The following is a 40,459-nucleotide window of genomic DNA, read 5'->3' as shown; positions in this document are numbered from 1 at the left end:
ATTCACATGGAACCCTAGTTTTAAATGGAAGCATAGTTTTAAATGAAAGCATAGTTTGAGGCTAATCAGCAGCTTTCTGTTTGGCTAACGGCTCGTAAATGTGAAACATCATAATTGAAGTAAGACAAATATCAGTGAGGACATCTTTTGAGGCAAATCGATTTTAGCAGTATGACCTCATCTCGCTTATGGCAAGCAGGTTTGCTACAAAAAATACCGCAATGGCAGAAACAAATCAGCCAATTTATTGCCTTAGTATTGCTGATCATATCGGCTTGGATTCTGGGAAAAATGGTGTGGCTGATGCAGCAAAACGCGGTTGATATAACGCCTTGGTCTCCAAGAGCAATCGCATCAACGCCGAATGCGGTGCGTTCGCTTGATCTCTCTTCTTTACAACAAGGAAGTTTATTTGGTCGCTATAGCGAGCAGAAGGTCGAAGCCGCACAGCCTGTGGTCAAAGATGCACCTAAAACCAGCCTTAGCTTATTATTGGTTGGGGTGGTGGCGAGCAATGAACCGAGTAAGAGTCTAGCGGTAATCGCAAATCGTGGCAGTCAAGCGACCTATGGTGTTAACGAAGTCATCGAAGGAACCCGTGTCAAATTGAAAGCGGTGTTCAATGATCGCGTCATTATTGATAACTCGGGGCGCGATGAAACCTTGATGTTGGATGGAATTGACTATCATAAACAGAGTGTGGCAACGCCTGAGCGCGTTGTTGCATCGAATGTGCGTGGTAATAACCCAGCGTCTGCAGAAGAGAAGTTGGATGATATTCGCGCCGCTATTGCCAGCAATCCGCAAGAAATCTTTAAATATGTGCGCCTGTCGCAAGTGAAACGTGATGACAAAGTGCTTGGATACCGAGTGAGCCCCGGGCAATCTCCTGAGCTGTTTGAGTCGGTAGGGCTACAAGATGGCGATGTCGCAATCGCGCTAAATGGTCAGGATTTAACGGACCCAGACGCCATGAATAAGATTTTTCAGTCAGTCTCTGAGTTAACCGAAATGAACTTAACAGTCGAAAGAGACGGGCAATCCCATGACATTTATATCCAATTTTAGACAGACTGATGCATGAGCATGAGTTTAGGGAGTAAGACGTGAAGCATTGGTTAAACAAAACGACATGGTTATTGATGGGTGGCTTGTTGTCATCGCCGTTAGTCATGGCAAACGATTTTAGTGCCAGCTTTAAAGGCACCGATATTCAAGAATTCATCAATATCGTGGGCCGTAATCTTGAAAAAACAATCATTGTTGATCCTTCAGTTCGGGGGAAGGTCGATGTCCGCAGCTATGACACGCTTAATGAAGAGCAATACTACAGCTTCTTTTTGAATGTATTGGAAGTGTATGGTTTTGCCGTGGTGGAGATGGACAACGGCGTGCTCAAAGTGATCAAGTCGAAAGATGCCAAAACGTCTGCGATTCCTGTGGTTGGCGATGAAGGAAAAGAGAACGGTGATAGCGTGATCACGCGCGTTGTTGCGGTGCGGAATGTTTCGGTACGAGAGCTTTCACCTTTGCTGCGCCAGTTGATCGATAACGCAGGAGCGGGCAACGTAGTGCATTATGATCCGGCGAACATCATTTTGATTACAGGTCGTGCTGCGGTCGTCAACCGTTTAGCCGATATCATCAAACGAGTTGACCAAGCCGGTGACAAAGACATCGAAGTGGTGGAACTGAGTAATGCATCTGCCGCTGAAATGGTGCGTATTGTGGAGGCATTAAACAAAACCACGGATGCCAAAAATACCCCAGAGTTTTTGCAACCTAAGCTGGTGGCCGATGATCGTACCAATTCGATTTTGATCTCAGGTGATCCTAAAGTTCGTGAGCGCCTAAAGCGATTGATCACTCAGCTTGATGTCGAAATGGCGACCAGAGGTAATAACCGCGTCATTTACCTTAAGAATGCGAAAGCGGAAGATTTGGTTGATGTGTTGAAAGGGGTGTCTGACAACTTGCAGGCCGAGAAACAGTCTGGGCAAAAAACAGGGCAAAGTTCACAACGCACCGAAGTGATGATTTCAGCACATGCACCGACCAATTCGTTAATTGTTACCGCCCCGCAAGACATCATGAAAGAGCTACAAGATGTGGTTGCGCAGTTGGATATTCGTCGCGCTCAGGTATTGATTGAAGCGCTGATTGTTGAAATGGCTGAAGGGGATGGCATCAACTTAGGCGTGCAATGGGGCTCACTCGACAACGGCTCTGTGATTCAGTATGGCAATGCGGGCGCGCCAATCGGTAATGTAATGATTGGTTTGGAAGAAGCTAAAGATACCACCACCAGTAAAGCGGTTTATGATTCTGATGGTAATTTCTTGCGCAATGAAAACACCACCACTAAAGGGGATTACTCTACTTTGGCGTCAGCGCTCGGCGCCGTCAATGGTGCAGCCATGAGCTTAGTGATGGGCGACTGGACGGCCCTTATCAGCGCCGTGTCGAGTGATTCCAACTCGAATATCTTGTCATCACCGAGTATTACCGTGATGGATAATGAAGAAGCCTCCTTCATCGTGGGCGAAGAGGTACCTGTTTTAACAGGTTCGAGAGCGGGCGCAAATAACGATAATCCTTTCCAAACCGTAGAACGCAAAGAGGTCGGTATCAAGCTGAAAGTGGTACCACAAATCAACGAAGGCGACTCAGTTCAATTGAAAATTGAACAGGAGGTATCCAACGTATTAGGAGCGAATGGTGCCGTCGATGTCCGTTTTGCAAAGCGTCAATTAAACACATCGGTCATCATTCAAGACGGGCAAATGTTAGTTTTGGGGGGGTTGATTGATGAGCGCGCGGTCGAAAGTGAATCCAAAGTCCCACTATTAGGCGATATACCGGTTTTAGGCTATTTGTTCAAATCGACCAGTACCCAAGTTGAGAAGAAAAACCTGATGGTCTTTATTAAGCCGACCATCATTCGTGATGGCATGACGGCCGATGGCATCACTCAGCGTAAGTACAACTACATTCGTGCTGAGCAGCTCTATAACGCTGATCGTGGTTTGAAGCTGATGGCGAACGACAATATCCCTGTGCTGCCCAAGTTTGGTGATGACCGTACCCATTCTGCGGAAGTACAAGCCTTCATCGAACAAATGGAAAAACAGCAATGACCGAAGTTTTGTCGCAACCTCACTACCGTCGTTTACCGTTTAGCTTTGCCAATCGTTTTAAATTGGTATTAGAGCTGGTAGAAGACAACGAGCTGCCGACGTTATTTTATGTCGCACCGCTGGCTATCGAATCATTAGTCGAAGTGAAACGAGTCGTGAAACAGCCGCTCAACTTGGTTGAAATTTCACTGGCCGAATTTGAAAGTAAGCTGACCCAAGCTTACCAACGAGACTCGTCAGAAGCGCGACAATTAATGGAAGATATTGGTGCTGACAGTGATGATTTCTTCTCATTAGCCGAAGAGCTGCCGCAAAATGAAGATTTGTTAGAGTCAGAAAACGATGCGCCCATCATCAAATTGATCAACGCCATGCTTGGCGAAGCGATCAAAGAGGGCGCGTCGGATATTCACATTGAAACCTTTGAGAAAATCTTGTCGATTCGTTTTCGTGTCGATGGAGTACTGCGTGAAGTGTTAGCGCCGAGTCGTAAATTAGCGCCGTTGCTGGTTTCACGCGTCAAAGTAATGGCTAAGCTTGATATCGCTGAAAAACGTGTACCACAAGATGGACGCATTTCATTGCGCATTGGCGGTCGAGCGGTCGATGTTCGCGTGTCCACCATGCCTTCGTCTCACGGTGAGCGTGTGGTGATGCGTTTGCTAGATAAAAACGCCACGCGCTTAGATCTGCACAGTCTAGGAATGACGGCCGCCAACCACGAAAGCTTCCGTCAATTAATCAAACGACCGCATGGCATTATTTTGGTGACGGGTCCAACCGGTTCAGGAAAATCCACCACCTTGTACGCTGGCCTGCAAGAACTCAACAGCAACGAGCGTAATATTTTAACCGTTGAAGACCCGATTGAGTTCGATATTGATGGTATCGGCCAAACTCAAGTCAATCCTAAAGTGGACATGACTTTCGCGCGAGGATTGCGTGCTATTTTGCGTCAAGACCCGGATGTGGTCATGGTTGGGGAAATTCGTGATTTAGAAACCGCGCAGATTGCGGTACAAGCGTCTTTAACCGGACACTTGGTGATGTCGACTTTGCACACCAATACCGCCATCGGTGCGATAACACGTTTGCGCGATATGGGAATTGAACCCTTTTTGATCTCATCATCGCTGCTTGGCGTATTGGCACAACGCTTAGTGCGCACCTTATGTCCAGATTGCAAAGAGGCCTACCAAGCCGACAATGAGCAGAAAAAACTGTTCAATTGTAAGAAAAAAGAGTCGCTGACACTGTATCGTCCGAAGGGTTGTGACAAATGTAATCACAAAGGGTATCGAGGCCGAACGGGTATACATGAATTGTTGCTGATTGATGATGAGGTACAAGCCTTAATTCATAGCGAAGCTGGAGAGCAAGCGATTGAAAAAACGGTGCGCGCGAAAACACCAAGCATTCGCGATGACGGGCTCGATAAAGTGCTGAAAGGCATTACCTCACTTGAAGAAGTGATGCGAGTGACGAAGGAAGCATAATGGCGGCATTTGAATATAAAGCGCTCGATGCCAAAGGCAAACAAAAGAAGGGTGTTATTGAGGGGGACCATGCTCGGCAGGTTCGCCAGCGCTTAAAAGAGCAAGGGCTTATACCGATTGAACTCATTGAGACGCAAGCGAAAGCGGCTCAGCGTGAACAATCGCCTTTCAGTTTTAAGCGCGGTATCAGTACACCGGATTTAGCGCTCATTACTCGCCAGTTATCCACTTTAGTGCAATCGGGTATGCCACTGGAGGAGTGTTTGAAAGCGGTATCTGAACAATCGGAAAAGCCGCGCATTCGCAACATGCTGGCCGCTGTTCGCTCCAAAGTGACCGAGGGTTATACCTTGTCAGACAGCTTGGGTGATTATCCACATATCTTTGATGACCTGTTTCGTTCGATGGTTGAAGCGGGCGAAAAATCAGGCCATTTGGATTCGGTGCTTGAGCGTTTAGCGGACTATGCTGAAAATCGCCAAAAAATGCGTTCCAAGTTACAACAAGCGATGATTTATCCGGTGGTGTTGGTGGTGTTCGCGGTGTGTATTGTGGCTTTTTTGCTGGCGGCTGTGGTGCCTAAAATTGTCGGACAATTTGTCCAAATGGGGCAAGAATTACCGAAGTCGACTCAATTTTTACTCTCCTCAAGTGATTTTATCCAGCATTGGGGTGTCCAATTGCTGGTGCTATTGGTGATCTTGATTTATCTCGTCCGATGGTTGCTAAGCAAGCCGAATTTGCGGTTGAAGTGGGATAAAAAAATCATCGGCATGCCGTTGATTGGCAAAATCACTCGCGGTCTCAACACCGCGCGTTTTGCGCGAACCTTGTCGATTTGTACCTCCAGTGCGATTCCTATTTTGGATGGGATGCGTGTGGCGGTGGATGTGATGTCCAATAAATACGTCAAGCAACAAGTATTGTTGGCGGCTGACAATGTTCGCGAAGGGTCGAGCTTGCGTAAAGCGCTTGAGCAAACCAAGTTATTTCCACCGATGATGCTGCATATGATCGCCAGTGGTGAACAAAGTGGTGAGCTCGAAAGTATGCTGACGCGCTCGGCCGATAACCAAGACGCGAGTTTTGAATCGACGGTCAACATCGCATTAGGTATTTTTACCCCGGCACTGATTGCATTGATGGCTGGGTTGGTACTGTTTATCGTGATGGCGACCTTGATGCCGATTTTAGAAATGAATAATTTAATGAGTCGTTGATCATGACTGAATTCTGCAATGATCACGGCCAAACTATGTTGGAGATTGGAATGAGAACAAAAACAAATAAACAGTCGGGCTTTACTTTGCTTGAAGTGATGGTGGTTGTAGTTATTTTGGGTATTTTGGCGAGTTTTGTTGTGCCTAATTTGCTCGGTAATAAAGAAAAAGCTGACCAACAAAAAGCGATTACCGATATTGTCGCACTCGAAAATGCGTTGGATATGTATAAATTAGACAACAGCGTGTACCCAACGACAGATCAAGGCTTAGAAGCGCTAGTGACCAAACCGTCGAATCCTGAGCCACGCAACTACCGCGATAACGGTTATATTCGCCGTTTGCCAAATGACCCTTGGGGCAACCCTTATCAATACTTAAGCCCTGGTGATAACGGTACGATTGATATCTTCACGCTGGGTGCTGATGGTCAAGAAGGCGGCGAAGGCGCCAGTGCCGACATAGGCAACTGGAACATGCAAGATTTCCAATAAGAGAGAGGGCGGCCTTAGCCGCCCCATTTATCTGATGCTATCTCAACGCGGTTTTACCCTACTCGAAATACTGCTGGTGCTCGTGCTGCTCTCGCTCAGTGCTGTGGCCGTTATATCGACGCTACCTAGCACGAACAACGATGATGCGAAACAGTACGCGATGAGCCTTTATCAGCGTCTACAACTGAGCAATGAAGAAGCCATTCTCAGTGGCAAAGATTTTGGTTTGCGGGTCGATGAAAAAAAATCGCATCTGGTTTTCCTATCGATGGAGGACAAGGGATGGCAGCCGCTAGAGAGCAAGAAAATGGCTTCACAGCTCCAACTGCCTGAGGGATTATCTCTCCAGTTTGAGCTGGGAGGAAACACATGGAAAAACGATGATCGACTCTTCAAACCGGGCAGTCTGTTTGATGACGATAAGTTTGCTGATGAAGGCGAGCAAAAAAAACAATTACCACCACAAGTGTTTATTTTATCAAGTGGTGAGCTGACGCCTTTTGTCCTGAGCATCCACCTTAATCAGCAAGATGCAGAGCAAGGCTGGCGAGTGGTAGTGAAAGAAAACGGGGAAATCACGCTGTTCGCTCCGGGAGATGCGATCGATGGGTAAACAAAAAGCGATGACGCTGTTAGAAGTCTTGGTGGCGCTGGCTATTTTTGCCACCGCTTCCATCAGTGTGATTCGTTCGGTCAGCCAACACATCAATACCGTGAGTTATTTGGAAGAAAAAGCGTTTGCCGCCATGGTGGTCGATAACCAGATGGCGCAAGTGATGCTTACTCCTCAAAACGTACAAGCGAAAAATGGCAGTGAAGTATTGGCGGGTCGAACCTGGTATTGGAAAGTCACTTTAGTACCCACTGCGGATAATTTATTGAAAGCTTTTGATGTCAGCGTGGCTAGTGAAAAAGAAGGATCACCTTTGGTGACAGTGAGAAGTTATGTCGCCAAATAAACAAAGCAAAGGCTTTACCCTGATTGAAGTGCTGGTGGCGATTGCGATTTTCGCTAGTTTGAGCGTTGGTGCTTACCAAGTATTGAACCAAGTCCAGCGCAGTAATGAGATTTCAGCCCAACGTAGCCAACGTTTGAACGAATTGCAGCGTGCCATGGTGTTAATGGATGGCGATTTTCGGCAGATGGCAACGCGTCAATTTCGCACCAATGGTGAAGAGCCAAGTCAACAGATGCTGATTTGGAAAGAGTACTTGCTCGACTCCGATCAAAAAGGAGTGCTGTTTGCACGCTTAGGTTGGCATAACCCACAGCAGCAATTTCCACGCGGGGAAGTCACTAAGGTCGGCTACCGAATTAAAGAGGGCGTGTTAGAGCGTATATGGTGGCGTTATCCTGATACTCCCGCAGGGCAAGAAGGGATTATCACGCCATTGTTACATGATGTTGAGTCACTGTCGCTGCGCTTTTATAACCAAGCTCAATGGAGTGAAGAGTGGAGTGATGGCTTGAAAATCCCACAGGCGGTGGCCGTGAAATTGGCGCTGAAAGATTATGGCGAGATTGAGCGTATCTACCTTACTGCTGGTGGTGGCATCAATTTGACTAATAAAGAGGCTGATAATAATGGCGCACCCTAATCGAGCCCAACGTGGTGTGGCGTTAATCGTTATCTTGTTGTTGTTGGCGATTATGGTGTCGATTGCCGCAACTATGTCCGAGCGTTTATTCACACAGTTTCAAAGGGCGAATAATCAAATTAGTTATCAGCAAGCCTATTGGTATAGTGTGGGCAGTGAAGCTTTAGCCAAAGTTGCTATTGAGCAGAGCTACAAAGACAGCGAAACGATTAACTTAAGTCAACCTTGGGCGATGAAAGAGCAAACGTATCCATTGGATTACGGCACTCTGAAAGGGCGCATCCTTGATAAACAGGCTTGTTTTAACCTGAATGTACTCTCGAGAGCCAGACCTGCGGCAGGGAGTGTCGAAAAACCCTATTTGGTGCAGGTGTTGCAACGGTTATTGGAAGAGCTTGAGGTTGAAAGCTATCAAGCCGAAGTGATTGCCGATTCGGCTTGGGAGTATATTGATAGCGACTCAAACGTACAGTCCTCTTATGGCGTAGAAGACAGCCATTATGAATCAATGTCTCCTGCTTATCTGGCGGCGAATAGTTTACTTGCGGATAGCAGTGAGCTGCGCGCGGTTCAGCAGGTGAGCGGGGATGTAATGAATAAAATAGCACCTTATATCTGCACTCTCCCCACTGATGATTGGCGTTTGAATATCAATACCTTGGCCCCCGATCATGCCAAGTTATTGGTGGCGATGTTCAGCCCGCACTTAAGTGAAGGGGATGCAAAAAACTTACTCGAGAGCCGACCATTTGATGGTTGGGCATCGGTAGACAATTTTCTCGCAGAGGCCGCATTGGCCGCTGTGGAGAGCAAAGTGAAAGAAGAAGCGAAACAGTACCTAGCTGTCGATAGTGCTTATTTTGAACTGGATGCTCAAATCTTGGTTGATGACTCGCGAGTTCGTATTCGCAGTTTATTGTTTAGTGATAATAGAGAAACCGCAACGGTCATACGCCGTCGCTTTGGAGGGATCAGTGAGCGAGTTTCTGACCGTTCGGCTGAGTAGTCAACAAGACGCTGAAATACCTTGGCTGGTGTGGTCAACACAGCAGCAAGAAGTGATTGCCAGCGGTGAAATATCCGGATGGGAGCAGCTATCTCAGCTCTCTAGCTATGCGGCTGAACGCGCCACGATTGTGCTGCTCGCTGCCAGTGATTTAGTTCTGACTGAGGTCGCGATTCCATCAGGGGCAGCTCGTCGCTTAGAGTCAATGCTGCCTTATCTAATCGAAGATGAGATCGCACAAGATGTGGATGAGCTGCATTTTTCAATTTTGCATAAAACCGCTTCCACTGCTTACGTTGTCGGGGTGGATCGTGCTTGGTTGCGTACCCGCTTAGATGAGCTCAAAGCCGCGGGTTTTGACGTGAAAAAGGTATTACCGGATGTGTTGGCTATCCCTGCATCAGAGGGGTTGTCGGCACTGCAGATCGGCCAAGAATGGTTAATCCGTAAAGGTGAGTATTTAGGGGTGAGCATTGAACCGCAGTGGTTAACGCTGTTTAGTGCTGCAGAGTGGGTCAAGCAAGATGGGCACTATTTACCACTTGAGGCGTATACCCCGCTCCCTGAGCTGACACTGGCTGAAGGACAACATTGGCAACAGGCCGAGCCTCATTTAGTCATGGCGTTGCTGACTCAGCAAGCGATAGCGAGCAAAGTGACTTTACTGACGGGAAGTTTTAAAACCAAGTCCTCGTTTTTGAAGCATTGGCAAGTATGGCAAAAAAGCGCATTAGCGGCCGCTGTGTTGATTGTGATTTCAACCAGCCACCATCTTTTGCAAGCAGGGCACTACGAAGCGCAAGCCGATGCTTATCGAGCGGAGAGTGAACGTGTTTTTCGTGCGGTTTTTCCTGATAAACAGAAAATACCCACCATCAGTTACCTGAAAAGACAGATGAACGATGAAGTCGCTCGACTCTCTGGCGGCGGAGCTAATGGGGCGATGCTAGAGTGGTTGTCGAAACTACCCAGTAGTGTCGGCAGCGTACCGAATATGCAGTTGCAAAGTGTTAAATACGATGGTAATCGGGGTGAAATTCGTCTTGAAGTTCAAAGCAATGATTTTGAAAGCTTTGAACAAGCGCGCCTTAAATTGGAAAAGCAGTTTGTGGTTGAGCAAGGACAATTAAACCGTGCGGGTGCCGTTGTCAACGGCACCTTTATACTGAAAGGTTTGTGAGGTGAGTGACATGAAAAATAGCCTGAGCGCACTTCAACAACGATGGGCGGCCTTTTCCCCTCGTGAACAAAAATTACTGTTAGGTGGTGTGTCGCTGTGTGTGGTTGCGATCATTTATTGGGGTGTTTTAGCGCCACTTAATCAGAAAGCTGAGCTTGCGCAAGCCCGGATTATCAGTGAAAGACAATTGCTTAATTGGGTGACGGATAAGGCTGATGCTATTATTCAATTGCGCGCACAAGGTGGCGTGGTAGCAACGGCGCAACCGCTCAATCAAGTCATCTCATCAAGTGTGCAGCGTTTTCAAATTGAGCTTATTCGTATTCAACCGCGTGATGAAATGATGCAGGTTTGGATACAACCACTTCCTTTCTCTAAATTGGTGGATTGGCTTGCCTTTCTAAAAGAGCAGCAAGGTGTCGATGTCGAGTTTATGGACATCAACCGTGCTCAGCAAAGTGGCGTTGTCGAAGTAAAACGCTTACAACTGAAGCGAGGTGGTGAGTGAAAAAGAAATTGCTCTATAGCGGGTTCCTTGTAATGGTTTTTCTCATCAGTGTGGTCGCGCATATTCCTGCCTCCTTGGTGATGAATCAACTTTCCTCTTCCGAAGTCATGCGTGTCACTGGTGTTGACGGTACGGTGTGGTCTGGTAGTGCTCAACAACTGTTTTGGCAAGGGCAAAATGTCGGCGATCTCAACTGGGACATCCAAGTATTGCAACTGCTGATGGCCAAGTTTGAAGTGGCGGTACGCTTTGGGCGTGGTGGTGATATGGGGGTTCGTGGCAAAGGCAATCTTGGCCTTGGGTTTGCTGGCCCCTACGCGGACAAGGTTGTGGTTTCTGTCGCGGCTAATAAATTAGCGGCGCTGTTTCCTCTGCCTGTGCCAGTGACTTTTCAGGGGCAAGTCGAATTGTCGCTAAACCATTACCGCTATGATAGCCCGTGGTGTGAATCTGCCGAAGGCTCACTTGCGTGGACCCATGGCCGAGTTGACTCACCTTTAGGAGAGCTCTCGCTTGGTCCGGTAGTGGCAGATCTGCAATGTCAAAGCAATCAGATGACATTGAACGGCCAGCAAAACAGTGAGCAAATGAGCAGTGAGTTTGCCCTGCAGTTGCAACCAGATATGAGTTACAGTGCAAAAGCGTGGTTTAAACCTGAAGCGCAATTCCCACCCGAAATGGCGGAGCAATTACAGTGGATTGGAGCGCCAGACAACCAGGGTAAATATCAGTTTAATTATCAAGGCCAGCTTTGATTGGTTTTTTAACCGTCATCATTTCATACCCCCAATAAAAATGCTGAGTCTATTGCTCAGCATTTTTATTGGTAATGGCCGTTATGGTTTGACTTGTAAAATGGTATTCCAAGGCAAATCAGCATCCCCTAACACAATAAAGTTGGGGTTTTCTAACGTTTCACGCTCATTGTAGGACAGCGGTTGCAGTTGCGTGTTAAGGATGCGTCCGCCCGCCTCTTCTACGATGCATTGCGTGGCGGCGGTATCCCATTCACCGGTTGGGCCGAGACGCAAATAGCAGTCGACAGCACCTTCCGCGACTAAACACGCTTTCAGCGCTGCCGATCCTAGCGGCACTAACTCATAATTCCATGCGCTGCTCATGCAACTTGTAATACGGTTAATATCTTGGCGGCGACTGATCGCAATCGCAATGGATTGCCCAACGGTTTCGTGCTTGTGTGTTTCAATACGCAAGCTTTCAGACATGTCGGGGATCTTCCATGCGCCTTTGCCTGCGTAGGCGTAGTAGGTCACGCCAGAAACGGGCCCATAGACGACGCCCATCACTGGTTGGTTCTCTTCGATCAGTGCGATAATGGTGGCAAAGTCGCCACTGCGCGCAATAAACTCTTGCGTACCATCAAGCGGGTCAACCAACCAGTATCGCTGCCATTGGCTGCGTTTTTCTAGGCTAATGTCCGCCGCCTCTTCCGACAAAACAGGAATATCTGGCGTGAGTTCACTCAGTCGTTCGCAGATCAGTTTATGCGCAGCAAGATCAGCACTGGTGACTGGGGTGTGGTCACTTTTGGTGAACGCTTCGTAGTTTTTTTTCTCATAAATATCGAGAATCAATTGCCCGGCAGAGCGAGCGATTTCAATTACGTCAGGCAGTAAGTAAGATAAATTATTGGCTGTTGGCATCATCAATCCTATAGCTCTACTTTGTTATTTTAGGCTGCGCAGAGCAAGCAGTAGTGCGGTAATGCTTCGGGCTTCACAGAAATCGAGGTGAGTCAGTAGCTCTTCTGCTTGGGCCAGAGGCCAGCGAATGACCTCTAAAGGTTCGGGTTCATCGCCTTCCATTACTTCTGAGTATAGATCTTGTGCTAAGAAGAGTGTCATTTTGCTCGAAAAGTAAGAGGGGGCAAGTACCACCTCTTTTAAGGGGGTTAAGGTGCTTGCGCCAAAACCAATTTCTTCTTTGAGTTCACGATTTGCTGCTTGTTGCGGGCTTTCTCCTTGGTCAATCAAACCTTTAGGGAATCCGAGCTCATAGCGTTCAGTACCAGCGGCATACTCTCGAACCAGCAGTAAATCTCCTTGTGCCGTTACTGGCACCATCATGACTGCATGCCGGCCGCTCGGTTTCATTCGTTCATAGGTACGCTGTTCGCCGTTAGAAAAGCGTAAATCTAATGATTCGATGGTAAAGAGGGTCGATTGAGCTGCCGTTCTTTGAGCTAAAATTTCGGGCAGTTTTTTGGTTGGCATACACTAATTCCCGTAAGGCAAATGACTTTTCTAACTATATGAGAAAATGACCTTAATTGAAAAGGACTTGAGCGCGGCAAATGATTTTAAGTATAAAAAAGCCGAGAATCGCATCTCGGCTTCGTTTTTCTGTAATCCACGTATCTAGCGAGTCACTAGTAGTAAGAGTGCTCACCACGATCGTGTTCAGTGGCATCGCGAACCGCGGTTAATTCGCCTTCAAATTGTTGAAGCAGTTCTTTTTCAATGCCTTCTTTGAGGGTGACATCGACCATTGAACAACCGTTACAGCCGCCACCAAAGGCGACAATCGCAATACCATCTTCGGTGATTTCAACCAAGCTGACATGACCACCATGGCCAGCTAACTGCGGGTTGACTTGAGTTTTAATCGCATATTCCACACGTTCAATCAGGCTTGCGTCATCAGACACTTTACGCATCTTCGCATTCGGAGCTTTAAGTGTCAGTTGTGAACCCATTTTATCAGTGACGAAATCGATCTCTGCGTCTTCTAAAAACGGCAAGCTCAGTTCATCGACATACGCAGAAAAACCTTCAAAGGCAATTTCAGTATCAGTCGCTTCCACTGCCTCTGGTGGACAGTAAGAGACGCCACACTCTGCATTTTGAGTGCCTGGATTGACCACAAAAACTCGGATGTTAGTACCATCAGGCTGTTGCCCAAGCAACTTGCCGAAATGGGTTTGGGCTGTTTCGGTAATAATAATAGAATTTGACACGACGAATACCTGAGTAAATTTATAGGTTATTATTTGCCATTCTACTCCTGAAACACGGCGGATCCAGTCCTTTTTACGCGCTAAATAAAACCGTGTTGGTTAATCTTTAGGTTCAGGAGTGCGGCATATGCAGTAAATATCAATCCTTTCGACACCGACTTCAAGCAGTAATTGACAGATTTGCTGCACGGTACTGCCCGTGGTCACTACATCGTCAACAAGTGCAATGTGCTTGTGCGTGGGAAGGTGCCGTAGTGTGAATGCATGTTTGAGATTTTGTTTGCGCTGTAATTTAGAAAGCCCTTGCTGCTGGGGCGTTGCGCGATTGCGTTTGAGCAACTGGTTATCGCAGCTAGCCCCCAGTTGTTGACTTAATTGAGAGGCAAGTAGTGCACTTTGATTGAAGCCGCGTTTTAAGCGCCGTTGCCAGTGCAGCGGAACGCTAGTGATGAGCGGGGCGGGAGTATCAACCCTTGGGACAAGCAAGGCACTCAAATGGCGAGATTGCCAAAATTGCCCTTCATATTTAAGTTGATGAATGGTGTGATTGAGCGGAAAAACATAGTCACCGACACAGTATAAGCGTTGCCAAGGCGGAGGGTTCGTTAAACATTGCCCGCATTGAGGCACGCTGATAAGCGTTGGTAGGCCGCACTGTTGGCAGCGAGGTTGTGGTGCAAAATAGGTTAGGCAGGTCTTGCACCAAGACCCAGTTTGGTGAGTTTCAATCGGTAAACGACACAGTAGACACTGACGACTTACCAAGCGAGTGATGGTTTTTTGAACCCAATGCGATAACATAACTCAACCAAAGTTGTGAAACGAAGTGTGGTTATACTCTTGCAACTTAAATCAGTCTTTGTGTTGACCGTGATTGCAAGTGAGTGAGTGTATGATCGGTGTTTTTTCAGCGAAGAAGTGTGAATTTAGTCGGAGAATTTGTGAGCATGGCCACAGCGTTATATTGGCAAGCCTCAGGCGAGGGCGATGATCTTGTCTTGGTGCACGGTTGGGGGATGAATGGTGCGGTATGGCAGCAGGCGGTCGATGTGCTTAAAGGACATTTTCGTGTACACGTGGTTGATTTGCCCGGTTATGGTCACAGCGCTGCTAGCCACGCCGCTGATCTAGAAGAGATCGCGCAAGCGCTAATCATGCAAGCGCCTAAACAAGCCATTTGGGTCGGTTGGTCTTTGGGTGGGTTAGTGGCGACTCATATGGCACTGCATCACCCAAGTTATGTGAGCAAATTGGTCACTGTGGCGAGTTCTCCTAAATTTGCGGCACAGAAACCGTGGCATGGCATTCTCCCTCAAGTGCTCAGTGCCTTTACTGAACAGTTAATGGACGATTTTCAGGCTACTGTTGAGCGCTTTATGGCGCTGCAAGCGATGGGAAGCCCTCAGGCAAAGCAAGATGTGAGATACCTAAAACAAGCGGTGTTATCACGGCCAGCGCCGAACCCACAATCATTGTTAGCGGGTTTGGTCATGTTGGCCGAGGTGGATTTGCGCCAGCCGTTGACAGCACTCTCGATTCCCATGCTTCGTCTATATGGTCGGCTTGATGGTTTGGTGCCGGTTAAAGTGGCGCAAGAGTTACAAAAAACCTTGCCCAATAGCGAGCAGTACATTTTTGGCAATTCTTCCCACGCACCGTTCATCACAGAACTGGACGATTTTTGCCAGCAGCTCATCGCTTTTGCACGTTAACGTATTGATACACATACATGTCTACCTACAGGGTCAAGCCGTTGGGTAAAAATGTTAAATTAAGAATAAATTTGCTAAAAGTTTGAGCAGTCTGGTCGATATAAAGTCTAACCCAGTAGTGCTGAGCGAAAGCAGGTCTATCGGGGCGGGCGATACTGAGGAGGTTTCGGCTATGATGGTGTCACCAACGAACGTAAGTGTGCCACTTATCGCCCCATCGGTTAATGTGCAAACGGAACAGGCCGCGCGTGATAATCGGATCCGCGCCCCTGTGATGCCAACCGTCGAACTGGCTAAAACCAACGCGGAACGTAAGGTAAAAGCGGATGATAAAAGACGAAAACAGTCGTCATGGGACCCTTCAGAGCACCCAAGCTATGAGGTTGGCACCGAATACGCAACATCGACTTCTTATCAAGAGGAGCAGAAAAGCGAGCTCGAAAGGCTGTTTGACTTGCTCGCTCTCGCCACCTACAGCAAGGATCAAGGTAAAGGCTATACGATGCGGTTTAGGCTACCTAAACACATTATTGATGCTGCGATAACTGAAGGCAAAATGGCGCGCCGGCGAACTGTAATTAAGTACTATTATGGTCACGCGGTTGCACCCAATACACCTTCTGAAGTGATTGCGGTGTTGTAGGTCGATGAATACGGCCTATCGCGATAAATAAAATCCCCACTTAGGCGTTTGCCACAGTGGGGATTTGTTTTTTGCGGCTCTGGTATAAGCGACGCGGTTAGGTGCTTTTCACTGTGATTCGTTTATCCAGTAAGTTACGCATATCCAGTAAGTTACGCATCGCCGCTATTTTTTCGCTTTAGCAAAGGCGGCGGCGAAAGCTCCACCCATTGCCGCGTTTTGTTGTGGCTCTTCACGACGGCGTTGCGATTGGCTACTATTTTGATGCGAACGCGTGTTGCCACTTGTTGCGCCAGAGCGTTGGCTGCGGTTATCTTGCCCCGGCTCATCGTTTAAGCGCATCGAGAGTGCAATGCGTTTTCGCTGCACATCGACTTCCATCACTTTGACTTTGACGATGTCGCCTGCTTTCACCACTTCACGTGGGTCGGCAATGAAACGATCGGTCAGCGCAGAGATATGCACTAAGCCATCTTGGTGAACGCCAATATCGACAAAAGCACCAAAGTTGGCCACGTTCGATACCACGCCTTCCAAAATCATCCCAATTTCCAGATCTTTCATTTCAGTCACGCCGTCAGCAAAGGTCGCGGTCTTAAACTCAGGGCGTGGATCGCGGCCCGGTTTATCGAGCTCTTTGATGATATCAGTGACAGTCGGCAGGCCGAAATGCTCGTCGGTATAATCGACGGCGTGTAAATTGCGCAAAAACTCACTATTGCCGATCAGTGCTTTGATCTCTTTGCTATTTTTTTCGGCGATGGCTTTCACCACTGGATACGCTTCTGGGTGAACCGAAGAGGCATCGAGTGGATTTTTACCATCCATAATGCGTAAGAAGCCCGCACATTGCTCAAATGCTTTTGGCCCTAAGCGCGCGACTTTTTTCAATGTAGCGCGTGAGGCGAAGCGTCCATTTTCATCCCGATAATCAACGATGTTTTGCGCCAGTGCGTTAGACAAGCCAGCCACGCGTGTTAACAGCGCGGCAGAGGCGGTATTCACATCCACGCCGACCGCGTTGACGCAGTCTTCAACAATCGCATCTAAGCGTTTGGCGAGCATCGACTGGCTGACATCGTGTTGGTATTGGCCCACACCGATCGATTTCGGATCGATTTTCACCAGCTCGGCAAGTGGGTCTTGCAGGCGGCGAGCAATCGACACCGCGCCGCGTAGCGACACATCCATATTGGGGAACTCTTTGGCCGCCAGTTCAGAGGCTGAGTAGACCGAGGCCCCTGCTTCGCTAACAATGATTTTCTGCACTTTCAGGTTGCCGCGCTTAATGACATCGGCGACAAAAGTATCGGTTTCGCGCGATGCGGTACCGTTGCCAATCGCAATCAAATCGACGTTAAATTGGTGTACCAACTGCTCAACAATTTTCGCTGATTTGTCATGTTGGTTATGCGGCTGATGCGGATAAATCGTCTCAGTTGCCAGTACTTTACCCGTGGCGTCCACTACCGCAATTTTCGAACCCGTTCGCAAACCAGGATCCAAGCCGAGAGTGGCGCGTGGGCCAGCCGGTGCGGCCATCAACAAATCTTTTAAGTTGGTGGCAAACACTTCAATCGCTTCGATTTCGGCACGCTCTTTCATTGCGCCCATCAGTTCGGTTTCCATGTGCATTGACACTTTAATGCGCCACGCCCAACTGATCACTTGCTTGCGCCACCCATCGGCAGGGGCGCTGCTTAAGTGAATGCCATAGTGTTGCGCAATCAGCGTTTCGCAATACGATTGGCGCACGCCCTCTTCTTGCTCTGGGTCGGCATTCATGCTCAAGCTTAAAAAGCCTTCATTGCGGCCGCGAAGCATGGCCAATGCTCGGTGTGAAGGCACTTTACTGAGCGTTTCATTATGCGCGAAGTAATCTTTAAATTTCTCCCCTGCTTGCTCTTTGCCTTCGACCACGCGAGAGACCAATTCGGCACTGCGCGTCAAATGACGGCGCACTTTGTCCAGCAAGTTGGCATCTTCAGCAATGCGTTCCATGATAATGGCGCGTGCACCGTCCAGTGCTGCTTTGATATCACTGATCCCTTTCTCGGTGTTCACATAGTGTGCGGCCTCGGTTTCAGGGTCGGTTTGCGCTTCATTCCACAGCTTGTCTGCCAGTGGTTCAAGCCCTGCTTCAATCGCAATTTGACCTTTAGTACGACGCTTAGGTTTGTAGGGTAAATAGAGATCTTCAAGGCGAGTTTTACTATCCGCTTGGTTGATCTCTTGTGCCAGCTCGGCGGTGAGCTTGCCTTGTTCTTGAATCGATTTCAGAATGGTTTGGCGGCGATCATCGAGCTCGCGCAGATAGGATAAACGGCTGTCTAAGGTACGCAGTTGGGTGTCGTCTAGCCCACCCGTGACCTCTTTACGGTAACGGGCGATAAAAGGAACGGTGTTTCCGTCATCAATAAGTGTGACAGTCGCTGTCACTTGCTCAAGACGCACATTTAGCTCTTGTGCGATCAATTTGCAGATAGCTTGGCTCATCCGTGGTTTCTCTTTTGTAGTTCAGTAGCACCACCACTCAGGGTGGTTTGAATAGGGTAACTATTGGGGCACGTTAGACTTATTTCTAGTCTAACGGCGCGCTGTTATGAGATTAGTGAGATAACCTTCTACCCGATTGTGCCAAAGAGGTCACGTAACGCGTGTGATTTTGATGTCATTTTTCAGCGTTGGCAGCGCTAAAACCGAAGATGAGTTTGGTGGCTAAAGATAAGTTCAGTCAGTTGGTGCCGAGCGAAAATGACAGTATAGTAGCAAGCCATCGTGATGAATGTATAACCCGCGGCTACCTTGAATGTGCGGCGCTGTGTAATGGGAAAAGATCTTGAAGACCAAACTGATTACCCGTGAGGGCTACAATAAATTAAAGGCAGAGCATGACCATCTTTGGCATGAAAAACGGCCAGAAATTACCAAAATAGTCACTTGGGCTGCTGGCCTCGGGGATCGCTCTGAAAACGCAGACTACACCTTTAATAAGCGTTTACTGCGGCAAATTGATCGCCGAATTCGTTTTTTGAGAAAATTTTTACCGGAAGTGACGATAGTTGATTATTCGCCTCAACAAGAGGGGAAAGTGTTTTTCGGTGCTTGGGTGGAAATTGAAAATGAAGCGGGTGATGTAAAGCGCTTTCGCATTGTGGGCCCAGAAGAGATTTACGGTGACGCGAAAGATTACATCTCCATCGATTCACCGATGGCGCGCGCTCTGCTGAAAAAAGAGGTTGATGACGAGGTTCAAGTGCCCACGCCCACAGGGATCAAAGAGTGGTTTATTAACTCGATTGAGTATGAAAAAGGGCAGTGAACGGAGTATTCGGTTCAAAATATTCCTCGGTCGCTCATTTTAGCCATCTCACTTGCTTCGCAACGCCTCTAACGGCTTGTTCAGCACGGCGGGTAGCGAGTAGAGCAGCAGTAGGGCGTGGTTGATCATGACAAACGCGGGGTCCATGCCCTGCAGTGCGGTGGCAAATACCACCGATTCTCTAGTTCTTCAGGTTGTAGTGTTTGCGTTTGGCTTTCTCCGGTGTCGATATGACCGCTGGCAATGATGATGGTTTAGGCTATCGCAGGGTTTAAACGCGTCCAACCGACCAGTAATAACGCAGCAAAGGCCAACCAAACTAAAGTAGCGCACACTAGTGTACTGGTGAGGGGCAGCCGGTAACTGAAATAGTATACTGCCAACAGGTATGCCGCATACGGGATAAGCGAGTAAAGGCCAAACAATGCGGTGGTGCGTAGGTCTTCCATTGTGCGTTCGGTGCCGACAATGTAATGCGCAATCAGAGCGAAGGTAGGAAACAGCGGTACAAGACCAGAAATAAAAAAGCTTTTGCTTTTAGAGAGCAGGGCAATGATTAACACTGCAAGCGCACCAAGTAGGCACTTGAAAAACAGAGCCGCCATGACATGTCCTTTTGTCAGAATAGGGTAAGTGTTGCCCACTATAAATCACTCACTGAATAAGTAGAAATGCTCATTGGCGGGTTTGTTATTTTCTCTGCAACATTTCTTCAAATCCAAGTAAAATGGCCGCCACTCTTTTTATTCGGCGGCATGTTGTATCATGCGGCTTGGTTGGGCAAAGATGAAATTAGGAAAACGGCTCACGCAACTAGTACAGCAGATTAACTGCCATTACGATCATATTTGGGATGGTTGTTGTGATCACGGTTTGCTTGGCGCGGCGTTACTGAAGCGCTGTCCAAATAGCGTCATGCATTTTGTTGATATTGTGCCAGCGTTGATTGAAAAGGTGACGCTCGATTTAACGCGCCATTTCCCTGCAACGGCGGCGTTACCGCGCTGGTACACCCACTGTCTTGATGTGCGCGATCTGCCGCTTGATAGCTATTCTGGCTCGCATTTAGTGATCATCGCCGGGGTTGGCGGTGATTTAATGAGTGAATTCATTGCTGCGCTGGTTGAGCGTTATCCACACCTTGTATTGGATTTTCTGCTTTGTCCTGTGCATCATGGTTACACCTTACGTGAACAGTTGATGACACTGGGTGCGAGATTAAAACAGGAACAGTTGGTGGAAGAAAATCAACGGATTTATGAGCTTTTGCACCTGCAGATTAATTCGTCTAAAGCACAAGATGAAATACCCAAACCATCTCCACTTAGTTTGGTTGGCAGCGCGATCTGGCAAGTGGCAAATGATGAACAACAGATGATCGCCCAGCGTTATCTGACGCAATTGCAACAGCATTATCAGCGTAAAGCACAAGGCGGCGATGTTAGCGCGCAGAAGCGTTGGCAAGCCTATCAGCAGGTTAATATCACTTCTCAGTAGACTCTGGTTCTACTTTGGTAAATTAAGGCATACATTTAATGTTAGCGATAAATCCTCATTAACAGGCGTAATGACTCTGATGGTCCACCACCCTTTAATCTTTTAGGGGGAATAGTTGCCTGAGAAGATACATGATGGGTTTAGCATTGATCAAAACGAGTATCACTCGAGCACTTATATTGCCTTTGGTTTAGGCTATCGCTATTGTTTTAGTCGCTTTGACAAAGAGGTTAACGGATGAGTGACGTGATTGCCGTTTGTATCTAATAATCATGAATCATGCGTGCTAAAAGACATAAACGTTAACAATTCTTTGCATGATTTTAGTCGCAACGGTGTTACATTTTACTCGCTCGGTTTGATATTGGCTTGAGTTCAGAATTAGGTGGGATCTCAGATGCAAGAAAACTATAAAATTTTAGTGGTGGATGATGATGCGCGTTTACGTGCATTGCTTGAGCGTTACTTGTCAGAGCAAGGTTTTCTGGTGCGTAGTGTCGCTAACAGCGAACAGATGGATCGTCTGCTCACTCGTGAAAACTTCCACCTAATGGTGCTTGATTTGATGTTGCCGGGTGAAGATGGTTTGTCTATTTGCCGCCGCTTGCGTAACGCCAATAACATGTTGCCGATTTTAATGCTGACCGCTAAAGGCGACGAAGTGGATCGTATTGTTGGCTTGGAGGTGGGTGCGGATGATTACTTGCCCAAACCGTTTAACCCGCGTGAACTACTGGCGCGAATCAAAGCCGTGCTACGCCGCCAAGTGATTGAAGCCCCCGGTGCGCCAAGTGCTGAAGAATCGGTGGTTGAGTTTGGTGAGTTTCGCCTGAATTTAGGTACCCGCGAAATGTTCCGTGGCGATGAGCCAATGCCGCTCACTTCCGGTGAATTTGCCGTATTGAAGACCTTAGTCACCAATGCGCGTGAGCCGATGTCGCGTGATAAGTTGATGAATATGGCAAGAGGGCGTGAATACTCCGCAATGGAGCGCTCGATTGATGTACAAATCTCGCGTTTACGTCGCATGCTTGAAGTGGATCCAAGCAAACCACGCTATATACAAACGGTGTGGGGCTTAGGTTACGTTTTTGTTCCAGATGGTAAAGAGTCTTAAATTTCAATCAGCTCCTATCGGTTAACCGACAGGAGCTTTTTTGTCGCCTTTTTGATAGTACGTTCATCGCAGGTTTTCCTATGCGCATTCGCAGTTCCTTTACTCAATCGATTTTGCTCTTCTTCTCATTGCTGATCGCCAGCCAAGCTTATTCTTATTACGCCGTATTTAACTATGCCTTGATGCCCAGTTTGCAGCAGTTCAATAAGATTTTGGGCCATGAGATCAACCTAATGCTGGATGACGCGGCGAACAATACATCTGAGCTGGGGATGGACGCCTTACAGCGCCGCCGAGTGTTAGAGCAGTTGGGCGTCACCATTCATAGTGAAGAGAGTGAGATGGCCCAAGAGTATCATGACGCCATCAGCATTGATTTGATGAGCGAGGAGATGAGTAATGAGCTCGGATCGCTGACTGATGTGCGGATGATTTTGGGTAAAGAGAGTTATATTTTATGGATGAAAGTGGACTCTTTTCCAGGTTCATTAATACGCATCCCTCTCTCTGAGCTGCAAAAAGAGGATTTTGCGCCACTATTTCACAATAGTTTGGTGATGGCGTTACTGATCGTCTTAGGGGGATGGTTGTTTATTCGTCTGCAAAATCGTCCCTTAATTGCCTTAGAAAAAGCCGCCAAAGCCGTTGGCCGAGGTGAGAACCCGCCGCCATTGCCGCTCAAAGGCGCTTCTGAAATTCGCGCGGTGACGTCGGCGTTTAATCAAATGTCGAGAGGGATCCAAGCGCTTGAAGAGGATCGCTCATTATTGATGGCGGGGATCAGCCACGACTTACGCACGCCGCTGACCCGCATTCGTTTAGCAACGGAAATGATGTCTCCAGAAGAGAGTTATCTCGCCGAAGGGATCATCAGTGACACAGAAGAGTGTAACGAGATCATCAGCCAGTTTATGGACTACCTCAAACCGGTCAATAAACAGACCTTTACTGCCGTTGATCTCAATGAGATCGCCAATGATGTCGCCACTGCCGAAGGGGGCTACGAGATCAAAATCGATGTCGCGCTGCATTTACCAATGCAGCCAGCCTTTGGTAATGCGATCGCCATTAAACGCGCGGTGAGCAACTTAGTGGTGAACGCCATTCGCTATGGCAATGGTTGGGTTAAGGTGAGCACGGGCAGTACCGCAGATAACAAAATGGCTTGGGTTTGTGTCGAAGATAATGGCCCGGGTATTGATCCTAGCCAAGTGAGTAAAGTGTTTGAACCTTTTACGCGTGGTGATACCGCGCGCGGCAGTGAAGGTACAGGGCTTGGTTTGGCGATAGTGAAACGGATTGTTAGCCAGCATCATGGCAGCGTTGTGGTGAGTAACCGCAGTGAAGGTGGACTCAAAGCGCAACTGAGCTTCCCGACCAAATAAGCTTCGTAACTAAATAACACAATGGGCTCAGTTGAGCCCATTGTGTTTGCGGTTTATGCCCTTTCGGTTACTGCTTGAAGTTTTTGGGCACATCCATGCGATCAGTTGGTTTTGAGCTCTTCGAGTTCCTCTTCGCGTGGCAATTTTTCTGGCAGCAGCAAGTTGAGCAAAATGGCGGTGATACCGCCAGCCGCTACGCCGGATGAAAAAATGCTCTTAATGAACTCGGGCATAAATTGCAGAATCTCTGGCTTTTGCGCAATGCCTAACCCCATCGAAAACGATAGCGCCATGATTAAAATCGCGCGGCGGTCTAGATCCACTCGGGAAATAATCCGCACACCCGCGGCTGCAATGGTGCCGAACATGACGATGGTTGCACCGCCAAGTACCGGTTCAGGAATCAATTGTACAAAGCTTGCCACGCCCGGGAACAGGCCGAGTAACACCAACATGGCGGAAATAAAGTAACCCACATAACGGCTGGCAACCCCGGTGAGCATAATCACGCCATTGTTTTGGCTAAAGGTCGAGTTGGGAAAACTGTTAAAGACCGCCGCCAGCGCTGAGTTCAAACCATCAGCCAGCACACCACCTTTAATGCGCTTCATGTAAATCGGCCCTTTGACGGGCTCGCCCGACACTTCAGAAGTGGCGGTGATATCACCAATCGCTTCCAATGCGGTGATCAAGAAAATCAGTACCAGAGGAATAAAGAGTGACCAATCAAAACCTAAACCAAACTGCATAGGTATTGGTAGGGCAATCAGGGCAGTTTCACTCAGTGAATCAGTGTTCACCATCCCCATCAAGTAGGCCATGATGTAACCGATGAACATCGCAATCACAATCGATGCTACGCGAATGTATGGGTTACTTGAGCGGTTGAGCAGCACGATAAGTCCAAGTACGGTTCCTGCCAGCGCCAGTTTGTCTAAGCTGCCAAAAGTGCCATCGCTGAGCGCAGCATAGCCGCCACCCATAGAAACTAAACCGACTTGTACCAGTGTTAAGCCTATCAGAGTGACCACAATGCCCGACACCAGCGGCGTGATCACGCGGCGCGCGTATTGCAGCACTCGTGATAATAGGATTTCAGCAAAAGAGGCGACTAAAATGGTGCCAAAGATCGCCGCCATCATAGTGCTGATATCTGCACCACCCGCTTTTAATGACAAGCCTGCGCCAATAATTGGCCCAAGAAAGTTAAAACTGGTGCCTTGGATAGAAAGTAAACCAGAGCCAATTGGGCCAATGGTGCGGATCTGGATAAAGGAGGATAAGCCAGAGGCAAACAGTGACATGCTGATGATGGTGTTGGTCTGCTCGGCAGAAACACCAAGTGTTTGGCAAATAATGAGCGAAGGGGTGATGACCGCAACAAACATGGCTAGCAAATGTTGTGAAGCGGCGAAAATGGTTTGGGGTAGCGGTGGCCTATCGTTGAGTTGATAAACCAAATCAGACTTACGCGAAGCGTTGTGGATAGTCATACTGTTTTCCTAATGGTGCGTTGTTGTCTTAGCGTTCGCTGAGTGGGAGCACTAAGTGGAGCAGACACGTCATCTGTGATTGCTGTTAATCAGAATCTGCTCGGACTGGATAAGTGAGTAGTTCACTAAAAAAAATTGGCGAAATTATAGAGGGTTTACGCAAGAAAGCAAACGTTTGCTTTCTTGCGTAAGTTTGCTGTGTAAGGGAGAGGAGAATACAGAACGAGCAATCTTATGCCTTGGCGTAGATGTCCTTCTCACCTAACCAGCGATCGATAATGGCGGTCGCGTGGCTTGGATAATGGTCGTGTAAGTAGCGAGCAATGCGCTGTACTTCAGGAATTAAACCTTGGTCACGGACTAAATCTGCAATTTTGAAATCCGCAAGGCCGGTCTGTTTGGTACCAAGCAGCTCACCCGGCCCACGAATTTCTAAGTCTCGCTGAGCAATTACGAAACCGTCATTGCTCTCACGCAGTACACCCAAGCGTTTTTGCGCGGTTTTCGATAGCGGCGCATGGTAGAGCAATACGCAATGGCTGGCGACAGAGCCTCGCCCTACGCGGCCGCGTAATTGGTGCAACTGTGCTAAGCCCAAACGCTCAGGGTTTTCGATGATCATCAAGCTCGCATTCGGCACGTCAACGCCAACCTCAATCACCGTTGTGGCAATCAGCAAGTGCAGTTCATTGTTTTTAAAGGCTTGCATCACCGCTTGTTTTTCGCTCGGCTTCATTCGGCCATGCACCAAACCGATTTTGACATCGGGCAGAGTGCGTTGTAGCTCTTGCGCTGTGTCGGCGGCAGCTTGCGCTTCTAGCACCTCAGACTCATCAATCAAAGTACAGACCCAATAAGCCTGTTTTCCTTCACTCAAACAGGCATGACGCACACGCTCGACGATATCATCACGCTTTGTATCTGGGATTGCGACAGTTTGAATGGGCGTTCGTCCCGGTGGCAGTTCATCAATAACAGAGGTTTCTAAATCAGCGTAAGCAGTCATCGCTAAAGTTCGTGGGATCGGCGTTGCGGTCATGATCAACTGGTGCGGATATGCGCCTTGCTTCGCCCCTTTCTCACGCAGTTCTAAACGCTGGTGGACGCCAAAGCGGTGTTGTTCATCAATGATGACGAGCGCAAGGTGATGAAATTCAACTTGTTCTTGGAAAAGAGCGTGAGTACCCACTATCATTTTTGCCTCACCGTTGGCAATGCGAGCCAGTTCTGTTTCTTTCGCTTTGCCTTTTAATTTACCCGCCAGCCAGCCGACTTGGATGCCCATTGCTTCAAACCAGTTGGCAAAGTTAATTGCGTGCTGCTCGGCCAGCAATTCCGTCGGTGCCATTAATGCTACTTGATAGCCATGTTCGATAGCACGTGCGGCGGCTAATGCAGCGACCAAGGTTTTCCCTGAGCCCACATCACCTTGTACTAAACGCATCATGGGGTGAGCTTGTGCCAGATCGGCTTCGATCTCTGTCACAACACGTGTTTGTGCTTTAGTGGGAGAGAAAGGCAGTTGTGCAAGCAGTTGTTGCTTGAGTTTGCCAGACCCAGCCAGCGGCAATGCGATATCTTGCTGGCCTTGATGGCGTACAGCCAGCATCGAGAGGTTTTGCGCCAACAGCTCTTCCATAATTAAGCGAACCTGCGCCGGATGTTTCCATTCATCAAACCGTTGCAGGTTAATGCCCGGTGGCGGCCGGTGAATGATGTGCAGTGCTTCAGAGATCGTAATTTGGTGATCATACAACCCGGCAGGTAGCAATTCTTGTACGGCGGCTTTGTCGAGTAAACTTAATGCTTGATCAGTGAGTGTGCGTAGCGTGAGTTGGCGCAGGCCATCGGTTGTTGGGTAAACGGGGGTTAAGTTAGCTTCGACATCTGGCTGTTGCTGAGGAGCATAAAATTTATAATCAGGATGAACAATTTCAAGGCCGAATCCACCACGTTTAATTTCACCGTAAGCGTGCACTAACTTACCTTCAGCAAAATTGTTTTTCATCCCAGCAGTAAAGTTAAAAAAACGCAGCGTAATGGTGCCGTTACCGTCGCTTATTTTTACTGTGAGCATTTTGCGTTTGCCAAAAACCGTATCCACCGCCATGACTTTACCTTGCACAGCGGCCCAAAGCCCGGGATGCAATTTAGCGATAGGGTAGATCCGTGTGCGGTCTTCATAACGTAAAGGGAGATGGAACAGCAGATCTTGCACACTGATTAAGCCAACCTTTTCCAGTTTTTCAGCCACTTTAGCGCCCACGCCAGAGAGTGAGGTGAGAGGAATCGCGGACAGTAGCTGTGACATAACAGGGCTCATTAACAGTATCGTTATGTATTATTCAACCATCGAACTGTTTTTTTGTACAGCATAAAATCATGTAATGGTCGATAAGCGGCAGGCCATCGGCTAATTTGAATAGTGACGTCTAAAATGCAAGATGAGGTAGGGTGTCGGAAAATACAAAACCCCATGAGTGGTTAGCCGCAAGGGGTTTTATTTATTTGGATAGTTTAATTTTTCCGGCGTCGCACTTTCAGTGCATGAGGCATCACACGAATTTTTTTCATGATGTTTGCTAAGTGAATGCGATCTTTGGTGGTCAGCAGCACAGTGACAGTATACAAACGACCATCACGTTCTTCGGTGGAGAGGCCATGAATGTTGGAACCTGTTTTCGAGATTACATTGGTCAGTTCCGCTAACGCACCTTGGTGGTTTTGCATGTCCACTTTCAGTTCGGTGATAAACTCTTGGTCGTAATCTTTAGACCACTCAACCGCCATGTAACGATCCGGCTCTTTTTGGTAGCCACGAACATTAGGGCAGGTTTCACGATGCACCACTAAACCACGGCCCGGTGATACGTGCGCAATAATGTGATCGTCTGGAATGGGGTGGCAGCAATTAGCAAACGTGAGCAAAATACCTTCAGCGCCGCGGATCGGCAGTTTCTTTTTCGGTTTGCCATCATTGCTTTCCACTTCGGTCAGCTCATCAGCATCGCCAAGCAGACGACGCGCAATGACAATACTCATCAATTCGCCTAAACCAATCGCTGCCAACAAATCATCGACAGTGGTCATTTTAAGCTCACCAATCACGTACTTGATGTTTTCTTCGCTGATGTCATTCAGCGATAGATCGCCCAGCGCATGATTGAGCAAACGACGGCCAAGTGTGATTGACTCTTCACGGCGCATGGTTTTGAGCACTTGACGTATCTTAGTACGAGCGCGAGACGTGACCACATAGTTGAGCCAAGCGGCATTAGGGCGAGCCCCAGGTGCGCTGATGATTTCAATCGTTTGGCCGTTTTTCAGCGATTGACTTAACGGATAAGGATTGCGATCAACACGAGCTCCAACACAGGTATTGCCGACATCGGTATGCACCGCGTAGGCAAAATCAACCGCGGTTGCCCCGACAGGCAGCTCAACGATACGGCCTTTGGGGGTGAAGACGTAGATTTCATCAGGGAAAAGATCTGACTTGACGTTCTCAATAAACTCAAACGAGTTGCCAGCGCTTTGTTGTAGCTCAAGTAGGCTTTGCATCCAGCGCTGAGCTTTAATTTGCGCTGTGGTGCCAGTACGCTCGCCATTACCTTTGTAAGACCAATGAGCAGCCACGCCTTTGTCGGCCATTTGCTCCATGTCTTCAGTGCGGATCTGTACTTCAACCGGAACGCCGTGCGGGCCGACCATTGAGGTATGCAAAGACTGGTAGCCGTTCGCTTTGGGCACGGCGATGTAATCTTTCATGCGGCCCGGGCGAGGTTTGTACAAGCTATGAACTTGGCCTAATGCACGATAACAAGTATCTGCAGTGTCGACCACGACTCGAAAAGCGTAGATGTCCATAATGGTGTGGAAACGCTGCTCTTTAGTTTTCATCTTGTTATAGATGGAGAACAGGTTCTTTTCACGACCAACCACGCGTGCTTTCAGACCGAAATCTTGCAAGCGGCCTTCAATTTCACTGTGGATGCGTTGGATCATTTCTTTGGGGTTACCGCGAGCGGATCTCACCACCTCTTTCAATACGCGATAACGATTCGGGTACAACGCTTCAAAGCCAAGCTCTTCTAGCTCAGTCTTGATGTTATGAATCCCTAAGCGGTGAGCAAGAGGCGCGTAAATCTCTAACGTTTCACGGGCAATACGACGCTTTTTATCCGGGCGCAATGCGCCAAGGGTACGCATATTGTGCGTACGGTCAGCCAGTTTGATGAGAATAACGCGGATGTCTTGCACCATAGCCAGGACCATCTTACGAAAGTTCTCGGCTTGTGCTTCTTTACGATCGCGAAATTTCAATTTGTCGAGTTTGGAAACACCATCCACTAATTCTGCCACGGCGTGACCGAATTGAGTTTCAAGGTCTTCTTTCGTTACATCGCAATCTTCGATGACATCATGTAATAACGCAGCTTGTAGCGTTTCCAAATCAAGGCGCATATCGGCCAAAATTCGAGAGACAGCAACGGGGTGAATAATGTAAGGCTCACCGCTAGAACGGGTTTGCCCTTCATGGGCTTCACGTGCGACCACATAAGATTGACGCAGAGCCTCAATTTGAGGCTCTGTTAGGTATTCTTGGACAACGTCTTTAAGGCTATCAAATAGATACAAATTATAGGCCCGGAAGGTTGTTGAATTTGAATAGCAGAAATTAACGGTTGTGAGCGATGCTGCTTACGGCGGCTTCTTGCTCTTGTTGCTCTTGGCGCGCACGGGCATCAAGTACATCTTTCGTGATAAGACCTTCTTCGATTTCGCGCAGAGCGATAACCGTTGGCTTATCGTTCTCTTCTGGCACCAATGAATCTTTACCGCCAGTTTGCATTTGACGAGCGCGGCGAGCCGCAATCAGAACTAGGTCGAAACGATTGCCCACTTTTTCAACAGCGTCTTGAACAGTTACGCGTGCCATGAGAACTCCAAATAGTTAACTAAAAATTTTTAAATGACGAGAAAGTATACAGTCTAATCTTTGTTTATACTAGCGATAGACTTTGCCTTGTTTGAGCGGGTGATTATTCCGCCAGTAGCGCGTTGAGCATGCTGCTATATTTAGCAGCTTGCTTGTCTTGCTTCAATCGTTCAGCACGTAAAATGGCCCTGAAATCCATTAATGCCACATCGAAATCATCATTTATGATGACATAGTCGTATTCGGTGTAATGCGAGATTTCAGCTTGAGCTTCATTCATACGTTTAGCAATGACGGCTTCACTGTCTTGACCACGAGCATTCAAGCGGCGTTCCAATTCTTCTTTTGAGGGAGGAAGGATAAACACACTTTTTGCATCCGGCATTTTGTCGCGTATTTGACGCGCGCCTTGCCAGTCAATATCAAGAAAAACGTCAATGCCTTTGTTGAGGTTATTTTCAATCCATACCTTAGAGGTGCCGTAGTAGTTGCCAAATACTTCAGCATGTTCGAGAAATTCACCTTTAGTAATCAACTCTTCAAACAGCTCTTTTTGCACAAAATGGTAGTGAACACCATCTTGTTCGCCCGGGCGCATGCCGCGTGTGGTATGTGAAACAGAGACTTTCATCGCATAGGTTGGGTTGGTTTCCAACATCGCAGAGATCAAGCTTGATTTGCCTGCACCACTGGGTGCAGAGACGATATAAAGAGTACCTTTGCCCATCTGTTCTGTTCCACGTTAGGTTAGGATTGAATGCTGATATTTGCGTCTATCAACATGTTAAAAGATAGCACTGACCCAGAGAGTTTCATCCTAGAAAATGAAAATAAGGCCAAGAAAAAATGGAGGCGAAGAGTAGCACGTTCCCATGGATGTCTACAACAAAAAGGTCGGTCTTTAGCTGTGAAAGGGGAATTTTAAAACGGTGATATTTTCTTCAATGGGTAAACGTTTGCTCTTATTTCAAGGCTTGTCGAGGGGTTTTATTGCTGTATAATCGCCCGCCGCTGAGCTCGTGATTTGAATATGATCGCGTGGTAAGTCTATAAATTAATGCAAGACTAATTCTTCGATTTGGGTTCCCTCGCCCCCAAAACAAACTAAAAAGGTACACAATGAGTTATTTTACCCTTGCGCAGCAGCGCAAAGCTTTGGCACTTTTAGTGCTATTTCATTTGATCATTATTGCATCAAGCAATTATCTGGTTCAGCTGCCCTTTACTGTATTCGGTTTACATACCACTTGGGGCGCGTTTACTTTCCCATTCATTTTTCTGGCAACGGATCTCACTGTACGCATTTTTGGTGCAGCGTTGGCTCGTAAAATCATTTTCTTAGTGATGTTACCGGCTTTGATTGTTTCTTATGCACTCTCGGTGCTGTTTTTTGACGGCCAATTCCAAGGGCTTGCTCAGCTTCATGAGTTTAATCTGTTTGTTGCGCGTATTGCAATTGCCAGTTTTATGGCGTATTTGCTAGGGCAAATTATGGATGTGCATGTGTTTAATCGTCTGCGCCAGATGAAGCGGTGGTGGGTTGCGCCAACATGTTCTACGTTATTTGGCAATGCCTTAGACACGGTCGCTTTTTTTGCGATTGCTTTCTATCAAAGCCCCGATCCGTTCATGGCTGAACATTGGACCGAAATTGCTTTGGTCGATTATGGTTTTAAACTGGTGATCAGTTTAGGCCTGTTTGTGCCGATGTACGGTGTGCTGCTCAATTACTTGATCCGGAAGCTGACTGTGGTAAACCCTGATTTTCGAACCGTTGGGATCAATGCTCAGTAGTTGAAACGTTCAGTGGTGGAGTAGTAAGCCATTATACTAGGAAGATAGTAAATCAAAGCCCGAGCAAGTGCTGCTCGGGCTTTTTTATGTGTCTGCATCTTATGACTATGATGGGTCGATAATGAGTGGCCAACCAATGTCGCTTTGACGGTTTGCTTCAATATCCAGCTCGGCGGTGGTGAGAGGGTTGGCCGCTAACCATTTGGCGGATAACCGAAGAGTCAGTTGGTCACCTTGAGCTTGTAATGTAAATTTAGGCTGTAGTGCCTCGTTACGACGATGGCTGAGCAATACGGCAAGGCGCAGTAAACGTAACACCCGCTTGGCGCTGTTGCCCGACAGAGCGTACTGCTCTGGCAATGAAGAGAGCTGCTCGCGATAACGACTAGCAATTTCGCCTAGAAAGTGTTTCTGTGCACGGGTATAGCCGGGTAAGTCGAGGTTTTGTAACAGGTAGGCGCTGTGTTCACCACCTTTTTTTAAATCAATCGCTAACCCTATTTCATGCAATTGTGCAGCGGTAGTGAGCAGCATTTCAGCTTGCGGTTCCGCAATCCAATCTTCACCCCCACACTGTTTGAGCAGCGATTGGGCAAGTTGAGCCACTTGCTTGGCGTAGTCAACATCAATTTGATATCGCACCTGGACGCTATTGATGGTACGCGTTCGAATGTCATCTTGGCGCAGCTCTTCGACCATTTCATACACTAAGCCTTCACGCAATGCGCCGCCAGCTAAAGTCATCGATTCAATCTCGAGCAGTTCAAAGATGGCAATTAAAATCGAGAGGCCACTTGGGAAAACTAACGCTCGCTCTAAAGTTAAGCCTTCAATATCAAGCTCTTCCAAGTGATCGGCGAGCATCGCTTGTTTTTGCAAGCGTTTTAGTTTGGTATGAGTGATCACCTCATCCATCCCTTGCGCCAGCATAATCTCTTGCAACGCTTGTACTGTGCCACTGGCACCCACGCACACATCCCAACCTAACTGTGAGTATTGTTCAAGGATAGGCGCTAACGTCTGTTTTGCCGCATCGATCGCTTGATTAAAGTTAGCCGCGTTAAGCTGTCTGTCTTTAAAATGGCGCTCAAGCCAAGTGACGCAGCCCATTTTTAAACTGGTTAACGCTTTGGCATCGAACCCTTCACCAATGATGAGTTCAGTACTGGCCCCACCAATATCGACAACCAAGCGTCGTCCTAAGCCACCTGAAGTGTGCGCCACTCCTTTATAGATAGTGGCCGCCTCTTCTTCACCGGAAATAACCTGAATGGGGTGGCCGAGTATTTGGTTGGCTTGAGTTAAAAACAGTTCAACGTTGGTGGCTGTACGCAGTGTGGCAGTGCCAACAATACGGATATTGCTGGCGGGTACATCTTGCAGTCGTTCCGCAAATAAACTGAGGCAGTCCCATCCTCGCTGCATCGCTTCTTGGCTAAGAGCGTTGTTATCATCTAACCCGGCGGCCAAGCGTACTTTGCGCTTTATTTTGGCCATCGTTTGTACACTGCCATCAATATGACGCACGATGAGCATATGAAAACTGTTCGACCCAAGGTCGATGGCAGCGTAGAGCGGCGAGGAGACGGCTTTACTCATAAATGGATTACGAACCCTTATTACTTTGATGCGGTTGACGTGGGCGACGACTTTGTGGCTTACGGTTGCCAGTACGAGGGCCATTATTATTAGTACGGCGCTGCTGAGGATTACGAGAACGCAGACGAATTGGCGGTGGTAAGTCTTCAATCAACGCCGATGCATCGTAATCAGAAACAGGAACCGCGTGCCCGGTATACTCTTCAATCGCGGTTAGGTTAATGGCGTACTCTTCACAGGCAAAACTAATCGAATGACCACTCTCTCCTGCGCGACCTGTACGACCAATGCGGTGCACGTAGTCTTCACAGTCATCAGGTAAGTCGTAGTTGAATACGTGTGTGACTTGAGGAATGTGTAAGCCTCGCGCTGCCACGTCGGTTGCAACAAGAATGTCGACATCACCGGTAGTGAATTGCTCAAGGATCTTTTCACGTTTCTTCTGCGGTACATCACCCGTTAGCAGGCCGACACGGTGCTCATCTGCAGCTAAATGACCCCAAATAGAGTCGCAGCGGTGTTTTGTGTTGGCAAAAATGATGGCGCGATCTGGCCAGTCTTGTTCTATCAGTGTCTGTAATAGCGCCATCTTATGTTCGTTAGACGGGTAGAACAGCTCTTCTTGGATGCGATGGCCAGTTTTTTGTTCTGGTTCAACAACCACGTGCTCAGGGTTATGCATGTGCTCGAACGCCAACTCTTGAACGCGATAAGAAAGCGTGGCTGAAAACAGCATGTTCAGGCGCTCTTTAGGTTCTGGCATACGGCGAAACAGAAAACGAATGTCCTTGATAAAACCAAGGTCAAACATGCGATCAGCTTCATCCAGCACAACTGCTTGAATATTATTCAAGTTAAACACGTGTTGTTTGTAGAAATCGATGATACGTCCTGTTGTACCGATCAATATGTCGACACCATCTTGCAGCTTAGACAACTGCTTATCGTAGCTTTCACCACCGTAAGCCAGCGCAGCTTTGATACCGGTACTGGCAATCAGAGGTTCGGCGTCGTTATAAATTTGAATCGCTAACTCACGAGTCGGGGCCATAATAATGGCACGCGGCTGCGTCGGTTTTCGCCCTTCATGTTCAGGGGTTGTTAGTAAGTGGTTAAAAGTAGCAGCGAGAAACGCAAGCGTTTTACCAGTCCCTGTTTGGGCCTGGCCTGCAATGTCTTGGCCGGTGAGCAGTACCGGCAACGCCAAGGCTTGGATCGGGGTACAGTAATCGAACCCTTTTTTTTCCAATCCTTCAACAACTTGAGGATGTAATCCCAAATCGGCGAACTTTTGCTCTGTGATATGTGTCTTTTTCATCGCCATAGAATATCAGCTTAAGCTTGCAATACGAAAGTAAATACATTCCAATAGAGCATCTATTTACTGGTTAGCTTATAATCAGTGCAGAAAAACATATTGGAGTGGAAGATGAGCGATAAGATTTTGCAGCTTACAGATGATGGTTTTGAGAACGATGTAATCAAAGCTGCAGGCCCTGTTCTTGTTGATTTTTGGGCAGAATGGTGTGGTCCTTGTAAGATGATTGCGCCAATTTTGGATGAAATCGCTAGCGAGTACGAAGGCAAACTGACTATCGGTAAATTAAATATCGACCACAACGCAGGTACTCCACCTAAGTTTGGTATTCGTGGCATCCCAACCTTGCTGCTGTTCAAAAATGGCAACGTCGCTGCAACGAAAGTTGGTGCGTTATCAAAAACTCAATTGAAAGAGTTTTTGGACGCAAACCTATAACAGGTATCGCAAAGCCGTACATTTTCTGATGCACGGCTTTGTTTTTTTGAAAAGAAACAAACTCTAGACTAGGCTATTATTTAGTGCTATTTTATCGCACGTTAATTAGACAAGTGTTCACTTCTTGGTCGATCCTGAGACCAAAATCCATCTTAACTAGAAAATAGATCCTATTTTGACTAAACAAGTATCCACCACAATGAATCTAACAGAATTGAAGAACAGACCTGTGTCTGATCTTGTGAAGCTTGGTGAGAGCCTAGGCCTCGAAAACCTGGCGCGTCTAAGAAAACAAGACATCATCTTCTCCATCCTAAAAGCGCACGCAAAAAGTGGTGAAGATATATTTGGTGATGGGGTCTTGGAAATTCTTCAAGACGGTTTTGGTTTCTTACGTAGCGCCGACTGTTCATATTTAGCTGGCCCTGATGATATCTACGTATCACCAAGCCAAATTCGCCGTTTCAACTTGCGCACCGGTGACTCAGTATCTGGCAAAATCCGCCCACCAAAAGAAGGCGAACGTTATTTCGCATTGTTAAAAGTTAACACCGTTAACCACGACAAACCAGATAATGCACGTAACAAGATTTTATTTGAGAACTTAACTCCACTACATGCCAATGAACGTATGATCATGGAGCGTGGTAATGGCTCGACAGAAGACATTACGGCACGAGTTCTAGACCTTGCCTCTCCGATTGGTAAAGGCCAGCGTGGTTTGATTGTTGCTCCGCCAAAAGCGGGCAAAACCATGTTGCTACAAAATATCGCGCAAAGTATTGCTAACAACCATCCTGATTGCGTGTTGATGGTGCTACTTATTGACGAACGTCCTGAAGAAGTAACGGAAATGCAACGCCTTGTGAAAGGCGAAGTGGTTGCTTCTACGTTCGATGAGCCAGCTTCACGTCACGTACAAGTGGCAGAAATGGTGATCGAAAAAGCAAAACGTTTGGTTGAGCATAAGAAAGATGTGGTTATCCTGCTTGATTCCATCACACGTTTAGCTCGCGCTTACAACACAGTGATCCCGTCATCTGGCAAAGTCTTGACTGGTGGTGTGGATGCCAACGCATTGCAACGTCCTAAGCGCTTTTTCGGTGCGGCTCGTAATGTAGAAGAAGGCGGTAGTTTAACGATTATTGCGACGGCATTGGTTGATACCGGCTCTAAAATGGATGAAGTTATCTACGAAGAGTTTAAAGGTACAGGTAACATGGAATTGCACCTTAACCGTAAAATTGCGGAAAAACGTGTCTTCCCTGCTATCGACTTCAACCGCAGCGGTACTCGTCGTGAAGAGTTGCTTACTAAGCCTGATGAGTTACAAAAAATGTGGATTCTGCGTAAGATCGTTCACCCAATGAGTGAGAGTGACGCAATGGAATTCTTAATTGATAAGCTCGCGATGACGAAAACCAATGATGAGTTTTTTGATGCGATGCGCCGTCAATAATAGACGCTAAGTTTAGTATGACCAACGCCACCGTTTATCGGTGGCGTTTTTGTTTGCATTTGACCCATTAACCTTCCACAATAGGCTAAATGTTACAAGGAGGTTAAAATGCAACAAGGAATGTTGTCGTCGCTTCTCCTCTCGCTATTTTTATTTTGTGCGTGGCCAAGTGCTGCCTCTATAGAAATAACGTCTGATACAGCTCAGAAATGGCTTCAGGAAGAACAAATTCGCCATAAAAGTGCAGAGCTATTGCAGTACGCGGTACATGATGAATTTGATTCTTTGCGCTTTTCATTACAACGTTTAGCGCTATTGCCGCAAGAAGCCGTACGTTTCCTGTTGCTGCAAAAAATCGAGCAGTTGGATCTCACGCTAACGCCGAATATGGTGATCTTCATTGAAGAGCAGCAAGCGCTTGCACCCACTTATCAAGTTGTCGAAAAAGAACAAGGCTATGAATTCTCCACCCCAGCTTTTGACTCTTCTGCGATAGCCAGCCGTTTATTAAAGCGTTGGCGGCAGGAACAAACCACTCTCGATTTCTTGGTGAAGGCCGTACGCCAAGAGCTAGTATTGAAAACATGGCTGTCAGGGACTCAATATCAAGTAAAAATTCGCGAAACATTACTGATCCGCGAGTTAGATACACTATCCCCAGATGCTCTATCTGCCCTCACAGAGCAACTGACATCAGAACCAGTGACCGGATGGTTGCCTTCCACACAAGTGATGGTTCGATTAGCTCAGGTTAGTGAAGATCCTAAAATCTATAAACTCCTGTGGCTGATGCGGGTCGATTTCTCCATTCAGCAGGAACTCACACGATTAGCCAGCGTGAGCGATGAATTTGCGATAAAACAGATCATGGCTGCCAGCGAAAATCCGAGTTTAAAAGTACAAGCGATTAAGGAGTTAGTTCGCATCAGCCCCATGCGTCCTGATATCCGCGACTTTCTGATAGCCAAAATGTCAATCAATGAAGAGGTCAATTTAGTAGCCACTTCTTTGGTAGAGCAGGGACACAGCAGTTGGCTAAAGGATTTACTGGTGAGTAATTCTCAGGTGAAAAGCCGTGGTATTTTACAAGCCCTCTCTCAATAACCCTATGAAATTTGGGGATCGTTAATGGGTTGTTTTTGTTATACTGCCTGCAGTTTAATCAGCGATGTAGTAGGCCTATGAGCTTTAAGGATTTACGTGAATTTGTTGACCATCTGGAAAAAACAGGCCAACTAAAACGCATTACTTGCCCGATTGACCCTCATTATGAAATGACGGAAATTAGCGACCGCACTTTGCGTGCCGCAGGTCCTGCTTTGCTATTTGAAAACCCGATCGGTTATACGGTTCCGGTGCTCACTAACTTGTTTGGCACCGCAAAACGCGTCGCGATCGGCATGGGGCGTAAAGAGGTCCAAGAGTTAAGGGAAGTCGGCAAATTACTGGCTTATCTCAAAGAGCCCGAGCCACCGCAGGGCTTCAAAGATGCTATCGATAAATTGCCTTTATTTAAGCAAGTGCTCAACATGCCAACCAAACGGCTACGCAAGGCTCCTTGCCAGGAGATCGTTTGGCAGGGCAGCGATGTTGACTTAGATAAAATTCCGGTAATGAGTTGCTGGGCCGATGATGTGGCACCCCTTCTAACTTGGGGGCTGACCATCACTAAAGGGCCAAACAAAAATCGACAAAATCTCGGAATTTATCGTCAGCAGAAGCTTAGTAAAAACAAAGTCATTATGCGTTGGCTGGCGCATCGTGGTGGTGCTCTAGATTTAAGAGATTGGATGGACACTCATCCCGGAGAGAATTTCCCAGTTTCAGTGGCTTTTGGTGCTGATCCTGCAACCATTCTAGGCGCGGTGACACCAGTGCCAGATACGCTTTCTGAATATGCTTTTGCGGGATTGTTACGAGGCAGCAAAACAGAAGTGGTTAAATCGCTCAGTAATGATCTAGATGTGCCTGCTAGTGCGGAAATTGTGCTGGAAGGCTACATAGATCCAAACGAATATGCTGACGAAGGGCCTTATGGTGATCACACGGGTTACTATAATGAAGTTGAAAAGCATCGTGTCTTTACGGTTACGCATATCACAATGCGCAGCAATCCTATCTACCATAGCACTTATACCGGACGCCCACCTGATGAACCCGCTGTGCTTGGTGTTGCGTTAAATGAAGTGTTTGTACCTATACTCCAAAAACAGTTTCCTGAAATCGTCGATTTTTATTTGCCGCCGGAAGGTTGTTCTTATCGAATGGCGGTAGTGACGATGAAAAAGCAATACCCAGGTCATGCAAAGCGAGTCATGATGGGAGTTTGGTCGTTCCTTCGCCAGTTTATGTACACTAAATATGTGGTGGTGTGCGATGAATCAGTCGATGCTCGTGATTGGAATTCAGTTATCAATGCAATGACAACACATATGGACCCAGTGCGAGATACTTTATTTATCGAGCATACACCGATTGATTCACTTGATTTTGCCTCTCCAGTGGTGGGGCTGGGCTCCAAAATGGGCTTAGATGCTACCATTAAATGGGATGTTGAGAGTGACGGTACAAGACAACAATCGTCACCATCAACGGCTCCTCGGATCAAAGCTGAGCATTTGGAGCAGCTTAGAGCGCAGCATTCTGAGATTGTTGATATCTATTTAGTGCCATTTTCTAATGATGGTTTCTTGATTGTATCCATGAACAAAGCGTTCGCTGGTCAATCTCAAGAGCTGTTAAAAAAGATATGGACATTTTTAGAGACATTTTCAAACCTGAAGTTTGTTGTGCTCTGTGATGATGATGTGAATATCCGAGATTGGAATGATGTGATTTGGGCGATAACCACGCGCATCGATCCGTCTCGGGATACTGATCGTATAGAAGCTAATGAAGGGCAATGTTCCAAGCTCCTACTCGATGCAACCAACAAACTCTCTGGTGAAGTTCAGCGAGAGTGGGGGACGCCAATCCAAAAAGATCACGAGGTAGTCACTAAAATAGACTCTATCTGGGATGAGTTAGGTATTTTATGACCTACACGGTGATCTTGCTGCCGAAAGGCGATATTTTTGAAGTACAAGACGGTACAACGGTGTTGGAAGCTGCGCTCAACAAGAACATCTCTTTTCCACACCGTTGTCAAATAGGTGCATGCGCTATGTGTATGTGCAGAAAATTAGAAGGTGTAGTGGAATATAACTTAGAGCCGATGTTGACTGACGAAGAGCAGCGACAAGGTTGGATATTCCCTTGCCAAGCATTTGCAACAAGTAGCTTAGTACTTACTTTTGCAGAGTAAGTCAGAGGAAAAACATGACCACCCAATGTAAAGTAAAGTCAATTGAGCCATTAGCCTCTAATACTTATAAAATCATCCTCCAACCTGAAAGCGTTCTTGCATTTAAAGCTGGGCAATATCTCATGGTAGAAATGGGTGAGAAAGATAAACGTCCATTTTCTATCGCAAGCAGCCCTTGCCGTTCTGGTGAACTAGAGCTGCACATTGGTGCCGCCGAGCATAATGCTTATGCACAGGAAGTAGTTGAGAAAATGAAAACGGCATTAAGCAACAAGGGTTTCGTCAACATAGATGCACCTCACGGTGATGCGTGGGTAAAAGAAAATGAGCGCCCTCTACTACTCATTGCTGGAGGAACAGGTTTTAGCTATGTGCGCTCGATTTTAGATCACTGTATTAGCCAAAAGAAAAGTAACGCTATCTATTTGTACTGGGGGGCAAAAAACGTTTACCAACTCTATGCAAAAACAGAACTGAGTGAGATTGCTCAGCAATTTGAGAACATCCACTTTGTACCTGTTGTTGAAACGGCTGATGAAGGTTGGAATGGTAAGGTTGGCAATGTACTCCAAGCGATCAATGATGATTTCGAGTCGTTAGAAGCGTACGACATTTATATTGCAGGTCGTTTTGATATGGCTGGATCAGCAAGAGAACAGTTTACCCAATATAAAAATGCAAAAAGCGATCACATGTTTGCTGATGCCTATGCTTTTATTTAAGATCGAGAGAGGTTAAAGCCTATCAAAAGAGAGCGAAATGCTCTCTTTTGACGCTTTGTGGCTGCTATTTAAACAAAATAGATGTTTTTCTTATTTTTTA

38 protein-coding genes and 1 pseudogene are annotated in these 40,459 nt (G+C 47.3%); 25 read left to right on the top strand and 14 right to left on the bottom strand.

Features of this window, described 5'->3' with window-relative positions:
- The first annotated feature begins 171 nt into the window (after positions 1 to 171).
- Genes gspC through VOR_RS0108650 form a run of 12 tightly spaced genes read left to right on the top strand, consistent with a single transcriptional unit; the run spans position 172 to position 11,395 of the window.
- Positions 172 to 1,068, top strand: coding sequence for a type II secretion system protein GspC (gene gspC, locus VOR_RS0108705; RefSeq protein ID WP_010319325.1), 897 nt, complete (start codon positions 172 to 174; stop codon positions 1,066 to 1,068).
- A gap of 38 nt (positions 1,069 to 1,106) precedes the next feature.
- On the top strand, positions 1,107 to 3,137 hold the full coding sequence (gspD, locus tag VOR_RS0108700) for a type II secretion system secretin GspD (protein ID WP_010319324.1): 2,031 nt from the start codon (positions 1,107 to 1,109) through the stop codon (positions 3,135 to 3,137).
- Complete coding sequence (gspE, locus tag VOR_RS0108695) at positions 3,134 to 4,633, top strand: type II secretion system ATPase GspE (RefSeq protein WP_010319323.1); 1,500 nt, start codon at positions 3,134 to 3,136, stop codon at positions 4,631 to 4,633. Before gspD ends, gspE begins: the two co-directional genes overlap by 4 nt.
- Positions 4,633 to 5,853 carry a type II secretion system inner membrane protein GspF gene (gspF, locus tag VOR_RS0108690; protein WP_010319322.1) on the top strand — a complete coding sequence of 407 codons (1,221 nt, stop codon included), beginning with the start codon at positions 4,633 to 4,635 and terminating at the stop codon, positions 5,851 to 5,853. The genes gspE and gspF overlap by 1 nt, the downstream gene beginning before the upstream one ends.
- A gap of 50 nt (positions 5,854 to 5,903) precedes the next feature.
- Positions 5,904 to 6,347 carry a type II secretion system major pseudopilin GspG gene (gene gspG / locus VOR_RS0108685; RefSeq protein WP_010319321.1) on the top strand — a complete coding sequence of 148 codons (444 nt, stop codon included), beginning with the start codon at positions 5,904 to 5,906 and terminating at the stop codon, positions 6,345 to 6,347.
- Between the two features lie 34 nt (positions 6,348 to 6,381).
- Positions 6,382 to 6,960, top strand: a complete 579-nt coding sequence (gene gspH, locus VOR_RS0108680) for a type II secretion system minor pseudopilin GspH (RefSeq protein WP_010319320.1) — start codon at positions 6,382 to 6,384, stop codon at positions 6,958 to 6,960.
- On the top strand, positions 6,944 to 7,306 hold the full coding sequence (gspI, locus tag VOR_RS0108675) for a type II secretion system minor pseudopilin GspI (RefSeq protein WP_017045697.1): 363 nt from the start codon (positions 6,944 to 6,946) through the stop codon (positions 7,304 to 7,306). The genes gspH and gspI overlap by 17 nt, the downstream gene beginning before the upstream one ends.
- Positions 7,293 to 7,946 (top strand): type II secretion system minor pseudopilin GspJ, encoded by a 654-nt coding sequence (gspJ, locus tag VOR_RS0108670; protein WP_010319318.1) that lies wholly within the window; start codon positions 7,293 to 7,295, stop codon positions 7,944 to 7,946. Before gspI ends, gspJ begins: the two co-directional genes overlap by 14 nt.
- Complete coding sequence (gspK, locus tag VOR_RS0108665; protein WP_010319317.1) at positions 7,933 to 8,952, top strand: type II secretion system minor pseudopilin GspK; 1,020 nt, start codon at positions 7,933 to 7,935, stop codon at positions 8,950 to 8,952. The genes gspJ and gspK overlap by 14 nt, the downstream gene beginning before the upstream one ends.
- Entirely contained in the window at positions 8,921 to 10,132 is a 1,212-nt protein-coding gene (gene gspL / locus VOR_RS0108660; protein WP_010319316.1) for a type II secretion system protein GspL, read from the top strand. Before gspK ends, gspL begins: the two co-directional genes overlap by 32 nt.
- Positions 10,133 to 10,142: 10 nt before the next feature.
- Positions 10,143 to 10,640 (top strand): type II secretion system protein M, encoded by a 498-nt coding sequence (locus VOR_RS0108655; RefSeq protein WP_010319315.1) that lies wholly within the window; start codon positions 10,143 to 10,145, stop codon positions 10,638 to 10,640.
- The gene (locus VOR_RS0108650) at positions 10,637 to 11,395 is read left to right on the top strand and encodes a type II secretion system protein N (protein WP_010319314.1); all 759 of its coding nucleotides are present in this window, start codon (positions 10,637 to 10,639) and stop codon (positions 11,393 to 11,395) included. Before VOR_RS0108655 ends, VOR_RS0108650 begins: the two co-directional genes overlap by 4 nt.
- A gap of 81 nt (positions 11,396 to 11,476) precedes the next feature.
- Here the strand turns inward: VOR_RS0108650 and cysQ are convergent, their stop codons facing one another.
- From cysQ to VOR_RS0108630, 4 genes are all read right to left on the bottom strand, one after another.
- A complete protein-coding gene (gene cysQ, locus VOR_RS0108645) occupies positions 11,477 to 12,304 on the bottom strand; it encodes a 3'(2'),5'-bisphosphate nucleotidase CysQ (protein ID WP_010319313.1) in 828 nt (275 codons plus the stop codon).
- A 24-nt stretch (positions 12,305 to 12,328) separates the two neighbouring features.
- Positions 12,329 to 12,874 (bottom strand): ADP compounds hydrolase NudE, encoded by a 546-nt coding sequence (gene nudE, locus VOR_RS0108640; RefSeq protein ID WP_010319312.1) that lies wholly within the window; start codon positions 12,872 to 12,874, stop codon positions 12,329 to 12,331.
- A gap of 155 nt (positions 12,875 to 13,029) precedes the next feature.
- Positions 13,030 to 13,617, bottom strand: coding sequence for a Fe-S biogenesis protein NfuA (nfuA, locus tag VOR_RS0108635; protein ID WP_010319311.1), 588 nt, complete (start codon positions 13,615 to 13,617; stop codon positions 13,030 to 13,032).
- A 99-nt stretch (positions 13,618 to 13,716) separates the two neighbouring features.
- Entirely contained in the window at positions 13,717 to 14,418 is a 702-nt protein-coding gene (locus tag VOR_RS0108630) for an amidophosphoribosyltransferase (RefSeq protein ID WP_010319310.1), read from the bottom strand.
- A 146-nt stretch (positions 14,419 to 14,564) separates the two neighbouring features.
- Between VOR_RS0108630 and bioH the strand changes: the two genes are divergently transcribed.
- Together bioH and VOR_RS0108620 are read left to right on the top strand one after the other, a co-directional pair.
- On the top strand, positions 14,565 to 15,329 hold the full coding sequence (bioH, locus tag VOR_RS0108625; RefSeq protein WP_010319309.1) for a pimeloyl-ACP methyl ester esterase BioH: 765 nt from the start codon (positions 14,565 to 14,567) through the stop codon (positions 15,327 to 15,329).
- 172 nt (positions 15,330 to 15,501) lie between these two features.
- Positions 15,502 to 15,972, top strand: a complete 471-nt coding sequence (locus tag VOR_RS0108620) for a hypothetical protein (RefSeq protein ID WP_010319308.1) — start codon at positions 15,502 to 15,504, stop codon at positions 15,970 to 15,972.
- Between the two features lie 165 nt (positions 15,973 to 16,137).
- Here the strand turns inward: VOR_RS0108620 and VOR_RS0108615 are convergent, their stop codons facing one another.
- A complete protein-coding gene (locus tag VOR_RS0108615) occupies positions 16,138 to 18,468 on the bottom strand; it encodes a Tex family protein (protein ID WP_010319307.1) in 2,331 nt (776 codons plus the stop codon).
- Between the two features lie 343 nt (positions 18,469 to 18,811).
- Here VOR_RS0108615 and greB point away from each other — a divergent pair, with 343 nt between their 5' ends.
- Positions 18,812 to 19,294, top strand: coding sequence for a transcription elongation factor GreB (gene greB, locus VOR_RS0108610; RefSeq protein ID WP_010319306.1), 483 nt, complete (start codon positions 18,812 to 18,814; stop codon positions 19,292 to 19,294).
- A gap of 48 nt (positions 19,295 to 19,342) precedes the next feature.
- Here the strand turns inward: greB and VOR_RS18705 are convergent.
- Positions 19,343 to 19,450, bottom strand: a pseudogene (locus tag VOR_RS18705) (AbrB family transcriptional regulator); the annotation flags it as partial.
- 98 nt (positions 19,451 to 19,548) lie between these two features.
- The gene (locus tag VOR_RS0108605; protein WP_010319305.1) at positions 19,549 to 19,899 is read right to left on the bottom strand and encodes a GlpM family protein; all 351 of its coding nucleotides are present in this window, start codon (positions 19,897 to 19,899) and stop codon (positions 19,549 to 19,551) included.
- Between the two features lie 181 nt (positions 19,900 to 20,080).
- Here VOR_RS0108605 and VOR_RS0108600 point away from each other — a divergent pair, with 181 nt between their 5' ends.
- The 3 genes from VOR_RS0108600 to envZ all read left to right on the top strand — a co-directional run bounded on the left by VOR_RS0108600 (position 20,081) and on the right by envZ (position 23,293).
- Entirely contained in the window at positions 20,081 to 20,791 is a 711-nt protein-coding gene (locus VOR_RS0108600; RefSeq protein ID WP_010319304.1) for a tRNA (adenine(22)-N(1))-methyltransferase, read from the top strand.
- A 397-nt stretch (positions 20,792 to 21,188) separates the two neighbouring features.
- Positions 21,189 to 21,908, top strand: a complete 720-nt coding sequence (gene ompR, locus VOR_RS0108595) for an osmolarity response regulator transcription factor OmpR (protein WP_010319303.1) — start codon at positions 21,189 to 21,191, stop codon at positions 21,906 to 21,908.
- 80 nt (positions 21,909 to 21,988) lie between these two features.
- Positions 21,989 to 23,293 (top strand): two-component system sensor histidine kinase EnvZ, encoded by a 1,305-nt coding sequence (gene envZ, locus VOR_RS0108590; protein WP_010319302.1) that lies wholly within the window; start codon positions 21,989 to 21,991, stop codon positions 23,291 to 23,293.
- Positions 23,294 to 23,394: 101 nt separating this feature from the next.
- On the opposite strand, the gene VOR_RS0108585 is transcribed toward envZ, so the two are convergent.
- The 5 genes from VOR_RS0108585 to gmk all read right to left on the bottom strand — a co-directional run bounded on the left by VOR_RS0108585 (position 23,395) and on the right by gmk (position 30,452).
- Positions 23,395 to 24,786 (bottom strand): uracil-xanthine permease family protein, encoded by a 1,392-nt coding sequence (locus VOR_RS0108585; protein WP_010319301.1) that lies wholly within the window; start codon positions 24,784 to 24,786, stop codon positions 23,395 to 23,397.
- A gap of 232 nt (positions 24,787 to 25,018) precedes the next feature.
- A complete protein-coding gene (gene recG / locus VOR_RS0108580; protein WP_010319300.1) occupies positions 25,019 to 27,097 on the bottom strand; it encodes an ATP-dependent DNA helicase RecG in 2,079 nt (692 codons plus the stop codon).
- 206 nt (positions 27,098 to 27,303) lie between these two features.
- Positions 27,304 to 29,424, bottom strand: coding sequence for a bifunctional GTP diphosphokinase/guanosine-3',5'-bis pyrophosphate 3'-pyrophosphohydrolase (gene spoT, locus VOR_RS0108575; RefSeq protein WP_010319299.1), 2,121 nt, complete (start codon positions 29,422 to 29,424; stop codon positions 27,304 to 27,306).
- Between the two features lie 40 nt (positions 29,425 to 29,464).
- Positions 29,465 to 29,725: a DNA-directed RNA polymerase subunit omega gene (rpoZ, locus tag VOR_RS0108570; protein ID WP_010319298.1), complete on the bottom strand. Its 261-nt coding sequence runs from the start codon at positions 29,723 to 29,725 to the stop codon at positions 29,465 to 29,467.
- A 103-nt stretch (positions 29,726 to 29,828) separates the two neighbouring features.
- A complete protein-coding gene (gene gmk / locus VOR_RS0108565) occupies positions 29,829 to 30,452 on the bottom strand; it encodes a guanylate kinase (protein WP_010319297.1) in 624 nt (207 codons plus the stop codon).
- A gap of 392 nt (positions 30,453 to 30,844) precedes the next feature.
- On the opposite strand from gmk, the gene VOR_RS0108555 reads away from it, so the two are divergent.
- On the top strand, positions 30,845 to 31,519 hold the full coding sequence (locus VOR_RS0108555; RefSeq protein WP_010319296.1) for a 7-cyano-7-deazaguanine/7-aminomethyl-7-deazaguanine transporter: 675 nt from the start codon (positions 30,845 to 30,847) through the stop codon (positions 31,517 to 31,519).
- Positions 31,520 to 31,624: 105 nt separating this feature from the next.
- Here VOR_RS0108555 and gppA read toward each other — a convergent pair whose 3' ends face one another.
- Positions 31,625 to 33,118, bottom strand: coding sequence for a guanosine-5'-triphosphate,3'-diphosphate diphosphatase (gppA, locus tag VOR_RS0108550; protein ID WP_010319295.1), 1,494 nt, complete (start codon positions 33,116 to 33,118; stop codon positions 31,625 to 31,627).
- Positions 33,119 to 33,125: 7 nt separating this feature from the next.
- Complete coding sequence (gene rhlB / locus VOR_RS0108545; RefSeq protein ID WP_010319294.1) at positions 33,126 to 34,436, bottom strand: ATP-dependent RNA helicase RhlB; 1,311 nt, start codon at positions 34,434 to 34,436, stop codon at positions 33,126 to 33,128.
- 111 nt (positions 34,437 to 34,547) lie between these two features.
- Between rhlB and trxA the strand changes: the two genes are divergently transcribed.
- The 6 genes from trxA to fre all read left to right on the top strand — a co-directional run bounded on the left by trxA (position 34,548) and on the right by fre (position 40,359).
- Positions 34,548 to 34,874 carry a thioredoxin TrxA gene (gene trxA / locus VOR_RS0108540; RefSeq protein WP_010319293.1) on the top strand — a complete coding sequence of 109 codons (327 nt, stop codon included), beginning with the start codon at positions 34,548 to 34,550 and terminating at the stop codon, positions 34,872 to 34,874.
- Positions 34,875 to 35,073: 199 nt separating this feature from the next.
- Positions 35,074 to 36,333 carry a transcription termination factor Rho gene (gene rho / locus VOR_RS0108535; protein ID WP_010319292.1) on the top strand — a complete coding sequence of 420 codons (1,260 nt, stop codon included), beginning with the start codon at positions 35,074 to 35,076 and terminating at the stop codon, positions 36,331 to 36,333.
- A 108-nt stretch (positions 36,334 to 36,441) separates the two neighbouring features.
- Complete coding sequence (locus tag VOR_RS0108530) at positions 36,442 to 37,437, top strand: hypothetical protein (protein WP_010319291.1); 996 nt, start codon at positions 36,442 to 36,444, stop codon at positions 37,435 to 37,437.
- A 77-nt stretch (positions 37,438 to 37,514) separates the two neighbouring features.
- Positions 37,515 to 39,371, top strand: coding sequence for a 4-hydroxy-3-polyprenylbenzoate decarboxylase (gene ubiD, locus VOR_RS0108525; RefSeq protein WP_010319290.1), 1,857 nt, complete (start codon positions 37,515 to 37,517; stop codon positions 39,369 to 39,371).
- Positions 39,368 to 39,637, top strand: a complete 270-nt coding sequence (locus VOR_RS0108520; protein ID WP_010319289.1) for a 2Fe-2S iron-sulfur cluster-binding protein — start codon at positions 39,368 to 39,370, stop codon at positions 39,635 to 39,637. Before ubiD ends, VOR_RS0108520 begins: the two co-directional genes overlap by 4 nt.
- Positions 39,638 to 39,651: 14 nt before the next feature.
- The gene (gene fre / locus VOR_RS0108515) at positions 39,652 to 40,359 is read left to right on the top strand and encodes an NAD(P)H-flavin reductase (protein WP_010319288.1); all 708 of its coding nucleotides are present in this window, start codon (positions 39,652 to 39,654) and stop codon (positions 40,357 to 40,359) included.
- The last annotated feature ends 100 nt before the right edge of the window (positions 40,360 to 40,459 follow it).

This window comes from Vibrio ordalii ATCC 33509, assembly GCA_000257205.1.
Taxonomy (GTDB): domain Bacteria; phylum Pseudomonadota; class Gammaproteobacteria; order Enterobacterales; family Vibrionaceae; genus Vibrio; species Vibrio ordalii.
The sequence above is the reverse complement of the archived record's forward strand: the minus strand, read 5'-3'. Positions and strand labels throughout refer to the sequence as shown.

What these genes read in the sequence shown, in the direction of transcription:
- VOR_RS0108615 (WP_010319307.1), bottom strand. Translation starts at nt 18,468, where the DNA reads ATGAGCCAAGCTATCTGCAAATTGATCGCACAAGAGCTAAATGTGCGT.
- VOR_RS0108605 (WP_010319305.1), bottom strand. Translation starts at nt 19,899, where the DNA reads ATGGCGGCTCTGTTTTTCAAGTGCCTACTTGGTGCGCTTGCAGTGTTA.
- rho (WP_010319292.1), top strand. Translation starts at nt 35,074, where the DNA reads ATGAATCTAACAGAATTGAAGAACAGACCTGTGTCTGATCTTGTGAAG.
- recG (WP_010319300.1), bottom strand. Translation starts at nt 27,097, where the DNA reads ATGTCACAGCTACTGTCCGCGATTCCTCTCACCTCACTCTCTGGCGTG.
- gspJ (WP_010319318.1), top strand. Translation starts at nt 7,293, where the DNA reads ATGTCGCCAAATAAACAAAGCAAAGGCTTTACCCTGATTGAAGTGCTG.
- gspF (WP_010319322.1), top strand. Translation starts at nt 4,633, where the DNA reads ATGGCGGCATTTGAATATAAAGCGCTCGATGCCAAAGGCAAACAAAAG.
- VOR_RS0108520 (WP_010319289.1), top strand. Translation starts at nt 39,368, where the DNA reads ATGACCTACACGGTGATCTTGCTGCCGAAAGGCGATATTTTTGAAGTA.
- cysQ (WP_010319313.1), bottom strand. Translation starts at nt 12,304, where the DNA reads ATGCCAACAGCCAATAATTTATCTTACTTACTGCCTGACGTAATTGAA.
- gmk (WP_010319297.1), bottom strand. Translation starts at nt 30,452, where the DNA reads ATGGGCAAAGGTACTCTTTATATCGTCTCTGCACCCAGTGGTGCAGGC.
- gspG (WP_010319321.1), top strand. Translation starts at nt 5,904, where the DNA reads ATGAGAACAAAAACAAATAAACAGTCGGGCTTTACTTTGCTTGAAGTG.
- gspH (WP_010319320.1), top strand. Translation starts at nt 6,382, where the DNA reads ATGCTATCTCAACGCGGTTTTACCCTACTCGAAATACTGCTGGTGCTC.
- rhlB (WP_010319294.1), bottom strand. Translation starts at nt 34,436, where the DNA reads ATGAAAAAGACACATATCACAGAGCAAAAGTTCGCCGATTTGGGATTA.
- VOR_RS0108555 (WP_010319296.1), top strand. Translation starts at nt 30,845, where the DNA reads ATGAGTTATTTTACCCTTGCGCAGCAGCGCAAAGCTTTGGCACTTTTA.
- gppA (WP_010319295.1), bottom strand. Translation starts at nt 33,118, where the DNA reads ATGAGTAAAGCCGTCTCCTCGCCGCTCTACGCTGCCATCGACCTTGGG.
- VOR_RS0108630 (WP_010319310.1), bottom strand. Translation starts at nt 14,418, where the DNA reads ATGTTATCGCATTGGGTTCAAAAAACCATCACTCGCTTGGTAAGTCGT.
- fre (WP_010319288.1), top strand. Translation starts at nt 39,652, where the DNA reads ATGACCACCCAATGTAAAGTAAAGTCAATTGAGCCATTAGCCTCTAAT.
- gspE (WP_010319323.1), top strand. Translation starts at nt 3,134, where the DNA reads ATGACCGAAGTTTTGTCGCAACCTCACTACCGTCGTTTACCGTTTAGC.
- gspC (WP_010319325.1), top strand. Translation starts at nt 172, where the DNA reads ATGACCTCATCTCGCTTATGGCAAGCAGGTTTGCTACAAAAAATACCG.
- VOR_RS0108655 (WP_010319315.1), top strand. Translation starts at nt 10,143, where the DNA reads ATGAAAAATAGCCTGAGCGCACTTCAACAACGATGGGCGGCCTTTTCC.
- rpoZ (WP_010319298.1), bottom strand. Translation starts at nt 29,725, where the DNA reads ATGGCACGCGTAACTGTTCAAGACGCTGTTGAAAAAGTGGGCAATCGT.
- VOR_RS0108530 (WP_010319291.1), top strand. Translation starts at nt 36,442, where the DNA reads ATGCAACAAGGAATGTTGTCGTCGCTTCTCCTCTCGCTATTTTTATTT.
- envZ (WP_010319302.1), top strand. Translation starts at nt 21,989, where the DNA reads ATGCGCATTCGCAGTTCCTTTACTCAATCGATTTTGCTCTTCTTCTCA.
- VOR_RS0108600 (WP_010319304.1), top strand. Translation starts at nt 20,081, where the DNA reads ATGAAATTAGGAAAACGGCTCACGCAACTAGTACAGCAGATTAACTGC.
- bioH (WP_010319309.1), top strand. Translation starts at nt 14,565, where the DNA reads ATGGCCACAGCGTTATATTGGCAAGCCTCAGGCGAGGGCGATGATCTT.
- VOR_RS0108620 (WP_010319308.1), top strand. Translation starts at nt 15,502, where the DNA reads ATGATGGTGTCACCAACGAACGTAAGTGTGCCACTTATCGCCCCATCG.
- gspI (WP_017045697.1), top strand. Translation starts at nt 6,944, where the DNA reads ATGCGATCGATGGGTAAACAAAAAGCGATGACGCTGTTAGAAGTCTTG.
- ubiD (WP_010319290.1), top strand. Translation starts at nt 37,515, where the DNA reads ATGAGCTTTAAGGATTTACGTGAATTTGTTGACCATCTGGAAAAAACA.
- gspK (WP_010319317.1), top strand. Translation starts at nt 7,933, where the DNA reads ATGGCGCACCCTAATCGAGCCCAACGTGGTGTGGCGTTAATCGTTATC.
- VOR_RS0108585 (WP_010319301.1), bottom strand. Translation starts at nt 24,786, where the DNA reads ATGACTATCCACAACGCTTCGCGTAAGTCTGATTTGGTTTATCAACTC.
- trxA (WP_010319293.1), top strand. Translation starts at nt 34,548, where the DNA reads ATGAGCGATAAGATTTTGCAGCTTACAGATGATGGTTTTGAGAACGAT.
- nudE (WP_010319312.1), bottom strand. Translation starts at nt 12,874, where the DNA reads ATGCCAACCAAAAAACTGCCCGAAATTTTAGCTCAAAGAACGGCAGCT.
- ompR (WP_010319303.1), top strand. Translation starts at nt 21,189, where the DNA reads ATGCAAGAAAACTATAAAATTTTAGTGGTGGATGATGATGCGCGTTTA.